General features: G+C 65.4%; 52 protein-coding genes, 1 tRNA gene and 1 pseudogene (1 of these 54 cut by a window edge). 18 read left to right on the top strand and 36 right to left on the bottom strand.

Annotated features, from left to right (window positions below):
- The 3 genes in view from rimI to pssA are tightly spaced (at most 53 nt apart) and all read right to left on the bottom strand, a layout consistent with a single transcriptional unit that may run on beyond the window.
- Positions 1 to 275, bottom strand: the 5' portion of a protein-coding gene (gene rimI / locus AC3A3Q_RS17305) for a ribosomal protein S18-alanine N-acetyltransferase (RefSeq protein WP_487587450.1). 163 nt of this gene lie to the left of the window's left edge; 275 of the gene's 438 nt are visible here — the first part of the coding sequence; the start codon lies at positions 273 to 275; the stop codon falls past the left edge of the window.
- A gap of 53 nt (positions 276 to 328) precedes the next feature.
- Positions 329 to 730 carry an alanine acetyltransferase gene (locus AC3A3Q_RS17300; protein ID WP_487587407.1) on the bottom strand — a complete coding sequence of 134 codons (402 nt, stop codon included), beginning with the start codon at positions 728 to 730 and terminating at the stop codon, positions 329 to 331.
- On the bottom strand, positions 727 to 1503 hold the full coding sequence (pssA, locus tag AC3A3Q_RS17295; RefSeq protein ID WP_487587406.1) for a CDP-diacylglycerol--serine O-phosphatidyltransferase: 777 nt from the start codon (positions 1501 to 1503) through the stop codon (positions 727 to 729). Before pssA ends, AC3A3Q_RS17300 begins: the two co-directional genes overlap by 4 nt.
- A gap of 82 nt (positions 1504 to 1585) precedes the next feature.
- Here pssA and AC3A3Q_RS17290 point away from each other — a divergent pair, with 82 nt between their 5' ends.
- The 3 genes and pseudogenes from AC3A3Q_RS17290 to AC3A3Q_RS17280 form a co-directional block, all read left to right on the top strand.
- The gene (locus AC3A3Q_RS17290) at positions 1586 to 1996 is read left to right on the top strand and encodes a DUF4124 domain-containing protein (protein WP_487587405.1); all 411 of its coding nucleotides are present in this window, start codon (positions 1586 to 1588) and stop codon (positions 1994 to 1996) included.
- Positions 1997 to 2078: 82 nt separating this feature from the next.
- A complete protein-coding gene (locus tag AC3A3Q_RS17285) occupies positions 2079 to 3791 on the top strand; it encodes a proline--tRNA ligase (RefSeq protein ID WP_487587404.1) in 1713 nt (570 codons plus the stop codon).
- Positions 3792 to 4082: 291 nt separating this feature from the next.
- Positions 4083 to 4445 (top strand): annotated as a pseudogene (locus AC3A3Q_RS17280) (H-NS histone family protein); the annotation flags it as partial.
- Positions 4446 to 4561: 116 nt separating this feature from the next.
- Here the strand turns inward: AC3A3Q_RS17280 and AC3A3Q_RS17275 are convergent.
- Positions 4562 to 5812 carry a threonine/serine exporter family protein gene (locus tag AC3A3Q_RS17275; RefSeq protein WP_487587403.1) on the bottom strand — a complete coding sequence of 417 codons (1251 nt, stop codon included), beginning with the start codon at positions 5810 to 5812 and terminating at the stop codon, positions 4562 to 4564.
- Between the two features lie 119 nt (positions 5813 to 5931).
- On the opposite strand from AC3A3Q_RS17275, the gene AC3A3Q_RS17270 reads away from it, so the two are divergent.
- Genes AC3A3Q_RS17270 through AC3A3Q_RS17255 form a run of 4 tightly spaced genes read left to right on the top strand, consistent with a single transcriptional unit; the run spans position 5932 to position 9502 of the window.
- Positions 5932 to 7050, top strand: a complete 1119-nt coding sequence (locus tag AC3A3Q_RS17270) for an ABC transporter permease (protein ID WP_487587402.1) — start codon at positions 5932 to 5934, stop codon at positions 7048 to 7050.
- 2 nt (positions 7051 to 7052) lie between these two features.
- Positions 7053 to 7877 carry an ABC transporter ATP-binding protein gene (locus AC3A3Q_RS17265; protein ID WP_487587401.1) on the top strand — a complete coding sequence of 275 codons (825 nt, stop codon included), beginning with the start codon at positions 7053 to 7055 and terminating at the stop codon, positions 7875 to 7877.
- Between the two features lie 45 nt (positions 7878 to 7922).
- Positions 7923 to 8849, top strand: coding sequence for an MlaD family protein (locus AC3A3Q_RS17260; RefSeq protein ID WP_487587400.1), 927 nt, complete (start codon positions 7923 to 7925; stop codon positions 8847 to 8849).
- Complete coding sequence (locus AC3A3Q_RS17255; protein ID WP_487587399.1) at positions 8846 to 9502, top strand: ABC-type transport auxiliary lipoprotein family protein; 657 nt, start codon at positions 8846 to 8848, stop codon at positions 9500 to 9502. Before AC3A3Q_RS17260 ends, AC3A3Q_RS17255 begins: the two co-directional genes overlap by 4 nt.
- A gap of 66 nt (positions 9503 to 9568) precedes the next feature.
- Here the strand turns inward: AC3A3Q_RS17255 and AC3A3Q_RS17250 are convergent, their stop codons facing one another.
- On the bottom strand, positions 9569 to 10165 hold the full coding sequence (locus tag AC3A3Q_RS17250; RefSeq protein ID WP_487587398.1) for an alpha-ketoglutarate-dependent dioxygenase AlkB family protein: 597 nt from the start codon (positions 10163 to 10165) through the stop codon (positions 9569 to 9571).
- A 103-nt stretch (positions 10166 to 10268) separates the two neighbouring features.
- Between AC3A3Q_RS17250 and AC3A3Q_RS17245 the strand changes: the two genes are divergently transcribed.
- The gene (locus AC3A3Q_RS17245) at positions 10269 to 11897 is read left to right on the top strand and encodes an electron transfer flavoprotein-ubiquinone oxidoreductase (protein ID WP_487587397.1); all 1629 of its coding nucleotides are present in this window, start codon (positions 10269 to 10271) and stop codon (positions 11895 to 11897) included.
- Between the two features lie 4 nt (positions 11898 to 11901).
- A complete protein-coding gene (locus AC3A3Q_RS17240) occupies positions 11902 to 13971 on the top strand; it encodes a glycoside hydrolase family 99-like domain-containing protein (RefSeq protein WP_487587396.1) in 2070 nt (689 codons plus the stop codon).
- Positions 13972 to 14026: 55 nt separating this feature from the next.
- Here AC3A3Q_RS17240 and AC3A3Q_RS17235 read toward each other — a convergent pair whose 3' ends face one another.
- Both AC3A3Q_RS17235 and AC3A3Q_RS17230 read right to left on the bottom strand, forming a co-directional pair.
- Complete coding sequence (locus tag AC3A3Q_RS17235; RefSeq protein WP_487587395.1) at positions 14027 to 14656, bottom strand: CoA transferase subunit B; 630 nt, start codon at positions 14654 to 14656, stop codon at positions 14027 to 14029.
- 27 nt (positions 14657 to 14683) lie between these two features.
- Positions 14684 to 15412, bottom strand: a complete 729-nt coding sequence (locus tag AC3A3Q_RS17230; protein ID WP_487587394.1) for a CoA transferase subunit A — start codon at positions 15410 to 15412, stop codon at positions 14684 to 14686.
- 130 nt (positions 15413 to 15542) lie between these two features.
- On the opposite strand from AC3A3Q_RS17230, the gene AC3A3Q_RS17225 reads away from it, so the two are divergent.
- Positions 15543 to 16463, top strand: a complete 921-nt coding sequence (locus AC3A3Q_RS17225) for an ATP-grasp domain-containing protein (protein ID WP_487587393.1) — start codon at positions 15543 to 15545, stop codon at positions 16461 to 16463.
- 32 nt (positions 16464 to 16495) lie between these two features.
- Here the strand turns inward: AC3A3Q_RS17225 and AC3A3Q_RS17220 are convergent, their stop codons facing one another.
- The gene (locus AC3A3Q_RS17220; RefSeq protein WP_487587392.1) at positions 16496 to 17908 is read right to left on the bottom strand and encodes a mannose-1-phosphate guanylyltransferase/mannose-6-phosphate isomerase; all 1413 of its coding nucleotides are present in this window, start codon (positions 17906 to 17908) and stop codon (positions 16496 to 16498) included.
- Positions 17909 to 18126: 218 nt separating this feature from the next.
- Between AC3A3Q_RS17220 and AC3A3Q_RS17215 the strand changes: the two genes are divergently transcribed.
- From AC3A3Q_RS17215 to AC3A3Q_RS17200, 4 genes are read left to right on the top strand one after another with little or no spacing between them, the layout of a single operon-like run.
- On the top strand, positions 18127 to 18873 hold the full coding sequence (locus tag AC3A3Q_RS17215) for an electron transfer flavoprotein subunit beta/FixA family protein (protein WP_487581394.1): 747 nt from the start codon (positions 18127 to 18129) through the stop codon (positions 18871 to 18873).
- Positions 18873 to 19814: an electron transfer flavoprotein subunit alpha/FixB family protein gene (locus tag AC3A3Q_RS17210; protein ID WP_487587391.1), complete on the top strand. Its 942-nt coding sequence runs from the start codon at positions 18873 to 18875 to the stop codon at positions 19812 to 19814. Before AC3A3Q_RS17215 ends, AC3A3Q_RS17210 begins: the two co-directional genes overlap by 1 nt.
- Before the next feature lie 18 nt (positions 19815 to 19832).
- Positions 19833 to 21197 carry a phosphohexomutase domain-containing protein gene (locus AC3A3Q_RS17205; protein ID WP_487587390.1) on the top strand — a complete coding sequence of 455 codons (1365 nt, stop codon included), beginning with the start codon at positions 19833 to 19835 and terminating at the stop codon, positions 21195 to 21197.
- Between the two features lie 6 nt (positions 21198 to 21203).
- On the top strand, positions 21204 to 21716 hold the full coding sequence (locus AC3A3Q_RS17200) for an NUDIX domain-containing protein (RefSeq protein WP_487587389.1): 513 nt from the start codon (positions 21204 to 21206) through the stop codon (positions 21714 to 21716).
- A 14-nt stretch (positions 21717 to 21730) separates the two neighbouring features.
- Here the strand turns inward: AC3A3Q_RS17200 and AC3A3Q_RS17195 are convergent, their stop codons facing one another.
- The 18 genes from AC3A3Q_RS17195 to AC3A3Q_RS17110 all read right to left on the bottom strand — a co-directional run bounded on the left by AC3A3Q_RS17195 (position 21731) and on the right by AC3A3Q_RS17110 (position 43995).
- Entirely contained in the window at positions 21731 to 22129 is a 399-nt protein-coding gene (locus AC3A3Q_RS17195; protein WP_487587388.1) for a DMT family transporter, read from the bottom strand.
- Complete coding sequence (locus AC3A3Q_RS17190; RefSeq protein WP_487587387.1) at positions 22116 to 23345, bottom strand: polysaccharide biosynthesis protein; 1230 nt, start codon at positions 23343 to 23345, stop codon at positions 22116 to 22118. Before AC3A3Q_RS17190 ends, AC3A3Q_RS17195 begins: the two co-directional genes overlap by 14 nt.
- A gap of 6 nt (positions 23346 to 23351) precedes the next feature.
- Positions 23352 to 24329 carry a glycosyltransferase family 2 protein gene (locus AC3A3Q_RS17185; protein WP_487587386.1) on the bottom strand — a complete coding sequence of 326 codons (978 nt, stop codon included), beginning with the start codon at positions 24327 to 24329 and terminating at the stop codon, positions 23352 to 23354.
- Entirely contained in the window at positions 24326 to 25204 is an 879-nt protein-coding gene (locus AC3A3Q_RS17180) for an NAD-dependent epimerase/dehydratase family protein (protein ID WP_487587385.1), read from the bottom strand. Before AC3A3Q_RS17180 ends, AC3A3Q_RS17185 begins: the two co-directional genes overlap by 4 nt.
- Positions 25201 to 25929: a sugar phosphate nucleotidyltransferase gene (locus AC3A3Q_RS17175; protein WP_487587384.1), complete on the bottom strand. Its 729-nt coding sequence runs from the start codon at positions 25927 to 25929 to the stop codon at positions 25201 to 25203. The genes AC3A3Q_RS17180 and AC3A3Q_RS17175 overlap by 4 nt, the downstream gene beginning before the upstream one ends.
- Positions 25929 to 26882, bottom strand: a complete 954-nt coding sequence (locus AC3A3Q_RS17170; protein WP_487587383.1) for a GDP-L-fucose synthase family protein — start codon at positions 26880 to 26882, stop codon at positions 25929 to 25931. The genes AC3A3Q_RS17175 and AC3A3Q_RS17170 overlap by 1 nt, the downstream gene beginning before the upstream one ends.
- Before the next feature lie 19 nt (positions 26883 to 26901).
- On the bottom strand, positions 26902 to 27984 hold the full coding sequence (gmd, locus tag AC3A3Q_RS17165) for a GDP-mannose 4,6-dehydratase (RefSeq protein ID WP_487587382.1): 1083 nt from the start codon (positions 27982 to 27984) through the stop codon (positions 26902 to 26904).
- Positions 27985 to 28024: 40 nt separating this feature from the next.
- Positions 28025 to 29035, bottom strand: coding sequence for a GDP-mannose 4,6-dehydratase (locus AC3A3Q_RS17160; protein ID WP_487587381.1), 1011 nt, complete (start codon positions 29033 to 29035; stop codon positions 28025 to 28027).
- Positions 29036 to 29188: 153 nt separating this feature from the next.
- Positions 29189 to 31294: a hypothetical protein gene (locus tag AC3A3Q_RS17155; RefSeq protein WP_487587380.1), complete on the bottom strand. Its 2106-nt coding sequence runs from the start codon at positions 31292 to 31294 to the stop codon at positions 29189 to 29191.
- A gap of 580 nt (positions 31295 to 31874) precedes the next feature.
- The gene (locus tag AC3A3Q_RS17150) at positions 31875 to 32738 is read right to left on the bottom strand and encodes a glycosyltransferase family 2 protein (RefSeq protein WP_487587379.1); all 864 of its coding nucleotides are present in this window, start codon (positions 32736 to 32738) and stop codon (positions 31875 to 31877) included.
- Between the two features lie 8 nt (positions 32739 to 32746).
- Entirely contained in the window at positions 32747 to 33544 is a 798-nt protein-coding gene (locus tag AC3A3Q_RS17145) for a methyltransferase domain-containing protein (RefSeq protein WP_487587378.1), read from the bottom strand.
- A gap of 122 nt (positions 33545 to 33666) precedes the next feature.
- Complete coding sequence (locus AC3A3Q_RS17140; protein ID WP_487587377.1) at positions 33667 to 34977, bottom strand: glycosyltransferase family 2 protein; 1311 nt, start codon at positions 34975 to 34977, stop codon at positions 33667 to 33669.
- On the bottom strand, positions 34974 to 37484 hold the full coding sequence (locus AC3A3Q_RS17135; protein ID WP_487587376.1) for a glycosyltransferase: 2511 nt from the start codon (positions 37482 to 37484) through the stop codon (positions 34974 to 34976). Before AC3A3Q_RS17135 ends, AC3A3Q_RS17140 begins: the two co-directional genes overlap by 4 nt.
- Positions 37481 to 39043, bottom strand: coding sequence for a class I SAM-dependent methyltransferase (locus AC3A3Q_RS17130; RefSeq protein ID WP_487587375.1), 1563 nt, complete (start codon positions 39041 to 39043; stop codon positions 37481 to 37483). Before AC3A3Q_RS17130 ends, AC3A3Q_RS17135 begins: the two co-directional genes overlap by 4 nt.
- A 40-nt stretch (positions 39044 to 39083) precedes the next feature.
- Positions 39084 to 40466 carry an ABC transporter ATP-binding protein gene (locus tag AC3A3Q_RS17125; protein WP_487587374.1) on the bottom strand — a complete coding sequence of 461 codons (1383 nt, stop codon included), beginning with the start codon at positions 40464 to 40466 and terminating at the stop codon, positions 39084 to 39086.
- Between the two features lie 44 nt (positions 40467 to 40510).
- The gene (locus AC3A3Q_RS17120; RefSeq protein WP_487587373.1) at positions 40511 to 41341 is read right to left on the bottom strand and encodes an ABC transporter permease; all 831 of its coding nucleotides are present in this window, start codon (positions 41339 to 41341) and stop codon (positions 40511 to 40513) included.
- Positions 41342 to 41411: 70 nt separating this feature from the next.
- Positions 41412 to 42812: a glycosyltransferase gene (locus AC3A3Q_RS17115; RefSeq protein ID WP_487587372.1), complete on the bottom strand. Its 1401-nt coding sequence runs from the start codon at positions 42810 to 42812 to the stop codon at positions 41412 to 41414.
- A gap of 1 nt (position 42813) precedes the next feature.
- The gene (locus tag AC3A3Q_RS17110; protein ID WP_487587371.1) at positions 42814 to 43995 is read right to left on the bottom strand and encodes a cystathionine gamma-synthase; all 1182 of its coding nucleotides are present in this window, start codon (positions 43993 to 43995) and stop codon (positions 42814 to 42816) included.
- A gap of 52 nt (positions 43996 to 44047) precedes the next feature.
- Between AC3A3Q_RS17110 and AC3A3Q_RS17105 the strand changes: the two genes are divergently transcribed.
- A complete protein-coding gene (locus tag AC3A3Q_RS17105) occupies positions 44048 to 45061 on the top strand; it encodes a hypothetical protein (protein ID WP_487587370.1) in 1014 nt (337 codons plus the stop codon).
- A gap of 24 nt (positions 45062 to 45085) precedes the next feature.
- On the opposite strand, the gene AC3A3Q_RS17100 is transcribed toward AC3A3Q_RS17105, so the two are convergent.
- From AC3A3Q_RS17100 to AC3A3Q_RS17080, 5 genes are all read right to left on the bottom strand, one after another.
- Positions 45086 to 46033 carry a 2OG-Fe(II) oxygenase family protein gene (locus AC3A3Q_RS17100; RefSeq protein WP_487587369.1) on the bottom strand — a complete coding sequence of 316 codons (948 nt, stop codon included), beginning with the start codon at positions 46031 to 46033 and terminating at the stop codon, positions 45086 to 45088.
- Positions 46033 to 47409, bottom strand: coding sequence for a pyridoxal-phosphate dependent enzyme (locus AC3A3Q_RS17095; RefSeq protein ID WP_487587368.1), 1377 nt, complete (start codon positions 47407 to 47409; stop codon positions 46033 to 46035). The genes AC3A3Q_RS17100 and AC3A3Q_RS17095 overlap by 1 nt, the downstream gene beginning before the upstream one ends.
- Before the next feature lie 142 nt (positions 47410 to 47551).
- Entirely contained in the window at positions 47552 to 47770 is a 219-nt protein-coding gene (locus AC3A3Q_RS17090; protein ID WP_158733494.1) for an HP1242/YdcH family protein, read from the bottom strand.
- Between the two features lie 420 nt (positions 47771 to 48190).
- Positions 48191 to 49072 carry an OmpA family protein gene (locus AC3A3Q_RS17085; RefSeq protein ID WP_487587367.1) on the bottom strand — a complete coding sequence of 294 codons (882 nt, stop codon included), beginning with the start codon at positions 49070 to 49072 and terminating at the stop codon, positions 48191 to 48193.
- Positions 49069 to 49446, bottom strand: a complete 378-nt coding sequence (locus AC3A3Q_RS17080) for a DUF4398 domain-containing protein (protein ID WP_200606924.1) — start codon at positions 49444 to 49446, stop codon at positions 49069 to 49071. Before AC3A3Q_RS17080 ends, AC3A3Q_RS17085 begins: the two co-directional genes overlap by 4 nt.
- A 113-nt stretch (positions 49447 to 49559) precedes the next feature.
- Between AC3A3Q_RS17080 and AC3A3Q_RS17075 the strand changes: the two genes are divergently transcribed.
- Entirely contained in the window at positions 49560 to 50672 is a 1113-nt protein-coding gene (locus tag AC3A3Q_RS17075) for a PilT/PilU family type 4a pilus ATPase (RefSeq protein WP_158733496.1), read from the top strand.
- 83 nt (positions 50673 to 50755) lie between these two features.
- Here AC3A3Q_RS17075 and maiA read toward each other — a convergent pair whose 3' ends face one another.
- The 5 genes from maiA to rplM all read right to left on the bottom strand — a co-directional run bounded on the left by maiA (position 50756) and on the right by rplM (position 53675).
- Entirely contained in the window at positions 50756 to 51427 is a 672-nt protein-coding gene (maiA, locus tag AC3A3Q_RS17070) for a maleylacetoacetate isomerase (RefSeq protein ID WP_487587366.1), read from the bottom strand.
- A gap of 76 nt (positions 51428 to 51503) precedes the next feature.
- Positions 51504 to 52487 (bottom strand): fumarylacetoacetate hydrolase family protein, encoded by a 984-nt coding sequence (locus AC3A3Q_RS17065; protein ID WP_487587365.1) that lies wholly within the window; start codon positions 52485 to 52487, stop codon positions 51504 to 51506.
- 257 nt (positions 52488 to 52744) lie between these two features.
- Positions 52745 to 52819 (bottom strand) — tRNA-Gln (locus AC3A3Q_RS17060).
- Between the two features lie 24 nt (positions 52820 to 52843).
- Complete coding sequence (gene rpsI / locus AC3A3Q_RS17055) at positions 52844 to 53236, bottom strand: 30S ribosomal protein S9 (RefSeq protein ID WP_200606928.1); 393 nt, start codon at positions 53234 to 53236, stop codon at positions 52844 to 52846.
- A 10-nt stretch (positions 53237 to 53246) separates the two neighbouring features.
- Positions 53247 to 53675 (bottom strand): 50S ribosomal protein L13, encoded by a 429-nt coding sequence (gene rplM / locus AC3A3Q_RS17050; protein WP_158733500.1) that lies wholly within the window; start codon positions 53673 to 53675, stop codon positions 53247 to 53249.
- 167 nt (positions 53676 to 53842) lie between these two features.
- Here rplM and AC3A3Q_RS17045 point away from each other — a divergent pair, with 167 nt between their 5' ends.
- Positions 53843 to 55036, top strand: a complete 1194-nt coding sequence (locus tag AC3A3Q_RS17045) for a (Fe-S)-binding protein (RefSeq protein ID WP_487587364.1) — start codon at positions 53843 to 53845, stop codon at positions 55034 to 55036.
- 9 nt (positions 55037 to 55045) lie between these two features.
- The gene (gene coq7 / locus AC3A3Q_RS17040) at positions 55046 to 55690 is read left to right on the top strand and encodes a 2-polyprenyl-3-methyl-6-methoxy-1,4-benzoquinone monooxygenase (protein WP_200606930.1); all 645 of its coding nucleotides are present in this window, start codon (positions 55046 to 55048) and stop codon (positions 55688 to 55690) included.
- Positions 55691 to 55918 lie beyond the last annotated feature (228 nt).

The following is a 55918-nucleotide window of genomic DNA, read 5'->3' as shown; positions in this document are numbered from 1 at the left end:
TCGGCGCCGCGGCCGCGTGCGACGTGCATCATCGCCCGCAGCAGGTGGCGGCCGTGGCCTCGCCCCTGGCGCGCCGGGTCGATGCAGATGTTGAGCACGTGCGCCTCGCCGGCGGCGATGCTCATCAGGAAGTAGCCAACGACCTCACCGCCCTGCTGCAGCAACCAGGCCGGGTAGTCGGCGCGCAGGCAGTCGCGGAAGATGCCGACTGTCCACGGAAATTCGTAGGCGCGGATCTCGACCGCGTGCACCGCGTCGAGGTCGTCCTCGCGCATGGGTCGCAGCGTGCCGGCGGGCGACGCCTGGCCGGTATCGACGGCCAGCGCGCTCACTCCGGGTTACTCCGTCGGCCACCCCGTCGACGCAGGGCCCGCAGGTGGGGCCACAGCGCGCGCTTGGCCGCGGCATTGCCGCGCAGCGATGCGAGGTCGGTGATCAGTGCTGCCACGTCGGCATCATTGCTGTCGCGTCCGGCCGCGCGCAGCACGGCCAGCAGCAAGCGATCGGCGCGCGCCGGTTCGCGCGGCGCCGGTGCCGCCTGCCGCGCCAGTGGTGCGGACTCGCCCTTCAGCAGCGCAGCCGCTTCACGGCGCGCATCGGCCGGAGCGTCCTGCACACTGGCCACGGCCTGCGATCCGGACTCGATCGACTGCGCGCCGCCCAGCGCCCACACCTGGTGGCCCATGGCCTGCAGCCATTCCCGCTGCTGCGGGCTCCACAGTGCGCTCATGTGCCCGCCTCGGCCGGCGCCGGCCGGCGCAGCTTGCGCCAGGCCGCATAGCCCGGACCCGACAATGCGTACAGGCCGCCGATCACCAGCAGCACCCGCGGCGGATCGATGGCGATGGCAACCAGGACCGCCAGCACTACCACGATCGCCAGGAACGGCACACGGTCGTGGCGCGGACCGCCGCCCTTGAAGCTGAAATAGCGCAGGCGGCTGACCATCAGCAGGCCGGCGACCACGGTCACCGCCAGCGCGGCGTACCTCAATTGCTCGCCGCTGTAGCCCATGTCGTCACAGGTCCAGACGAAGCTGGCAACCAGCCCGGCCGCCGCCGGACTGGCCAGGCCGATGAACCAGCGCTTGTCGACCTGGCCCACCTGGGAATTGAAGCGCGCCAGTCGCAGCGCCGCGCAGGCGGCATACAGGAAGGCCGCGACCCAGCCGATCTTGCCGGGGATGGGCCCGTCGAGCCGGGTCGCCGAGAGCGCCCAGTGGTACATCACCAGCGCCGGGGCCAGGCCGAAGCTGACCAGATCGGCCAGCGAGTCGTACTGCACCCCGAACTCGCTCTGGGTATTGGTTAGGCGCGCCACCCGGCCGTCGAGGCCGTCGAGGATGCCGGCCACGAAGACGGCGATGCAGGCGTCGTCGAACCGGCCCTGGGTGGCGGCGATGATCGCGTAGAAGCCGGCAAACAGGCCGCCGGTGGTGAAAAGGTTCGGCAGCAGGTAGATGCCGCGACCGCGGGGCCGCGGGGTTTGTTGCAATTCGTCCATGTTTGGAAGTGTAGCGCTTGCCTGCGCCCCGGCGCGGTGATGCAATCGGACCTTCTTCCGCTCCCAACCGCCTGGAGCCACCATGTCCCGCCAGTCCTTCCGTCTGCTGCCCGGCCTCGTTGCCGGCCTGTGCCTGGTCGTCGCACTGCCCGCCAGTGCGGCCAAGGTGTACCAGTGGAAGGACGCCCAGGGCGTCACCCACTACGCCGACGCGCCACCGGCGGGCCAGGAGTACAAGAACCGCGGCCAGCATGAGGACACCGGCAAGCCGGCGGCCACCGCGGCCGCAAAACCGGTGGTCAATTCCAACTGCAGCAACGCCCGCAGCAACCTGGCCATTCTCCAGGGCAACCAGCCGGTCGCCGTGGACGAGGACAAGGACGGCAAGCCCGATCGCGGCCTCAACGACAGCGAGCGCGCCAACCGCACCCAGTTGGCCGAGGCGCAGATCAAGACCTATTGCGAAGGTGGTGCCGTCACCAGCGGCGGCTGACGAGCCCCTGCGCTGCTGCCATGCCCGGCACTGGTCCGGCGCATGGCAAAATGGCCGCTTCCCTACGTCCGAAGCCGAGCCGATGCGCCTGTCGCAGTTCCACCTCCACACCAGCAAGGAAACGCCCGCCGAGGCCGAGATCGTCAGCCACAAGCTGATGCTCAAGGCCGGCATGATCCGCAAGCTGGCCGCTGGCCTGTACACGTGGTCGCCGCTGGGCCTGCGCGTGCTGCGCAAGGTCGAGCGCGCCGTGCGCGAGGAAATGAACGCTGCCGGCGCGATCGAAGTCCTCATGCCGTCGGTGCAGCCAAAAGAGCTGTGGGAAGAAACCGGACGCTGGGAGAAGTTCGGTGGCCAGCTGCTGAAGATCCAGGACCGCAAGGAAGCCTGGTACTGCTACGGCCCCACGCACGAGGAGGTCATCACCGACTTCGCGCGCCAGGAGCTGTCGAGCTACAAGCAGCTGCCGGTCAACTTCTACCAGATCCAGACCAAGTTCCGTGACGAGATCCGCCCGCGTTTCGGCATCATGCGCGCGCGCGAATTCCTGATGAAGGACGCCTACTCCTTCCACCTCAGCGACGAGGACCTGGGGGTCGAGTACAAGAACATGTACGACACCTACGGCCGCATCTTCACCCGCCTGGGCCTGAAGTTCCGCGCCGTCTCGGCCGATTCCGGCGCCATCGGCGGCGCGGTCTCGCACGAGTTCCATGTGCTGGCCGATTCCGGCGAGGACGCGCTCGCGTTCCACAGCGGCTCGGACTATGCCGCCAACGTCGAACTCGCCGCGGCCGCCGAACCCGCTGCGCGCGTCGCCGCAGGCGAAGCGATGCGCAAGGTCGACACGCCGACGCAGAAGACCTGCGAGGACGTTGCCGCGCTGATGGGCATCGCGCTGCAGCGCACGGTCAAGTCGGTGGCGATCATCGGCGCCGATGCCGAAGGCAACGCCCAGTTCGTGCTGGCGCTGGTGCGCGGCGACCACGTGGTCAACGAAATCAAGCTGTCGAAGCTGGCCGGTCTGGGCGAGTACCGTCTGGCCACGGAAGCCGAGATCGTCGCCCACCTGGGCAGCGAACCGGGTTTCCTCGGACCGGTCGCGCCGCGCAAGGCCATCCGCGTGATCGCCGATCGCAGCGTCGCCGCCATGGCGGACTTCGTCGTCGGCGCCAACGAGGCCGGCTATCACCTGGCGGGCGTCAACTGGGGCCGCGACCTGGCCGAGCCGGACGTGGTTGCCGATATCCGCAACGTGGTCGAGGGCGACATCGCCCCGGATGGCGAGGGCACCATTGGCCTGGCCCGCGGCATCGAGGTCGGCCATGTGTTCCAGCTCGGTCGCAAGTACGCCGAAGCGATGAAGCTGACCGTGCTCGACGCCAACGGCAAGGCGGCCATCCCGGCGATGGGCTGCTACGGCATCGGCGTATCGCGGATCGTGGCGGCCGCCATCGAGCAGAACAACGACGACAACGGCATCATCTGGCCCGAGGCGATGGCGCCGTGGCAGGCGGTGGTGTGCGTGATCAACCCCAAGGGCGACGCGACCGTCGCGCAGGCCGCCCAGGACCTCTACGCCGAACTCAATGCCGCCGGCATCGAGACCGCGCTCGACGACCGTGGCCTGCGCCCGGGCGCGATGTTCGCCGACATGGAACTGATCGGCATCCCGCACCGGATCGTCGTGTCCGAGCGCGGCCTTGCCTCGGGCACGTTCGAGTACCGCCACCGTCGCGCCAGCGAGGCGGAGAATCTCGACCGCGCCGCACTGCTGGCCAGACTCGGCAAGTAAATCGACTCGTCCGGCGCGGTCAGCACGACCGCGCCGGATAATCCTTGATATTCGCCTGATTTACTTGGCGGGCACCGCGGGATTATCATCCTGCGCTGCCTGAACGGTTCTGGCTGCCTCGACTTTACTGGCACCGCCGTCTCAAACCACGTGTTTTCCGCTACGTCCCCCGCGGCCCTGCCGCTGCCGGCCCCTGCTCCCGGTCACTGCTTGCGGTAATCGGCCCGGCAACCCAACGGATCCATTCAAGCCTGACATTCCGCCCGTAATCCCACCCTTACCGGAGGTTTCATGTCGATCGATATCACCTCGCTGTCGGCGAAAGAACTCGACGCCCTGATCAACCAGGCCAAAAAGCGCAAGACCACGCTGAACAAGCGCAAGCCGATTGCCACGGTCCGCAACAAACTCACCCAGCTGGCCAAGGCCGAGGGTTACAGCATCGCCGAGCTGTTTGGCGGCGGTGCCCCGGCCCGCAGCGCCAAACCGGCGAGCAAGGCCGCCCCGAAGAAGGCACGCAAGGCGATGGGCAAGGTCGCGCCCAAATACCGCAATCCGGCCGACCCCGGTGAAACCTGGACCGGTCGCGGCAAGCAGCCGCGCTGGCTGGCCGCGCATACCGCGGCCGGGCGCAGGCTCGAAGAGTTTCTGATCAAGTAAACCGGAGATTACCCGCCCCGTTGCCGGGTTGAATCCGGCCGGGCAGGAGCGAGCTTGCTCGCGAATGAGCGTGCCTGCTCGCGAGCAAGCTCGCTCCTACCGCCTGTCCTTTACAGATTGCGTCGCGCCGGCAGCAGCAGGTTGCCGAACAGCAGGCCGGCGACCAGGGCCAGCAGGATATTCAGCACGGCCAGCAACGCGGCCTGGCCGGCATCGACGTCCTGCTGCTGGATCAGGGTAAGGAAGCCGCGCAGGCTGGCGCTGCCGGGCACCAGCATGATGATGCCGGGCACGCGCAGGATGGCGCCGGGCCGGTTCCACCAGCGCGCGTAGGCATTGCCGGCGGAAGTCAGCACGAGTGCCGCGAGGAAGATGCCGGCCGGGCTGCCGAAGGCCTGCCCGCCGAATCTGGAAATCAGGTAACCGCTGGCTGCGGCTGCCATCACCTTCGGGTAGTCGCGACGATTGGCGCGGAACAGCACCGCGAAAGCAAAGGACGCCAGCGCCAGCGCCGCCCACTCCACCCACTCCGGCTGCGGCCGTGACGCCCGCACCTGCGCATCGAGTCCGATCATCTCGGCCAGGTACAACGCGATCACGGTGCCGATGGCGAGCTTGAGCACGGTCGTCAACGCACCGGCGAAGCGGGCCGTGCCCGACACCAGGTGCTGGCTGGTCAGCTCGTTGACCGCGTTGGTCAGCGCCATGCCGGGCAGCAGCACGATCAGCGAGGCGATGATGACCGTGTTCTGGTTCAACGGCGCCACGTACGCGGCGACCAGCAGGGTCACGCTCGCGGCGAACATCGCGGCGACCGCTTCGAGTGGTTCCTTGAAACGCGGCTGCGCTTCGGACACCTGCACGAACAAGCCGATCAGCAGGCCGTTGGCGCCGGCCACGCAGATGTCCAGCCATGGCAGGCGCAGCACACCGGCGATCGCGGTCGCCGCCAGGCAGTAGCCAAGCACCTGCATCGCTCGCGAGCGCCAGGTCGGCGGGCGGTCGAGCGCGCTCATCTGCGCGTGCGCCTCGGCCAGGCCGAGGCGACCGGCGACGACGTCTTCGGCGATGCGGTCGGTTTCGGCCAGCCGGTACAGATCATTCTCACCCGGAGGCAGGCGGATCACGCGCGTGGTGTCGCTGTCGCCCGGCGGCCGCTGCGGGTCGCTGAAGGTCAGGATCATGCCGGTCGGATTCGACCAGGGTTCGCACTCCAGCCGCAGCTGCTGCGCGACCGCGCTGATCGCACCCTCGAGCCTTTGCGCGGTGGTGCCATAGGCATGCAGTCGCTCGGCCAGCTCGATCACGAAATTGATCCGGGCGGCGTAGCTGGCAGCGCTGAGGGGAGACGGATTCGACATGGCGCGAAGGATGGCATGCGAGGGCCGGATGCGGGAGCACCCACGTGCGGGGATGGCGGTCCGGTCCGCGCCTTCGCCAACCGCCGGCTCCGACTCAGGTATCCTCGCGACGAGGCTCCATGACCGATACGACCGCGCACCCGCCGCTGATCGCCGCCGATGGCCAAACGCCGTCGCGTGTTCGCCTGAGCGGCAGCTGGACCCTCGACTACGCAACCCAGATCGGCGAAGCGCTGTCTGATGCCCCCGACACCATCGACGCCGTGGATGCCACCGGCGTCGACCGCATGGACTCGGTGGGCGTGCTGCAGCTGCTGCGCTTTGCCCGCCGCCACGGCATCGAGTTCGATGCCTTCACTTTCCACGACGACCATCGCGCGCTGGTAACGGCGATCGAGGACGTCGCCGACGATCGTCCGCGCCGCAAGCGCGAGTACGGCGTCAGCGCGGCGCTGGCGCGCCTGGGCTTCGCGGTGAGCGACAACTACCGCGAGGCGCGCGCGCTGATCGGCTTCTTCGGCGAGACCCAGCTGAAGCTGCTGCGCATGTTCAAGGAGCCTTCGCGCTTCCGCCCCACCGCGACCGTGCACCACATGGAGCAGGTCGGCCTCGACGCAGTGCCGCTGATCGCCCTGCTGTGCTTCCTGGTTGGCGCGGTGGTCGCTTTCCTCGGCGCCAACATCCTGGCCGACTTCGGTGCGCAGATCTACGTGGTCGAACTGGTCAGCATCGCGTTCCTGCGCGAGTTCGGCGTGCTGCTGACGGCGATCGTGCTGGCCGGCCGCACCGCCAGCGCCTTCACCGCGCAGATCGGCGCGATGGTCAGTCGCGAGGAAGTCGACGCGATCCGCACGCTCGGCATGGACCCGGTCGACCTGCTGGTGATCCCGCGCATGCTGGCGTTGTTGGTGATGCTGCCGCTGCTGACGTTCATTGCCATGGTCTTCGGCCTCATCGGCGGCCTGACGGTCGGCGCCTACAGCCTCGACATCCCACCGCAGCAATACCTGGCGCGTATGCACGAGACGATGGAGCTGCGGCATTTCCTGGTCGGCCTGTCCAAGGCCCCGGTGTTCGCGCTGCTGATCAGCCTGATCGGTTGCCTGGAAGGCCTGCAGGTCGAAGGCACCGCGCAATCGGTTGGCGAGCGCACCACCTCCAGCGTCGTGCAGTCGATCTCGATGGTGATCGTGCTCGATGCGTTCTTCGCGATCTGGTTCATGGAAATGGGCATCTGAGCATGGCGCAGACCATCCACTGCCTGCCCGAGCGCGAAGAACCGATCGTGCGCGTGCGCGGGCTGACCAACCGCTTCGGCGAGCAGGTCGTGCACGAGGGCCTGGACCTGGACGTGCTCCCCGGCGAGATCCTCGGCGTGGTCGGCGGCTCCGGCGCCGGCAAGTCGGTACTGATGCGATCCATCCTGGGCCTGCGCCGGCCCGATGCCGGCGAGATCGAAGTGCTCGGCCTGGACGCGCGCAGCGAAGACCCGGACCTGCGCCGGGCGATCGAGCGCAACACCGGCGTGCTGTTCCAGGACGGTGCGCTGTTCTCCTCGCTGACCGTGGGCGAGAACGTGCAGGTGCCGCTGAAGGAGTACCACAGCGACCTGCCCGACTCGCTGCGCTACGAACTGGCGCTGCTCAAGGTCAAGCTCGCCGGCCTGCCCGCCGATGCGCTCAACAAGCTGCCGTCTCAGCTGTCGGGCGGCATGCGCAAGCGCGCCGGCCTGGCGCGTGCACTGGCGCTGGATCCGCCGCTGCTGTTCCTCGACGAACCCACGGCCGGCCTCGACCCGATCGGCGCGGCCGCGTTCGATCGCCTGATCCGCACGCTGCAGCAGGCACTGGGCCTGACCGTTTTCCTGATCACACACGACCTCGACACCCTTTACGCTATCTGTGACCGCATCGCGGTGATCGCCGATCGCAAGGTGATCGCCTGCGCACCGCTGGCCGAGGTCGAACAGTTGGATCATCCGTGGGTGAGGGAGTACTTCCACGGTCCGCGCGCGCGTGCCGCGCAGCAGACCCGGCAACGCGACCTGGAGGTCGGCGCAAGATGACGCACCTGAAGCAATCCACCACGAATACAGCCCTGCGGTCCTGACATGGAAACCAAGGCCAACTACGTCCTCATCGGCGCGTTCACCATCGTGGTGACGTTGCTGCTGCTGTTGTTCGCCTTGTGGGCGGCCAAGTACACCTCGGAGAAGGACTGGCGCAACTACGCCGTGCTCTTCACCGAACCGGTGACCGGCCTGACCGAAGGCAGCTCGGTGCAATACAACGGCATCTCGGTCGGCACGGTCGAAACCTTGCGCCTGGCGCCGGATGACCCGCGCCGCGTGATCGCGTTGCTGCGCCTGCAGGCCAGCGCACCGATCAAGACCGACACGCGCGCCAAGCTGTCGATCCAGGGCATCACCGGCAGTCCCTTCATCCAGCTCACCGGCGGCAACCCGGGCAGCCCGGCGCTGGCCGATGTCGACCGGCGCGAAACGCCGGTGATCCAGACCGAGGCATCGGCGCTGCAGAACATCGCCGACACCGCCAACCGCCTGGTCGCGCGCATGGACCAGGTGCTCAGCGACGAGAACGTCAAGCGCGTGTCCAATACGCTGGCCAACATCGAGTCGGCGACCAGTGCGATCGCCGACCAGCGCGAGGACCTGCGCACGCTGATCACCAGCGCGCGCAAGTCCAGCGAACAGCTGTCGGTGACGCTGACGACCACCAATCGCGCCGTCGAAAGCGTCGATCGCGAACTCGTGGCCAAGCTGCCCACCCTGATCGCCAAGCTCGACAGCACCCTCACGCGCCTGGACTCGGCCGCCAACAACGCAAACGGCGTGCTCGCCGACAACCGCAGCGCGATCAACAGTTTCGCCAACGACGGCCTGGCCCAGCTCGGGCCGACGCTGGCCGAGCTGCGCCTGCTGGTGCGCGACCTGCGCCGCATCTCCGACCGCCTCGACGGCAACCCGACCCGCTACCTGCTTGGCCGCGACGCGCCCAAGGAGTTCGAACCCAAATGACGACGCGAGCGAACCTGGCGCCTGCCCTGGTGCGAGCCCTTTCACTGGGCCTCGTCCTGGCCCTGCTTTCCGGCTGCTCGATCCTGAGCGACAAGCCGCGCAGCACCGCGACCATCTACGCCCCCGAGCCGCGTGTGCAGCCCGATCCGGGCTGGCCGACGGTGACCTGGCAGCTCGCGCTGACCCCACCGGTGGGCGCCCGCGTGATCGACAGCCTGCGCATCGCGGTGCGGCCGACGCCGGGCGAGATCCAGATCTACAGCGGCGCGCAGTGGGCACGACCACCGTCGGAGATGCTGCAGGACACCCTGCTGCGGACCTTCGAGGATTCCGGGCGCATAGCCGCCGTCGCCCGCCAGGGCAGCGGCATCGCGGCAGACTTCAAGCTGGTGCTGGAAATTCGCCGCTTCGAATCGGACTACGCCGGGCAGGCCGTGCCGGCTGCAACGATCGAGGTTGCCGCCAAGCTCCTGCACACCCGCGACCAGAAGATCGTCGCCGCGCGCACGTTCCTGCAGGCGCAACCGGCGGCGAGCACCGCCGTCGCCGACGTCGCCCGCGCGTTCGAGCAGTCGCTGGTGGTCGTCGGCCACGACATCGCCGGCTGGACGCTGGTCAGCGGCCAGAACTACAAGCCCCAAGCGCGCTCGTAACGCCCCGCAGGAGCGAGCTTGCTCGCGACCGGGCCTGCTGGACGCCGGTCGCGAGCAAGCTCGCTCCTACCCGGACGCAGACAGGATCTGCCGGAACGTCAGGTTGATGCGCGCGCCGATTGGCCGTGCCGTCCGCGGCAGCGCGTGCCGGTAATTGCGCTGGGTCGGCCCGGCCATCACCAGCAGGCTGCCATGGGGCAGCTCCAGCGTCAGCCGCTGCTGCGGCTGGGCGCGTGACTTGAGGGCAAAGCGCCGCGGCGCCCCGAGGCTGACCGAGGCGATGACGGGGGCCGGGCCGAGTTCGGGCTCGGCATCGCTGTGCCAGCCCATGGCGTCGTGGCCGTCGCGGTACAGGTTGGCCAGCACGCTGTTGAAGTCCAGGCCCAGCTCCGCGCACAAGCGCGCGCGCACCGGCTTCAGTGCCGCAGGCCATGGCCGGGGCTCGAAACGAACACCGGAGTAGCGGTAGCCGGTGCCGGGATCGCCGATCCAGCAGCTCAACCGCGGCGAATCGACCTCGCGGCCGAACAGGCGGATCCGGTGGACTTCCCAGGCCACCTGCTCGCGCAGCGCCGCCAACAGCGCATCGGCGTCGCCCGGATCGAGCCAGTGCCGGTCCAGGCGAATTTCGGCATCGGCCAGGGGCAACGGGGAAAGGGGCATGCGCCAACGCTATCACCTCCCCCTTCGCCGTCGATTTGCCCGCCCCTGCGCAAAACCGCGACAATCCACGGTTGTAAAGCCAGCCGCACGCGGAGCCGCCAGCATGAGCCAACACGACACCACTGCCGACACGGTCGAGCGCGACGTCATGGAGTACGACGTCGTCACCGTCGGCGCCGGTCCGTCCGGCCTCGCCTTCGCGATCCGCCTCAAGCAGCTCAACCCCGACATTTCGGTGTGCGTGATCGAGAAGGCTTCGACGATTGGCGCCCAGATCATCTCGGGCGCGGTCATCGAACCCGGCCCGCTCGACGCGCTGCTGCCCGGCTGGCGCGACAACCCGCCGCCGATCTGCGTGCCGGCGGTCAAGGACGAGTTCTGGCTGCTCAGCAAGACCGGCCACACCCCGCTGCCGATCCCGCCGGGCATGCACAACCGCGGCAATTTCATCGTCAGCCTTGGCGCGATGTGCGCCTGGTTGGCGCCGCAGGCCGAAGCCCTGGGCGTCGAGATCTACCCCGGCTTCGCCGCTTCCGAGACCCTGCATGACGCCGACGGCACCGTCGTGGGCGTGCGCATCGGCGACATGGGCGTGGCCAAGGATGGTTCGCACAAGCCCGGCTACACCGCCGGCATCGACATCCGCGCCAAGGTCACAGTGCTGGCCGAGGGCGCGCGCGGCCATCTCACCAAGCGCCTGGTCAAGCAGTTCAAGCTCGACGCCGACAGCGACCCGCAGTGTTATTCGATTGGCCTGAAGGAGCTGTGGCAGGTCCCGGAAGACCGCGTGGAGCCTGGCAAGATCGTGCACAGCTTCGGCTGGCCGGCCGACAACCAGACCTACGGTGGCAGCTTCCTCTATCACCTGGACAAGGGCCGCATCGCCCTTGGCTACGTCAGCGGCCTCGACTACCCGGATCCGGAATACAAGCCGTGGGAAGCCTTCCAGCAATGGAAGAACCACCCCTCGGTCAAGCCGCTGCTGGAAGGCGGCAGCATCCTTTCGGCCGGCGCGCGCGCGATCGCCTGCGGTGGCTGGCAGTCGCTGCCGAAGGTCGAGATGCCCGGCGCGCTGCTGATCGGCGACACCGCCGGGCTGCTCAACGTTCCGAAGATCAAGGGCACGCACCAGGCGATCCGCTCGGGCATGCTCGCCGCCGAGCACTTGGCCGCCTCGCAGCTGGCGCCGCAGGGCTTCGACGCGAAGCTGCGCGCTTCCGAAGCGATGGCCGAGCTGAAGAAGGTCCGCAACATCAAGCCCGGCTTCAAGCGCGGCCTGTGGTTCGGCATCCTCAACTCCGCGTGGGAAACCATCACCGCCGGCCTGTCGCCGTGGACCTTGAAGGTCAAGCCCGACTGGTCGTCGCTGGACAAGGTCGGCGAGCACGAATCGCCCAGGCGTGATTACGTCAACCGCGACCTCGCCCCGCGCGACCGCCTGCAGAGCGTGTACTACGCCGCGACCGAGCACGACGAGGACCAACCGGTGCACCTGAAGGTGCGCGACACCTCGATCTGCGTCACCCGTTGCGTCGAGGAGTACGACAACCCGTGCACGCGCTTCTGCCCGGCCAATGTCTACGAGATCGTCAGCGATGAGGCCGGAAAGCGCCTGCAGATCAACGCCGCCAACTGCGTTCACTGCAAGACCTGCGACATCAAGGACCCGTACGAGATCATCGACTGGGTGACGCCGGAAGGCGGCTCGGGACCGAATTACCAGAATCTGTGAAGCGATGACGCCCAGCCTGCAAGACCGGTTCAGGAACGCGCTGTTCGACAGTCTGCGCTTCGCGTTCCGCATCACGCCGATGTCCGAGCGCACGCGCGACCGTCTTCGTCAGAATTTCCTCGACCGCTATCGGGGCCTCGTTCCGCAGGGACCGCGCGGCAGCATCGCCGCCGGCGCGACTGCGCACCGTGCCCTCTCGCGATCCGACCAGCCGGCGCTCGGCTTCGTCCCATTTCGCCAGGAGCCCCTGCCCTCGCCGTTGCCGGCCACGCTGGTCGCGTTCTACCTGCCGCAGTTCCACACCATTCCCGAGAACGATGCGTGGTGGGGAAAGGGCTTTACCGAATGGCGAAACGTGTCGCGTGCGCTTCCGCAGTTCCAGGGACATGCGCAGCCGCGCATCCCCGGTGAGCTGGGCCACTATGACCTGCGCAATCCGCAGATCATGCGCGACCAGGCCAGCCTTGCGCAGGCTTACGGCATCGGCGCATTCTGCTTCTACTACTACTGGTTTGGCGGGAAGACCCTGCTCGAAGCTCCGCTGGAGCAGTGGCTGCGCGATGATTCGATCACGCTTCCGTTCTGCCTGTGCTGGGCCAACGAGAACTGGTCGCGACGCTGGGATGGCCGTGCCGACGACATCCTCATCGGCCAGCGGCACAGCGAAGCGGACGACCTCGCTTTCATTTCCCATATAGCGCCGTACCTGCGCGACCGCCGCTACCTGCGCGTCGATGGCAGGCCGCTGCTGCTGGTATATCGCCCCGGCTTGCTGCCCGACGCCAGGGCGACTGCAAAGCGCTGGCGCGAGTGGTGCCTTGCCAACGGCATCGGCGAGATCTGCATCGCCTACACGCAGAGCTTCGACCGCGCCGCACCGGAGGAATTCGGTTTCGACGCGGCCGTCGAGTTCCCTCCGAACCTTGCCACGCCGGCGAACATCACGGCTGACCAGCAACTGCTGAATGCCGACTACCGCGGCCAGGCGCTGGACTGGCGCGAACTGGCGCAGGACTACTGTCGGCGGCCGATGCCAGCCTATCGCCTGTTCCCTGGCGTGAACTGCGGCTGGGACAACGAGGCCAGGCGTCCCGGGCAAGGGCGCACTTACCTGCACGCCGCGCCCCGTCGCTATCGCGACTGGCTGCGGCAAACGGTCGACACCCGACTTTCCGGTTCGCCACCATCCGATCGACTGGTCTTCATCAACGCCTGGAACGAGTGGGCCGAAGGCGCGATGCTCGAGCCCGATGCAAGGCTGGGACATGCATGGCTGCAGGCCACGCGCGATGCGCTGCAACCGCGCAGGCAAGTCCAGCCCGCGCGGCCATGCGCCCTCATCCACGCGTGGTATCCGGAGGTACTCGACGAGATCCTGGTGGCAATGAAGGCCAGTGGACAGCACTTCAGGACCATCGTCACCACTTCGCCGGACAAGGTCGATGCCGTCGCTGCCCGCCTTTCAGCACGGGGCATGACTGCCGAGATCGTGCCGGTCGAGAATCGCGGCCGCGACATCCTGCCATTCCTGAAGCTGATGGACCGCCTGCTGCACGAAGGCGAGCAACTCGTGCTGAAACTGCACACCAAGCGTTCGGTGCATCGCGACGACGGCGAAACGTGGCGCCGCCAGCTGATCGACCGACTCGTGTCGGCCAACAGAGCCGCGGCGATCATGGAAGCCTTCGCGCGCGAGCCCGACCTGGGCATCGTGGCGCCCGAGGGTCACCTGCTGTCGACCGGACAGTATCTCGGCGGCAACCGCTCCCACCTCGAGTACCTCGGCGCACGCCTGGGCCTGGATGCGCAATCGTCCCGATACGATCGATTCATCTCCGGCACGATGTTCTGGGCGCGGCCCGAGGCGCTACGGACATTGCTCGACGCGCACCTGGACGAATGGGAATTCGAAGCGGAAGCCGGCCAGGTCGACGGCACGTTCGCGCACGCCGTGGAGCGGATCTTCGCCCGTTGCGCCATCAGCGCCGGCTTCCGGGTCAGCAGCGCTGCTTCCGTGTGTGGCGAACCCGAGGCAGACACATCCAAGCCGTACCCGTTCGCCGGTCGCAGTTGAGTCGCCTGCCTGACTGACCAAGGCAGGCGCGCCGAAGCGTGCCTGCCCGGATGCGTTACGAGTGGATCGCGACGCCCGTCTTCTCGCGCAATTCGTCCGCCTCGACACCCGGTGCCAGCTCGACCAGCTTCAGGCCCTGCGGCGTCACGTCCATCACAGCCAGCTCGGTGATGATGCGATTGACCACGCCCACGCCGGTCAACGGCAGCGTGCACTGCGGCAGGATCTTGTGCTCGCCGCTCTTGGCGGTGTGCTCCATCAGCACGACCACGCGCTTGACGCCGGCGACCAGGTCCATCGCACCGCCCATGCCCTTGACCATCTTGCCCGGCACCATCCAGTTGGCGAGGTCGCCCTGGTCGGTCACCTGCATCGCGCCGAGGATCGCCAGGTCGATATGGCCGCCGCGGATCATCGCGAACGAGTCGTGGCTGCCGAAGTAGCTCGCGCCCGGGCGTGCGGTCACGGTCTGCTTGCCGGCGTTGATCAGGTCGGCGTCGACTTCGGCCTCGGTCGGGAACGGGCCGATGCCGAGCAGGCCGTTCTCGCTCTGCAGCCACACGTCCATCCCGTCGGGGATGAAGTTGGCCACCAGCGTCGGCAAGCCGATGCCGAGGTTGACGTATGCACCGTCGGTGAGTTCCTGCGCGGCGCGCTGCGCCATCTGGTCGCGGGTCCAGGCCATGGGTTTGTATCCTCTGAATTCGTGGTGTCAGCCGGCGCGCACGGTGCGCTGCTCGATCCGCTTTTCGGGGTTCGGGTTGTGGACGATGCGGTCCACGTAGATGCCCGGCAGGTGGACCTGGTCGGGGTCGATCTCACCCACTTCGACCAGTTGCTCCACCTCGACGATGCAGACTTTGCCGGCCATCGCGCAGGCCGGATTGAAGTTGCGCGCGGTCTTGCGGAACACCAGGTTGCCGGACTTGTCGGCCTTCCACGCCTTCACCAGCGACACGTCCGCCTTGAGCGCGGTTTCCATCACGTAGTGCTGGCCGTCGAACTCGCGCGTTTCCTTGCCCTCGGCGACGATCGTGCCGTAGCCGGTGCGGGTGAAGAACGCCGGAATGCCCGCGCCGCCCGCACGCAGGCGTTCGGCCAGCGTGCCCTGCGGATTGAACTCGAGCTCGAGTTCGCCGGAGAGGAACTGGCGCTCGAACTCCTTGTTTTCGCCGACGTACGACGAAATCATCTTCCTGATCTGTCGTGTCGTCAGCAGCAGGCCGAGGCCGAAGCCGTCGACGCCGGCGTTGTTCGAGATCGCGGTCAGCCCCTTGACCCCACTGTCGCGCAGTGCCTCGATCAGCGCTTCGGGAATGCCGCACAGGCCGAAACCGCCGACCGCCAGGGTCTGGTCATCGGCAACCACGCCGGCGAGGGCGCTGCGGGCATCGGGAAAAACCTTGGTCTTGCTGCTGGCGCCGGCTTGCGTCGCGGCCATGGGGTGACTCCGGGTCGGGTCTGCGAATCCCGGCAGTTTACCCCGCCGCCCTGCTGCGACCACCGTACCTTCGGGCATGGCACAGGGCCGACTTCCACGGCCCCCCGCTCCTGCCATTAGACTTCGGCCCATGCCCCGCCTCGCCCTCGTCACCGCGATAGCCGCCGCCGCCCTCGACGACGACCTCGTGCCGCTGCTCGACGCGTGCGCACGCGCCGGCATCGCCACGCACGTCCGCGCCTGGGACGACCCTACCGTCACCTGGTCGCGATTCGACGCGGTCCTGCTGCGCTCGCCGTGGGACTACACCGAACGACTGAGCGAGTTCCTGGGCTGGTGCCGGCATGTGTCGACGCGCAGCAACCTGCTCAATCCGTTGCCGGTTGTCGTGTGGAACACCGACAAGCACTACCTGGCCACGCTGGCGGACCACGGCGTGCCGGTGGTCGCCACGCGTTTCGTCGAGCCGGAGATGGAGCCGCTGCCGACGCTGCAGGCATTCCTGGCGGAGCATCCCGATGCCGCGGAGTTCGTGGTCAAACCCGCTGTCGGTGCCGGCTCGCGCGATGCCCAGCGTTATGCGCGCGACCAGGAATTCGCCGCGGCCAACCACATCGCGCGACTGCTCGAGGCCGATCGCAGCGCGATGCTGCAGCCATACCTGGCATCGGTCGACCGCGACGGCGAAACCGCGCTGATGTTTTTCGAAGGACGCTTCAGCCACGCCATCCGCAAGGGGCCGCTGCTGCAGCGCGACGAAGGGCCGACCGAACATCTGTTCGCCGCCGAGGAGATCACCGCGCGCATCCCGGGCAAGGATGAGCTGGCGCTGGCGGACAAGGCCCTGGCCGCGGCAACGCGATGCCTGCACCTGCAGTCGCCGCTGACCTACGCGCGCGTGGACCTCATTCGCGACGACGACGGCCATGCCCGCCTGCTCGAACTGGAGCTGTGCGAACCGTCGTTGTTCTTCCTGCACGCGGCCGGCAGCGCCGACCGCTTCGCCACTTTGATGGCGGACACGCTGCGTCGCAGCGCGTCCGCCTCCTGAGGGCTCAGGGCACCAGGATCACGGCGCCAGGCTCACGAGCGCCCGTACACGTCCTCGAGACGGACGATGTCGTCCTCACCGAGGTAGCTGCCGGACTGCACTTCGATCAGCTCGACCGGCTCGGTGCCGCGGTTGCGCAGGCGATGGACGCTGCCGAGCGGGATGTAGGTGCTCTCGTTCTCGTGCAGGTCGAACACCTTGTCGTCGCAGGTGACTTCGGCGACGCCGGAAACGACGATCCAGTGCTCGGCACGCTTGTGGTGCTTCTGCAGGCTCAGCGCCGCGCCAGGCTTGACCACGATGCGCTTGACCTGGAAACGCTCGCCCATGTCGATCGAGTCGTAGCTGCCCCACGGACGGTAGACCTTGCGGTGGAACAGGTGCTCCTGGCGACCGGCTGCCTTGAGGCGGTCGACGATCGTCTTGACGTCCTGGACACGGTCCTTGCGCGCCACCAGCGTGGCGTCGGGCGTGTCGATGATGACCAGGTCCTCGACGCCGATGGTGGCGATCATGCGGCGATCGGAGGCGCGCACGAGGCTGCCCTTGGTGTCGATGGAGATGACGTCGCCATCGTGGCGGTTGTTGTCCTCGTCGCGCTGGGCGACCGACCACAGCGACGACCAGGAACCGATGTCGCTCCAGCCGCAGCTGACCGGCACGACGGCGGCGCGGTCGGTGCGCTCCATGACGGCGTAGTCGATCGAGTCGTTGGGGCTGGTCGCGAACTCGTCCTTGCCGACACGGATGAAATCGAGGTCGGACTCCGACGCTTCGTAGGATGCCTTGGCGGCAGCGAAGATCGCCGGCGCGTGCTTTGCGAGCTCGTCGAGGTAGCTGCGGGCCTTGAACAGGAACATGCCCGAGTTCCAGGCATAGTTACCCTGCGAGACATACCCCTCCGCAGTGGCGAGGTCCGGCTTCTCGACGAAGCGCTCGACCTTGAAGCCGTCGTTGCTCAGCACTTCACCGCGCAGGATGTAGCCGTAGCCGGTTTCGGCGTAGTCCGGCGTGATGCCGAAGGTGACCAGCCAGCCTGCGTCGGCGAGGCCCGTGGCTGCGGCCACGGCGTTGCGGAATGCCGTTTCGTCTTCGATCAGGTGGTCGGCCGGCATTACCAGCAGCGAAGCATCCGCGTCGTCGGCGATGACGTGCAGGGCCGCCAAGGCAATCGCGGGCGCAGTATTGCGCGCCATCGGCTCAAGCAGGATGCCCCCGTTGGCAACACCGACTTCCTGGAGCTGCTCGCCGACCATGAAGCGGTGATCACCGCTGCACACGGTTACCGGAGCCTGGGCTCCGGGCAGCTTCGAGGCCCGGAGAACTGTCTCCTGGTAAAGCGAGCGGTCACCGATCAGGGCCAGGAACTGCTTGGGCTGGTTCTGGCGCGACAGCGGCCACAGGCGGGATCCGCTACCGCCGCTTAGGACAACTGGATGAAGCATCCTGGCTCCGAACTACTTGAAATACGGCCCACAAGAATAACGGACTGCCTGCCCGGCGCGCCAAACGCCCAATCGCGACTTTTTCGCAGAAGGTCCACCCGTTCATGTCGCAATGGGGCCTGGGCGGCCCCGTGCGCCTGCGTGTGGTCCGGCAGTCCGTTAGAATTGGGGGTTCTCGGCCCTTGTCGGCCGCGCAACCCCACAGGAACCCCCGAACGATGAAGATTCTCGTCGGCTACAAGCGCGTGGTGGACTTCAATGTCCGCATCCAGGTCAAGCCGGACGGCTCCGGCGTGGTCACCGATGGCGTCAAGCTGTCGCCCAACCCGTTTGATGAGATCGCCCTGGAAGAGGCCCTGCGCCTGCGCGACAAGGGCATCGCGACCGAGGTCGTGGTCGCCACGATCGCCCCGGCGGACGCCCAGGCGCACCTGCGCAACGGCCTGGCCATGGGCGCCAACCGCGCCATCCACGTGGTCAGCGATGCTCCGATCCAGCCGCTGACCGCGGCCCGTGCCCTGCTCAAGCTGATCGAGAAGGAGCAGCCGGACCTGGTGATCCTGGGCAAGCAGGCCATCGACGACGACGCCAACCAGACCGGCCAGATGCTGGCCACGCTCTGGGGCCGCCCGCAGGCGACCTTCGCCTCGAAGCTCGAGGTTGCCGACGGCAAGGCCACGGTCACCCGCGAAGTGGATGCCGGCCTGGAAACGCTGGAAGTCGATCTGCCGGCCGTGGTCACCACCGACCTGCGCCTCAACGAGCCGCGCTTCATCAAGCTGCCCGACATCATGAAGGCCAAGAGCAAGCCGATGGAGTCCATCGCCTTCGCCGACCTCGGTGTCGACACCGGTGACACCCTCAAGACCACCCACTACGCCGCACCGGCCAAGCGCAGCAAGGGCGTGATGGTGAAGGACGCGGCCGAACTGGTCGCCGCACTCAAGCAAAAGGGGCTGCTGTAATGAGCAAGGTACTCATCGTCGCCGAACACCTGGACGGCAAGCTCAACGCATCGACCGCCAAGTGCGTGTCCGCCGCGCAGGCGCTCAAGCCCGAGACCATCGACATCGTGGTGCTGGCCGCCGATCCGGCCGCCGTCGCCGCGCAGGCCGCGCAGATCGCCGGCGTCGGCAAGGTCCTGGCCGTCGCCAACGCCGCCAACGCCAATGCCATCGCCCAGGTGCTGGCACCGCAGGTGGCCAAGGCCGCCGCTGGCTACAGCCATGTGTTCGGCCCGAGCACCACTTTCGGCAAGGATCTGATGCCCTGTGTCGCCGCCCTGCTCGGCGTGGCGCAGGTGTCGGACGTGATGGCGGTGGAAAGCAGCCATACCTTCAAGCGCCCGATCTACGCCGGCAACGCGATCATTACCGTCGAGGCGCCCAGCGACCACGCCGTCGTCGCGACCGTGCGCACTGCGTCGTGGCCGGAAGCGGCCAAGGGCGGCAGCGCAGCCGTCGAGGCGCTGACCGTTGATGCATCGCTGCCGAGCCACACCCGTTTCGTCGGCCTGGCTGCCGGCAAGTCCGACCGCCCCGACCTGCAGAGCGCCAAGCGCGTGGTCTCCGGTGGCCGCGGCGTCGGCTCGGCCGAGAACTTCAAGATCGTCTACGACCTGGCCGACAAGCTCGGTGCCGCGGTCGGAGCTTCGCGCGCGGCGGTCGATGCCGGCTACGTGCCCAATGAACTGCAGGTCGGCCAGACCGGCAAGATCATCGCGCCGGAGCTGTACATCGCCGTCGGCATCTCCGGCGCGATCCAGCACCTGACCGGCATCAAGGATGCAGGCACGATCGTGGCCATCAACAAGGACGGCGATGCGCCGATCTTCGAGATTGCCGACATCGGGCTGGTCGGGGATCTGTTTGCCCTGCTGCCCGAACTCGAGCGCGCACTGGCCTGACCCGGGACGTACACACTGATGGAATTGCGCTGCTTCAAGGCATACGACGTACGTGGTCGGGTTCCCGATGAACTCAATGAGGACCTGGCGCGCCGAATCGGCCGTGCCACCGCCGACGTGCTCGGACCCGGGCCCGTTGTGCTTGGCAGGGACGTGCGTCTGAGCAGCCCGGGGCTGCAGGCAGCACTGGCCGAAGGGCTGATGGCGGCTGGCCGCGATGTCATCGACATCGGCCTGGGCGGCACCGAGGAGGTCTACTTCCAGACGTTCCATCTTGGCGCCGCAGGCGGAATCATGGTTACCGCCAGCCACAACCCGATGGATTACAACGGACTGAAACTCGTGCGCGAGGGCTCGCGCCCGATCAGTGGCGATTCGGGCCTGTTCACCATTCGCGATGCCGCCGCACGCGGCGAGTTCACCGATGCCCCGGTGCGGGGAACGCTGCGCACGAACGAAGACAAGTCGGCCTACATCGAGCACCTGCTGCGCTATGTCGACCGCTCGAAGTTGAAGCCGCTGAAAATCGTGGTCAACTCCGGCAATGGCGGTGCCGGCCTGGTCATCGACCAGCTTGCCCCGCACCTGCCCTTCGAGTTCATCCGGATCCAGCACGAGCCCGACGGCAGCTTCCCCAACGGCATCCCCAATCCGCTGCTGCCAGAGAACCGCGAGGCGACCGCAGTCGCTGTCCGCGAGCACGGCGCCGACTTCGGCATTGCCTGGGACGGCGATTTCGATCGCTGCTTCTTCTTCGATGCGCAAGGACGCTTCATCGAGGGCTACTATCTCGTCGGCCTGCTGGCGAAAGCGCTGCTGGTGCACAACCCGGGCAGCAAGATCATCCACGACCCGCGACTGACCTGGAACACCATCGAAATGGTGCGCGAGGCAGGTGGCATCCCCGTGCAGAGCAAGACCGGCCACGCCTTCATCAAGGAGCGCATGCGCGCCGAGGATGCGGTCTATGGCGGCGAGATGAGCGCGCACCATTACTTCCGCGACTTCGCCTATTGCGACTCGGGGATGATTCCGTGGTTGTTGATTGCCGAGCTGGTTTGTCGCTCCGGCGTGTCCCTGGCCGAACTGGTCGAGGATCGAATGGCGGCCTTCCCGTGCAGCGGAGAGGTCAATTTCACCGTGACCAGTGCTGCCGATTCAGTGGCGCGCGTTCTGGCCCACTACGCCGAAGCAGGTCCCGTGCTCGAGCAGGTCGATGGTGTCAGTGCCGATTTCGGCCAGTGGCGTTTCAACCTGCGCTCGTCCAACACCGAACCGCTGCTGCGGTTGAACGTCGAGTCCCGCGGCGATCCGGCGCTGGTCGCTTTGCGATTGGCCGAGATCGCTGACTTGATCCAGTCCGTGCCTGGCACGCACCGGTAGGTGCGCGTGGCATCAGCGGATCGGCACGCGCAAGCGGACGAAGAGCAGGCGTCGAGGCGGGCGCTTGACGAACGGTTCCCGAAGAAGCGGGTGAGTGCGGGCGGACTCATCCGCGACTCCGAGCACCGAATCCTCGTGGTAAAGCCCACTTATCGGGATGGTTGGCTTTTGCCAGGTGGCATCGTCGAGCCGGCAGAAGCTCCGGCGACCGCGCTTGCACGAGAGGTCCACGAGGAACTTGGGCTGCGGGCCGCCATCCGCCGCCTGCTCTGCGTCGATTACCTCCCTCCCGCAGAAGGCTTCGGCGACTGCATCCATTTCCTGTTCGAATGCGAACCCGTATCTTCCGTTGACATCGGGCGGATCAAACTGGAGCGCGCGGAACTATCGGAATACCGCTTCTGTTCGCACGCGCAAGCGCAGTCGTTGCTGGTGCCTTCCATCGCTCGTCGCCTCAGGAGCATTTCCGAATCGACTGCGATCTACCTGCATGACGGCACTCGCGCCGCGGGTGCCTGAGCTCGTTGCGCCGATCAGGCGCGCGCCAGCAGTGCGACACCTGCAACCACCAGGATGCCGCCAATTGCCATGTTCCAGGTCAGGCTCTCACGCAACAGCACGATCGCGCAGATCGTGGAGAACAGCATCGTCAGGCCGACCGCAATCGGATACGCGACCATCAGCGGCTCCCTGACCAGGATCGTCATCCAGAGCAGGAAGCTGCACACGTACATAGTCGCGCCGACCAGCACCAGAGAACCGGGATAGACAACCGATCCGCCCGTCGACATCGCCAACTTGACCAGCGGCGCCGCGTACTTGACCAGCACCATTCCCAGCACGCTCAGCACGGTGTAAAACCCGAACAGAACGGGCGTCGACACCAGTTTGTTGAACCGGGTCAACAGATCTACTACTTCAGAGGCGGTCATCGAGGCTCTTGCCCGTTTCGCGGTGGGAGAATCCCGGAATGGCCGATTGTATGGCGTCGACGATCCGAGCCTTGTCGAGGTCGCCGTCCACCCGACTGACGGCATCTTCGAGCAGGTCCACAACACCATCGGCGAGGGCTCGGCTCGGCACGTGGTGGACGGCACCCAGCGTGGTCAGTCCGCTGTCGACGACGGCTTCGCCGGCGCCGACGAACTCCTCGTACGGCTTCTCGCCACTGGTATCTAGCGCGGTGAGTAGGAGTGGCCAGCGCTTGTCTGCAACCAGCGTCGGCAGCGCGGCGCGGGCTTCGCCCTCGTCATCGAAAAGCTCTGCGCGAAGGCCGAGGTGTGCCAGCACCCGGTGGGCGATGTCGTCCAGTGGCTGGAGCTGGCTCACCGGATCGAGCAACGGGAACAGCACATGGCCGTCGACGCCGAGCAGCGCGGCCAGCGTGCAGAGCTCGCCGGACTCCGCCTGCGAAACGAAATAGCGGCGCGTATGGGCAGGCACGGCGAGCGGCTGTCGCTTGGACAAGCGATAGAGAAAACCCTGCAGCAGGCTTCCATTGGAGAACGCGACGTTGGCGAACCGCGCTGACGTCGACACACCGCCGGACAACGCGGCCGTGTCGAACACAATGTCCTCCATGAGCCGCTTGCTCGCTCCCATCAGGCTGGTCGGGTTGGCAGCCTTGTCGGTGGAGACCGCGAAGTAGCGCGCTCCGTGCCCGTACGCAGCCAGCCAGCGCTTGAACCTGACATGGCGAACAACGTTGGTGTCGATCATCTGAAGGAGCGAGTACACGTCCTTCTCGGAACGCACGTGTTTCAAGGCAGCAAAGTTCAGCACGAAGTCGTAGGGCTCGGCTTCGGCGAGGAACCGCCCCATGATCGGCGCGCCATAATCGAGCGGCAGCAGCCGGAAATCGGTGACAGCCAACCCCTGCGGTCTCCCGCGCAGATCGCGGACGAGCTCGGCCAGGTAGTTCTCGCTCTGGTCGACGACGTGGAGCGCGGCAGGTCCCAGCTGCGACACAAGCGCCGTGGTCGCAGAGCCGATCGTTCCGCCTCCACCCACGACGAGCACGCGCTTGCCCGCCACCACATTGCGGAGATCGGCGTTGCGTCCTTCAATGTCATCCGCGAACTGGGAACGTGCGCGCCCCAGCACAAGTCGATCCAATTCGACCTGGTCAACGCTTGCAGCTTCAAACATCGGAAATCAGTCCTGTATGAGGGTCGAAGACGCGACTGCCGGCGAAACGCCGCTGGAACTGTCGACGCCGACCAGATAGCGCGGGCGCCCCTTCACTTCATCGAAGATCTGGGCCAGGTACTCGCCAAAGATCCCCATGAAGAACAGCTGCAGCCCCCCAAGGAAGGAAACAAACGTCATAAGTGACGCCCAGCCCCGGACATCGCCGTGACCGAGCAGGTAGGTCACCACGAGAAAGGCGCCGGCGAGCACGCTCAGGAAGGCAACGGCCAGGCCGGTGATGGTGCACAAGCGCAAGGGGGTCTTCGAGAACGAGCTGATCCCCTGCAAAGCGAAATTGAACAGGATTGACGCGCGGTACTTGGAGGCGCCACGAATCCGCTGCAGCGGCTCGAACTCGATGAACGTGATCCGATAGCCGACCCAGGCAACCACGCCGCGGAGGAACATGTTGCGTTCCTGCAGCTGGTCGCGGATCACATGGACCACGGCACGATCCAGCAAACGATAGTCCGCCGCACCAGGCTTGAGGTCGATTGAACCGATCCAGGAGATCAGCCGGTAGAACATGGCCGACGTCGAACGCTTGAGAAACTTGGTCTCAGCGCCGTCGCGGCGGATGGTCTGGATGATCTGAGACCCGGCCTCCCATTCCCCGACCATTTTTGGAATGAGCTCGGGCGGATGCTGTCCGTCGCTGTCGAGCATCACCAGCGCATCAGCCTCGCAGGCATCGATGCCAGCGATCAGTGCGGCCTGGTGCCCGAATCGCCGCGTCATGATCAGCACCCTGACATCGGATTCGCGCGCTGCCAGGTCGAGGAGGATCGTTTCGGTGCCGTCGGAGGCCGGATCCACGACATACAGGAACGAGATCCGGTAGCGATCCCGCAACGATTCGACGGCCGACTTGAGCCGACCATGGAACTCAAGGATGACATCCTCTTCGCGGAATACCGGGCAGAGGATCTGAATTGCCTTCATGGCGTCACCTCGTCGATCATGCGGCGAATGCCGGACTCCAGGTCGACCATTGGGACCCAGCCGCACTGGCCGGTGATTCTTGAATTGTCGGCCACCACGTCTGGAATCTCGTTCGGACGCGCCTGGCCCAGGTCAACAACGTGCTTGTGCGTCGACGCGGCGCTCATGACAGCGTCGACGACATCGCGCACCGAGTGCGAAACCCCCGAGCCGACATTGAACAACTGGTAGCCCTTCTCGGGGCGTGACATCACCAACGCGTCAATCGCGTCGTCGACGAACAGGTAGTCGCGTCGCGGTGCAAGGTCCATCAGCTCAATCGACTCGACGGAGGTATCCAGCACCTGCGAGAGGATCCGGCCAATGAGGAAGCGGTCGCTCTGTCCGGGACCGTAGACATTGAACAGACGGATCGCGGTGACCGGAATGTCGTAGATCCGGGCAAACCATTCGCACGCCTGCTCCGCCATCAGCTTGGAGAACGCGTACGGATTGTTTGCATCCGTGACGTGGGCCTCGTCGATGGGCAAGTGCCGCGGGACGCCATAGACGTAGGCGCCGACGTAGGTCATTGACGCACCGGCCCTGCGACACTGGTCGAGCACTCGCACGGTACCGTGGGCGTTGACGAGATGGAACTGCACCGGATCTTCCCAGGCGGCGGGTACGCCGGTCTCCCCAGCCAAGTGGAAGACGTGGTCGCCTGCCTGCAGCGGCAGCTCATCGGCAAGGAGGTTGAAACCCTGCTGTCGCCCGAGCGCCACAACCTCCACGCCTGCGGCGCGTAGTCTGCGGCCCAGGTGACCGCCAAGGAAGCCGCCTGCACCCGTCAGGACGACCCGGCGTCCGCGCAGTGAAGTACACGGGTCTGTCATACCAGGCCCAGTCGCTGGGAGAGCTCCGGCCACTCGTCGACGGCACGCTGATAGTCGTCGGGACGGCCAATGTCGAGCCAGTACCCCTCGTGAGGCACCAGGTTCACGGCGTCTCCGCTGTCGAGGTAGTTGAGCACCAGGTGGTCGAAGCCGTACGCCTGGTTCTCCGGGATGATGTCCAGCACCCGACGCGACACCGCGTAGATTCCCATGCTGACCATGAACGGATAGCACGGCTTCTCTTCGAAGCCGCTGAGTGTCTTGCCGTCGTTCGAGTGCAGCACGCCGTAGTCAATGCGCTGTTCGCGCTTGGCCGCGGAAATCGTGAACAGGCGATCCTCGGCAGCATGGGCATCCAGGAGCGCGCCGTAATCGACGTCGCTGAGGATGTCGCCGTTCATGACCAGGAAGTGCTCGGGGAGATCCTGGACCAGCTTCAGGGGACCCATCGTGCTCAGGCGCATGTGCTCGAGGGAATAGTCAATCTTGATTCCCCACTTCTCGCCATTGCCGAAGAAGGCCCGGAACAAGTCTGCCTGGTGATTGACCGCAAGCGTGATGTGGCCGAAGCCGGCCGAACGCAACTGGCGGATGATCACTTCGAGAATCGGATACTCGCCAACCGGCATCAGCGGCTTCGGCAATGCGACGGTGTAGGGGCGCAACCTGGTGCCCAGGCCGCCGGCCAGGACAACTGCCCGCTTCGTCCCAGCGGTCGCGGCCATCATGCGCCTGCTACCCGGGTCTGGACGTAATCGGCGTAGGTCTTTGCGACGCCATCGCGCAGCGACGTCTTTGCCTGCCAACCCAGTTCGCGCAGCTTATCCACCGACAACAGCTTCCTCGGCGTTCCGTCGGGCTTGCTGGAATCGAACACGATGCGACCGCCGAACCCGGCGACCTCCATGATCGTCTCTGCCAGCTCGCGGATGGTTACGTCCGTGCCCAAGCCAACGTTGAACAATCCGTCGCGCACGCCGCTTTCCATCAGGAACACGCAGGCATCCGCCATGTCATCGACGTACATGAACTCGCGCTTCGGATTGCCGCTACCCCACACGACCAGTTCGGCATCGCCGCGCTCCTTGGCCTCGTGGGTCTTGCGCAACAGTGCCGGCAACACGTGACTGTTGTTGAGGTCATAGCTGTCGTTCGGACCGTAAAGATTGGTCGGCATCGCGGACACGTAGGCGGTCCCGTACTGGCGATTGAAGCTCTCGCAAAGCTTGATGCCGGCAATCTTGGCGATGGCGTACGGTTCGTTGGTCTGCTCCAGCGGACCGGTCAGGAGGTACTCCTCCTTGATCGGCTGCGGGCAGTCGCGCGGATAGATGCAGCTCGATCCCAGGAACAGCATGCGCTCCACGCCCGCCTGCTGCGCCGAGTGCACGACGTTCGACTGGATCATCAGGTTCTGATAGATGAAGTCGCCACGGTACGTGTTGTTGGCCTGGATTCCACCCACTTTGGCCGCGGCCAGGAAGATGTAATCCGGCTTTTCGTCATGCATGAACTCCGACACCGCGGCCTGGTCGAGCAGGTCGAGTTCGGAATGCGCGCGGGTCACCAGATTGGCATAGCCCGCGCCCTGCAGCCGCCGCACGATGGCAGACCCCACCATGCCGCGATGCCCGGATACATAGATCTTGGATTCTTTGGTGAGGACGTCGGTGCTCATTCGCTGCCTTGGGTATGCGTTATTCGTGGCGATTCGGGGCAAAGTAGCCGTGACGCTTGACCAGCTCATCGCGTTCGGCGGACTTCAGGTCCTCGCGGACCATTTCCGAGACCAGCTCCTGGAAGGTGATCTTCGGCGACCAGCCGAGCTTCTGCTTGGCCTTGCTGGCGTCGCCGAGCAGCGTCTCGACCTCGGCCGGACGGAAGTAGCGCTCGTCCACCGCGACGATGCACTTGCCGCTCTCGTCGTAGCCCTTCTCGTCGACGCCCGTGCCTTCCCAGCGGACCTTGATCTCCAGCTCGGTGGCTGCGGCATTGACGAAGTCGCGAACGCTGAACTGCACGCCGGTGGCGATGACGAAGTCCTCGGCCGTGTCCTGCTGCAGCATCAGCCACTGCATCTCGACGTAATCCTTTGCATGGCCCCAGTCGCGAAGCGAATCGAGGTTGCCCAGGTACAGGCAATCCTGCAGGCCCAGCTTGATGCGGGCGAGCGCGCGCGTGATCTTGCGGGTCACGAAGGTTTCGCCGCGAATCGGCGACTCGTGGTTGAACAGGATGCCGTTGCAGGCATACATGCCGTACGACTCCCGATAGTTCACGGTGATCCAGTACGCGTAGAGCTTGGCCACCGCGTAGGGGCTGCGCGGGTAGAAGGGGGTGGTTTCCTTCTGCGGGACTTCCTGGACAAGACCGTACAACTCGGACGTCGAGGCCTGGTAGAAACGGGTCTTCTTTTCCAGGCCGAGGGTGCGGATCGCCTCGAGGACACGCAGCGCGCCGAGTGCATCGGAGTTGGCCGTGTATTCAGGCTCCTCGAACGAGACGGCGACGTGGCTCTGCGCGGCGAGGTTGTAGATCTCGTCCGGCTGCACTTCCTGAATGATGCGGATCAGACTGCTGGAATCGGTCATGTCACCGTAGTGCAGGACGAAGTTCCGGTTGTTTACGTGCGGATCCTGATACAGGTGGTCAATGCGGTCCGTATTGAACAGCGATGTACGGCGCTTGATGCCATGGACGATATAACCCTTGCCCAGAAGGAACTCGGCCAGGTAGGCGCCGTCCTGTCCCGTAACGCCAGTAATAAGTGCAGTCTTCATGTCGATCCTTGCTTAATGTTTAAAAGGTAACGCTTGCTTTTTAGGGGGAAATTCGTAGCCGGGCGACCTGGGCCTTGACCATCCGGGTAATCATGTCATCAAAGGAAACGCTGGGCTGCCAACCAAGGTCACGGTTGGCTTTGGCCGCGTTCGCGAGGGTTCGCCCGGAATCCAGTGGCCTGACCAGGTCCGGGTCGCTGACCACATGGCTGCGCCAGTCAAGTCCGACCGACCCGTAAGCGACCTCGCAAAGATCGCGCAGGCTGTGCAGCTTGCCGGTGCCGATCACGAATTCCCCGGCTTGCTCCTGCTGCAGCATCAGCCACATGGCGCGGACGAAATCCCCGGCATATCCCCAGTCGCGCGAGATCTCCAGGTTGCCGAGCGCCAGCCGGCCGCCCTCAACGATCGGGCGCCCCATTTCATTGGTCGCCGGCGAGCTGGTTATTCCCAGGGATGCGCAAGCAGCCCCGTAAGCCACCTTCTGCGTCAGGAAGTGTAGCGGACGGCGCTCGCTCTCATGGTTGAACAGCACGCCGTTGGAAATGAACAGGCCGTAGCTCTCGCGGTAGATCCGCGCCATCTGGTGCGCGTAAACCTTGGCCGCGGCATAGGGATTGACCGGGTTGAACGGCGTGTTCTCGTCCTGAGGAGTCCCTCCGGCAGGGCCGTACATTTCCGAAGACGAAGCGTGGTAGACCCGGCACGCCGGCCGATGGTGGCGGACGGTTTCGAACAGGCGGATGGCGCCAAGTCCGTTGACCTGCAATGTCTCCGTCGCGCGCGACCACGACTCGCCGGGGCGCGACTGCGAAGCTAGGTTGTAGATCTCGTCCGGCTCGGCCTCGTGGATCGCCGACGAGATGTCGACGCCTTCGGACATGTCGCCAAAGATGACCTTGATGCGTCCGCTCAGATGGCTCGCGTTATTGGGCCGATGCCAACTTTCATGGCGGACCAGGCCGACGACTTCGTAGCCTTTCTCGAGCAACAGTTCGGCCAGGAAAGAGCCGTCTTGCCCGGTGATACCGGTGATCAGTGCCCGCTTCATATGCTCCTCACGGAGCTGCTGGGTTGCAAATGGAGAGCAAGCATCGGCCGGTGCCCCATTGGGTTGCTGGCAACGGCGAAGTCCGGCATGCAGTCGGATAAAAGCATGTCCATGCCTTGGGGAGCTCCTCTGGAAGTATTCATTTTCGCGCGCCTACTCCCGCACCGAAATGTGGCGTACCAGTGCCAGTAGCGTGCGCTGGTCGCCGTCGGGGAGGCTGGCGACGGTCGGCATATCGAGGACGCGCAGCCGGAATGTATTGGCCCCAGGCTGGAGTTCGGCTTGGAAATCCCAACGACCGCCGGCGAACTTCCCGCGCACTACCTGAGTACCTTTGTCACTGGCCACCGCCAACTCTGCCACCCGCATTGGTCCCGGCAAGCTCGGGCCTGCGATCACTTCGACCGTGACCGTAACCTTTTGTTTCGACTTGGCGGTTAATGTGCCGCCAATTCCCTCTGCATCACCGTGACCTAGCCATGCAATCATCCCGGGCCCGGCGTAGTCCCGCTCCAGGCCCCACGGCGGTCCATCAACTCCCTGCCCCACGCCAACATTGAAGGCAATCGCCGGATCCACGCTGAGCAAGCCGTCGGACGTCGATGAAGGCATGCTCATCGACACCAGCGCCCTGTGAACGACGTGGGATGACTCGGACGTGAGCATTCCGTTCTCGGACAGGTGGCTGTAGGTTTCATCGAAGCGCACCTCCTTCCACTCGGAGTTCGCAAGCCATCCTTTAATGGGTCCCATGTTGAGACCTGGCGTGAAGGTATCGATCAGCACGATCGCGCCGAATGTGGACGGGGCCAACGTGGACGGATGTTCTGGCGCAGTGCCGTGACTGCGCGCTGCTGGCTGATTGGCGTTGCGGCCGCCAAGTGATTCGAGCGGCCACGTGTAGACATTGGAACCGAGCCCCGAAAGTTTCAGGTAGATCGGCACCGAGTACAGCGCTTCATACCCATAGCCGGTGCCAGGATCGGCCGCAACAACTACGCCTTTGTCCCGCGACGTGTTCTGCGCGAGAAAGGTAACCATGCGGTGGCTGGCGACAGTCTCGGCGGTGAACCAGTTAGCCGTCTTGTTCGAATCGCGCGTGCCAGCCAACAACACGGGCGCGACCAGTGCGAGCATGCACACTTGTGGAACAGGGAAAAGTTTGCGAGGGAGTGACGCAAAGCCCAGTGCGATGGCGGCAGCCAAGCCAATCACAGCAGGGAACAGATAGCGCTCGTCGATCCCCTTGCTGTAGAGCACCAGCTGCGGAATGACCCAGCCAAGCGCGACTAGCGTTGCGCACAGAATCAGCGCGCGCTCCGTCGGAGCGCGCACCGCGCGCGCGGCAACGATGACGATCGAGGCGAGCAACGGAATACCCAAGCCGACCTTCACTACCAGGTCGAACCATCGCAACGGACTGAAACTCGAGACCGAGATCGCGCTGACGCTCGCACTGTAGCCCTGGGGCTTCGATAACATGATACCGAGCACGATCGACATGCCGACGCCAAAAAGCAGCGCACCGGCCATCAACAACACCTTCCGAGAAACAACGCATTCTCGCCACGTGGCTCCGGTGACCTGGCGTTCGCGCGCCAGCGTGAGCAGCAACATTGCAGGAATGACGAGTACGAAGCTCTCCTTGGCAAGCGACGCAAGGAGGAGCGCGACAAACCCGACGCCGTCCCACAGCCGCCGATTCGGCCGGCCCGCGGCCACGCACAGCGCCCACACGGAGATTGAGAGCAGCAGGACGCCGATCGTCTCTTGAGGAACGAGGTTAATCCATATCCAGCTTTGATTGGCACTGAACGCGAGAAGCGCAACGAACAATGCCCCCGTCAGGCGACTGGCCCCCAGCAGGCGCGCCGCCCGAAAGAACAGGAAGCAACTTAGCGCTCCCGAGAACAGCGCGAATGCGTGCCACAGGTGGGGATTTCTGCCGAACCACGATGTGCCGATAGCGACGTAGACCCAATACATGGGCCGGAAGCGCTGGAACATGTCGATGTCGATGCGAACCCGGTCGAACCATGCAGCTATCGACCAGGGCTGCAGTCCGAGCAAATGGTGGTCTTCTACTACATAGAACTCCGCGGCAAGCGCAGCCCCCAGAACCACCAGCATGCCAATGGCGATCAAGCTGAAGGCCAACACATTTTCCGCAAGCCGCGATCGAACGCCGCTGCTGTCTTCACCACTTGCCCGGTGCGTCGCGTCGACAATCGCCTTAATTGACACTTTCCCCATTTCCATGTCTCGTCGTTCTCGGCAGCGGCGCCCACGTTGCGTCGGGCCCTACGGATGCCGGGATTTGTCCGACGCTACTCCATGACTCTAAGAATAACGAAGGCGCTGCCGAGCTTTCGGACATCCGTCCTGATGCCGTCGGCCAGAGTTGCCGCGTGCTCGGGCTGCAGCCCATCAATGTTCGACGACGTAGTCACCTCGGCCACTGCAACTGCACGCGACCTCGCAGCCGCCTGAGCCGGCGCCTGATTGCAGGCAACGACCAGGACCAGACAGCTCGCACCGAAGGACGCCAGAAACCCGCGAGGGACTCGCTTCATGAACACTTCCTGGGGATGGACCCGAAATGACCGGCTATGATATTAGTTCCCGCCCCCCGGGGGAACCCGCGCGGGAGTACTTGCCGCCGGTGGCCGCGAGCCGCATTCGACGGGGCTGCGGGGCCTGCCTGTCCGGCGTACAAAAAGGCCGCTGCCCGCGTCGGGGCCCATTTGGGCGGCTGTGAGCACCGTGGGCCCAACGGTACCGGAAAAATAGTCCCGTACGCCTGCTCGTCCACCTTCTTCAGATGGGCCTTAAGGCGGGGTCAAGGCCTCGCCGAGAACCACCTGGGAAAAAGTCTCACAAGGAGGGAGCCGCTGATGCCTCGATTCCAGCGCAACGACGCAAGCAGTGTGCGAGCGGCAGTCTCACGGGCAAATCGTACGGGATGACGGCGTTGGTCTACCCGGCTGCGAACTACAACATGCGCGTACTTGTACAGCCAGCCTTCCGGAACTCTCCCGAACTTCTGCCTCAGCATGCTGTTGATCTCGCGATGCACCGCGATAGAAGCACCGAGTGTCTTGTTGTCAGAATATAGTCTCGAACCCGCAAGCTTCTCGGGCAAATACGCGAAACGGACGCCGGCCTCGGCCAGGCGGAGCCAGTACTCGTAGTCCATGCAGTAGTGCAGCGATTCATCCAGCAGGCCGTGGGTCAACACAACGCTGCGGCGCATGAAGAGCGCGGGCTGGCAGATGAAGCAGGTCTGCGCCAGCCGCTCCCGGTTCCAGTCTTCGGTCGGGTAGGACTCAAAGGGAACATCGTCGGTATCGATGTGATCGGCCATGCCGTAGACCACGTCGACATCCGGATTGGCGGCGAAGTAGGCATGCACACGGGCGAGGGCGCCCGGATAGTAGACATCATCGGAGTTCAGCCAACCGACGATCTCGCCATCAACGACCTTTAGACCCTTGTTCACGGCATGGGCCTGGCCATGGTCCGGTTCAGAAACCCATCGGACCCCATGACCAAACGCTTCCAGCACGGACACCGTCGCGTCCGTGCTACCACCGTCGAAAACGACATGCTCGAGTTCGACGCCCTGCTGGCGCGACACGCTCGCAAGCGTTCTGCCGATGAACTGCCCCTGGTTGTACGAGGGCGTGACAACACTGATCTTCATACGGCGGGTCAGCTTGCAGCCCGGCTAAGGAGGACGGACAGACCCTTCGTATTCAGGTCCTCCGACGTCAACCCAGTGACCAGCTGCGCCTCGGACAACAGCGCGAGATCGCCTGCATCGTGCTTCATCGGCGAGATCCATTCGACGTGCATCGGGCAGGCATGAAAGTGCTCGCGCATCTTCGAGATACTGACGCGGTTGATCGCATCGCTGTCATACGTCCACTCGATCGCGTCCTGCAGGCTGATGGGCGCGTCGGTCGGCCACTTGTCCCCCAGGTAGGAAACCATCTGCTCGCGATCCCAGACCAGGTGCGCCCACGGCGGCACGAGGCTGGAAATGGCGCCGAAGTGATGCAGATGGTGGCCGTAGGCGCACGTCCACAGGGGCTCGAAGCTGAGCAACACCTTTCCGCCGGGCTTGAGCACGCGATGGATCTCGCTCAATGCCTTGGGCACGTCCGCTATGTGCTCGAACGTCGACATCGACACGACAGCGTCAAACGTCTCGTCCGCGAAATCCAGCTCCTGCGCGTTCATGTAACGCAACTGCCCGTGGCTGTCGCCGACCTTCCTGTCTTCCGCGGCGTCGATGTCCAGGCCGATGCCGACGTAACGCGACACGCCGCGCTCGAAGCACTTTTCCATGGCATAGCCATGCGGCGAGGCACCAATGTCCAGAAGGCAGGTCCCCTTTAGTCTGACGATCTTGTCGAACTCGCCGACGATCAGGTGGTTGTAGGCACGAATGTCGTTGAGCATCGCCGCGTTGGGCTGCGATGCATTGAACTGATCGATGCCAGCCACGTAGTCACGAAGCTCCTCGCATGCTTCGGCCCCGTCGACTCCCCCTGCGGAGTCCCGTGAGGTCCACCTGCGAACATACTGCTTGAAACTATGCCAGCCCCGCCCTGATGACATGCCCCACCTCATTGTTTTTCAAACGTGACTTCGGAAAGTTTGATCGAGAGCTCGCGATTGTCGTCGAGCCCCATGATCTCGCGCGGGACGAAATAAGACCCGCTCTTGATTTCGACGTTGACACGCCTTCCCCGCAGCGCGCTGACGTCGGCAGCCAGCTTGAACTGGCCAGGATCGTCAAGCAAGCGGCGGTCCACGACCGCCCCTTCCACCACGAGCTGGACCTCGAACCTGTCATGCCGCACCTGCGGCACATGCTCCAAGCTGTACCGAAGGGTATTCGCGTTGCTCGGAACCTCCAGCTGCGCGATGAAACTCGGTCCGATCCAGCCATCAGTGTGCTGGCCGTGGAAGCTGGTATCCCGAGTGACCACCTTGCGAAGCAGGCCCGGCACCCGCTGGGACAGCCAGCCGTAAAGCAACCTGTCCCGCGCCATCTTCGGCGAGTACAGCATGGTCATCATCAGTTCCCACATCGCCGACAGCAGCTTGCGCTGCCTGAACGCCTGTTCGGCCCTGCGCGCATGGTGGCGGGCGTGGTCACTGAAGTGCTTCCGGTACGCCCAATGCGAAAGCTCGCAACGCCAGCGCAGCGGCGAGAACCAGCTGCCCCAGTGCTTCCGGCTGACTCCGATCGACAGCTCCAGCACCTCCGCTTCGGTCCGCTGCGCCGACTTGGATTCGTCGTGCATGCGATAGGTGCTCCACAACTCGTCGACCTTGTGGATCCAGTAACGACTGCTGAAGCGACAGAACAGGTCGTAATCGAGTGCGTGGTGTTCGTTGACGTCGAGGAGCCCGCAACGCTCGCTGACTTCCTTGTGCCAGAACACCGACGGCTGCGGAATGGTGTTGTATCCGCGCTTCCAGATTGCAAGGTGTTCGAAATGCGAGACGTACTCTGCGGGGTGCTCGACCCCGACGTAACGCGAGTTGACGCCGGTGAACAGGCTGCGCCCCATGACGACGTAACGGTCGCGCGAGGGATCGATCTCACGGGCGACGCTGTGAAGGACCCGGGGGTAGAGCGTGTCGTCGGAATTGAGGAAGCCCAGGATGGTTCCCGTTGCGCGGCGGAATCCGCGGTTCAGGGCATCTGCCTGGCCGTCGTCCTTCTCGGCGAACAGTTGGAACATGCCCGGGTGCGCCTGCACGAATTCCTGTGCGATCGTCACCGAGTCGTCGCGCGAACCGCCGTCCTGGATGATGACCTGCAACGCAGGGTATTCCTGGTCAACCAGGCTTTGCAGGGTCTCTCGCAGGTACTGTCCCTGGTTGAACGAAGGGACCACGATCGAGATGGTCGGCAGGTTGCTCATGGATTCACACCGTATAGCTCGTTATAGACGCGCTGATAGACAGAAAGGGTTTGCACAGCGCTGCGCCGTGACGCGAACAGCCCCCTGCGACGAAGGGCTGCCTCGCTCAATGCGGCGCGTAGTTCGGGCCTGGTGGTTATCTCGACGAGGGCGTCGCTGATGGCATCGACGTCCTTCGGATCAAAGGTCAATGCAGCATCGCCCGCAATTTCTGGCAAGGACGTCGCGTTGGAACACAGCACCGGCTTGCCGGCGATGATCGCCTCGGCCACCGGCATGCCGTACCCCTCGAACAGCGACGGGAACACCAGTGCCTGGCAACCCTGGAACAGGGCCCGGATCTCCAGCGGCGAGCGGTAGCCCAGGTGGACGATCCGCGACTCCAGGCCGCGCTCGCGGATCATGGCCGCCGCCGGATGGTCACTCGGGAACGCTCCGCCGGTGAGCACCAGCTTCACGTCGCGGGGCAGTCGATCCAGGGCGCGGCTGAAGGCATCGACCAGGCGCGCATGGTTCTTGTGCGGCCAGCAATGCGCCGGGAAGAACAGGAAGGGAGCGTCGATGCCCAGACCTGCCAGCAGTTGCGTGCGCTTTGCAGGCTCGATCGCCTGCCACACGTTGCGACTGGGGATGATCCAGACGGTCGTCATCTTCTCCAGCGGCACTCCGTACTGGCGGTGCACGTCCTGGCGAGTGAACTCGGAGATGCAGATGATGTGGCTGGCGCGCTCTGCCGAGGTTCGATAGAGCCGTTCGCGTTCCTCGTACTGTTCTGGCGTGAAGAATTCCGGGTAGTGAAGGTGCTGCAGGTCGTTGATCGTCAGGACGCCAGGGAAACCGAGCAGGTCCGGGTGTGTGTAACCGGCCACCGAGTGCACCATGTCGAAATCCAGGCGGCGATAGTTGGCCAGGTTCCGCATGGCGGTGTTGAGGATCGGCGACCTGCCGACGCTCTCCCCCAGCCCGTTGACCAGCAACGAGCGCAGCGCTTCTGTTTCGCGCTCTGCGTGATCGGAGTAATGGGTCCGGATCTTGAACTCCGGGGAGAAGCTCCACTCGCAGCACGCGCTGCGCGGGGCGAGGACGCGGTACTCGTTGCGACGGTCGATCTGTCCGATCGCCGACACGAGTTCGTAGGTGGCCTGCTCGATGCCGCCGGCATGGCCAAGCTCCATCCAGCGCAGATCGAAGAGCAGCTTGAACGGTTTGCGCTCCTTGATCCTCACGGCCTTGTCCACCAGCCTCTGGAAACCAGGTGCGGCAGCCGGAATGGAGTTGTTCGCGAGCAGGTATTCCTTGGCATTTGCGACTACGTTGTCGCAGGAGCCCGGATCGGTAAGCGCGAGTGCAAGCTGGCTGGCGAATTGCGCAGGATCGTCCTCGAGGTGGCACTGCACGCCGTCGACCGCGCCGGTTCCCTCGGCTGCCATCGTCGTGCACACGACCGGGACCTGCATGGACCACGCTTCGAAGATCTTCTGGCGCACGCCACCGCCGTAACGCATCGGAACGATGTAGGCGCTCGCATTCCAGAAGTAGGGACGGATGTCCGGCACGTTGGCGTGGAGCTCGCACTGGCGTGCCTCGGCCATTGCGGCCTTGAGCGCTTCGGCGGGAACCATGCCGACGGCCTGGAATATCGCGTCCGGAGCCTGCTCGAGAACCTTGGGCCAGATTTCCTTCAGGAAGTACAGCACCGCGTCCACATTCGGCGGATGAGCCAGGTGCCCGGTGAACAGCACGATCCGACGGTTGTCGCGCTTCCAGCCCGGAGCCGCGGGGGTGTAGTACTCGGTGTCCACCGAGATGGCGGCGACGCCGGTTTCGGCTCGCATTCTGAAAAGCCGGGTTGCCCGCTGTTCGTCAAGCGCCGAGACGAAGCCGACCACGTCAGCCCGCTCCACGACACTCTGTTCCTGCTGATGCACCGCCGCGACCTCGGCCGGGCTCACCGGCTGGCGTCCTGGCGTGTTGATGGCGCGATTGAAGTAATCGGCACGGACATCGTGGAAGTACACAACCTTGCCGCCCATTGGCGGCAGGTAGTCCAACCATGGCTCGATATTGGTCTGAATCAGCACGACCGCTTGCCAGTGCCCACCATTTATCGCGTGCAACAGCTGCGGGGCGCAATTGGACAAGATGCAGAGCTTCTCCAGCGTATCCGCCGGCTGCCCGTCCAGCTTCAGCAGACGGCGATATAGCCAGTGCCGTACCCGACCGGGAACACGATGCACCCAGCCGCGCAGCTGGGCCCGCGGCTCTTCCGGCAGCATGGTCACAACCGGCTCCGGCGGGCGCGGCCAGAAATACGATCCGCTCAGGAACGACTCGAGGTTCGCCACGCCCTGTTCCGGGAAGCTGTCGTAGCACGGCGCAACCACGCCCACTCGGTAGTGCTGCGCCAGATGGCGCAGGTTGAAGTAGTCCACCCCCATTTTCCCGGGGAAGTACGGAAGGTCCGTCGTCAGGACCAACGCGCCCGGCTTTTCATTCGAATGACTCATATCGCTTTAAAGAAACTCCCCAGTTTCCACCACCAGCGTTGCCGCAACGCTTCCAGTTCGGCGTCCTTCCTCCGGGCTTCGGACGAATATTGCTGCAGGTCCTCGTGGATCCGCGATATGTCCGAAGACGCAGACGCGAGCCTCTGCTCGAAATCCGCCGCTCGTACCCGTTCCGATTCCAAAGCCGGGTACAGGTCGTTCAACTCCTGCAGGCGGCGGTGCACCTCTCCTTCCAGTTCGGCGATGCGCTGACCTTGCGCCTGAATCACGGCGAGACGCTCCGCGCGGTCGCGCTCGATAAATGCAATGCGCTCCTGCGTGTCGGAAGACTCTTCCGAAATCGGGCTTGAGGCCGCAGCGGGAGCCGGGGCCACCTCTTCCCCCGCGCCCGCTTGAATACGGGCATAGATCTCGTTCAATTCCTGCAACCGCAGATGGATCTGACCCTCAAGCTCGGAGATTCGCGCACCCTGGTCCTGGATGACCACGGCACGGGCAGCCCGATCGCGCTCCGCCGCTTCGAAGTGACCTTGCAGATCCGCCAGTTGCGCCTTCGCAAGGTTGCGCTCGTTCGAGACTGCATCGGCTTTGATATAGAGGTCGTGCAGCTGCCGATGAAGCGGAGCGATCTCCTGCTCGAGGATTGGCGCGCGGTCGTACCGGTCCTTCATGTCGAGCAGCGCCAGGCCGATCCGTCCCTGCGGCGTCGCCAACAGAGAGGCGTCGATCTGGGCCTGGCCATGCACTTGCAATGGCGCCCTGCTCACGACAAAGCACATGTCGTAGTGGGCGAAGACTGCTGGCTCAAAGGCAATGTGGTCCGCACCGAGCCTATGGAAGAACTCGACAGTCGCGCGCTTGCTGTAGAGGTAAAGGTGTTCGTCCTCTTTCAACTGCTCGAGGAACGGCGACTTCGTTGCGACGAGGCTGTCGAACTGCATGCCCTCCTCGAAATTGGGCATCTGCACCAGCAGAATGCCGTCGGGCTTAAGGAGACTCAGGCAATGGGACAACGTGGCTGCCGGATCGGACAGATGTTCCATGACATCCATCATCACGATCGCGTCGATGCTGCCCGGGTCGACTTCAAGCGATTCCACCGGCCCCAGCTCGACATCGATCCCGAAGGTCATCTTGCCGAGCTCAACGACCCAGGGGCTCATCTCAACGCCGGACGCCTGGAAACCGCACTGCTGCATGAGCGCAACGAAGCTGCCGTGCGCGCAGCCAAGCTCCATCACGCGCGCGGCCGGCAAGCGATACTTCAGAAGCGTGCGCAACCAATAGAGGTTGCGCTCCGGAAGATCGGCGCGGGTCCTTTCGATGATGTCCGGCTGATCAAGCTCTTCCGACTGATGGCCCAGCCAGTAGTTCTTTCCATAGAAGTCCGACTCGTCGTCGACCACGACGAGTCTCTCGCTTGAAAGGCCCTTCTGCGAAACAAGGGTTCCGCAGGTCAAGCACTCGAGATAGTCCGGACCGAACTCACGGAACGAGCTTGCCCCACACCAGCAATCCGCGCGAATCCCTTCCAGCGTTGTTGTTTCAGAGGATTTCATTGACGGACCTGAAGAAGAGCATGGGGGAAGGAAAGGAAACTTACTGGCCAATCTGTACCCGGATGGCACCGGGCAGATCGGCAACTCCGTGATGGGTGAGAAAGGTGACGCCATTTCTCACTCCCATGCGAATCGAGAAACTTCCCGCATTCGCTATGTGGCAGAGCCGCGACACATACCCCAACTCGGCTTCATAGGGCGAGCGTTCGCGGTTGTCCCAATGCGCGCGGCTGGTGGCGGCCAGGCCAATTTCGAAGGTGTACTCGCCCGCAGCCAGGTCCAATCTTACCTCCTGGTAGCAGGACACGCGCCGCGTCTGGCCGTTCGTCGTCGGGGCATCGTCGGCGAACTGGAGGTTGTTCTTGCCATGGACGATCACACCGCGGTCGTTGCTGATCGTCATTCCACAGACCGGCACGCCGATGTCGCCGGCCACGTCGAACTCGAAGTAGAAGATCGCGCGATCACCCTGCTGGAAGCTGCTGCGCGGCGCGCCCTTGGAATCAAGTAGAGCGACGCCCGTGCAGCGGGCACTACCGTCGCTGACCTGGGCCCGTCCCGAAATGTCCAGGAAGGCGTCCTCCGGCGGGCGATCCATGGCAGCACCGTCCAGGGCCAACTCGGCGCCGCCATCGCGCTCGTCATCCACGAGCTGCGGACGCGGCGGCTGGTGCAACAGGTAGTAATGCTTGGCCGCCTCGGCGGCCGGGCCGATGAACCTCGGCGTTCCGTTGTCGAGCAGGATCGCCCTCTCGCAGAACTGCTCGATGTCCGGCATCGAGTGCGACACCAGCAAGATCGCCGCGCCCGCATCACGCAGCTGCTCCAGGCGTGCATAGCACTTCTGCCGGAAGAACACGTCGCCGACGGTCAGCGCTTCGTCGATGACGACGATCGAAGCGTCGATGTGCGCCTGCACGGCGAAAGCAAGGCGCATGAACATGCCGCTGGAGTACGTCTTCACCGGCTGGTCGATGAAGTCGCCGATCTCCGAAAACTCGACGATGCGGTCGTAGCGGTCAGCGATTTCCTGGTCGGTCAGGCCCAGCACCGCGGCGTTCATGAAGACATTCTCGCGACCGGTGAACTCGGGGTTGAACCCCGACCCCAGCTCGAGCAGGGCCGCGACGCGGCCGTTGGTCTCGACCTCGCCTGCAGTGGGAGCCAGCGTGCCGCAGATCAGTTGCAGAAGCGTCGACTTGCCCGAGCCATTGCGCCCGATGATGCCCATCGTCTCGCCAGGACGTACGGTCAGCGACACATTCCGCAGCGCCCAGAATTCGCGGAAGTACTTGCGCTGTTCGGCGCCAAGGCTACGCTGCAGCCGCGGATAGATGGCCTGCTTGAGGCGGTCACCCGGCTGCTCGTAGACCTGGTAGCACTTCGATACGTCCCGTACCGCGATGGCGAATTCTTCAGACATCGTGCTCTCCGCTCATCCGTGCCTGGTCGCATCCATATGAATATTCAGACCACATCTGCGAACCCCTTGCGACTGCGCTGGAACCAGAAGAAGCCAAGCCATGCGACGAGCAGGGCCACGGCCGTGAACAGCCCGAGCATCTGGAAATCCGGAATCTTTCCGAGCAGCAGCGTGTTGCGACCTTCCTCGATGATGTAGGTGAGCGGGTTCAGGCGCATCCACGACTGATACGCTTCCGGCAATGCACTGATCGGATAGAAAATGCCCGACATGAAAAGCAGGATCATGGTGAATACCGCCGTGACCTGCCCCACGTCGCGAATGTAGACGCCCAGCGAAGCGACGAACCAGCTGAGCCCCATGGTCGCCAGGATCAGCGGGACCAGCACCAGCGGGAACAGCACGGCGGTCCAGGGGAGCTGCTGGTTGATCGTCAACTGCACGAGGAGCAGCACGAGCAGGCTGATTGCCGCATGGAAGAGCGCCGATCCGAAGGATATCCACGGCAGGATCTCCAGCGGGAAAATCACCTTCTTCACGTAGTTTGCATTGGACAGGATCAATGTCGGCGCGCGGTTGAGGCACTCGGCGAACAGGCCGTGCACGATCATGCCGGTGAACAGCAGCATCGCGAACTGAGTCCTGCTTTCCTGAACACCTTCACCCCACCGCGCCTTGAACACGACCGAGAACACGAATGTGTAGACGGCCAGCATCAACAGCGGATTGAAGAATGACCACGCCAAGCCGAGCACCGAGCCGCTATAGCGTCCGATGACGTCGCGCTTGGCCATCCTCACGACCAATTCGCGGTTGCGCCACAGGCTGCCGAAGAGCTCGCCGATACCGGCGGGATGGTTCGAGTTTGATTTCATGGGTTCCTGTCTTTATCCAAATCGGACGCTGCGTTGGCAGCCATCCGGTCGAGCGCACCACAAGTGCCTGTCAATCCCCGGATCGCTCCACGACTCTGGCGTCGGCGACCGCGCCACTGCGCGCGAGCCGGATCGCGTCGAGCCGTGCAGACAGGCGCGAGGCCACCGCATGCGGGGAGAGCGTCTGCCTGATCCGTGCGCCGGCCCTGGCACTGATGGCGGCCGCATAGCCCGGCTCGTCGACCAGGCGCCGCATGTACGCTGCAGCCTGGACGATATCCGGTTCTGCCCAGCGCTGCCCTTCCCAGAAGGGGTACTGGCCCTCGGCGAGCGGAAGCAGCTGGTAGTCGACCAGGCAACTGTCCTCCCGGCTCATGAAATCGACATTGCCCGACCAGCCGGTGGCTATCACTGGCTTGCCCAGGCGCATGCACTCCGCCATACCCAATCCGAAGCCTTCGGCGCGATGCAGAGAGACGTAGGCATCGACGCAGCGCTGCAGGGCGTGCAGGTGTCTGCGATCGATGATCTCGTCGCGTACGACTATGCGCGGATCGGCCGCCGCCGCCGACAGCAGCCGCAGGAACATCTCGGGATAGCGATGGCCATTGCTCGACTTGACCAGGAGCTGGACGTCGCGCCGTTCCGGCGGGAACGCCGCCTGGAATGCCTGCACCGCAGCAAACGGATTCTTGCGCTCGATGCTTGAATTGAAATCGAACGTACTCAGGAAGACAAAGGCATCTGGCTGGAGGCCGAAGTCGGCACGCTCCAGTCCGCTATCGTCGACTTCGCCGACGGGAATGGGCACGTTGAGGACAGGCTTTGACGTGATCTTCCGGAAGGCATCCTCGACGAACGTGGACGCCACCATGACTTCGTCGACCTGATCCAACGCAGGCAGCCAGGCATCCGGGATGCGTTCGAGCTCCCAGAACCAGCAGGCCATGACGTACCCACTTTCGAACTTGCTGCGCCCGACTTTGTCGATCGCTTCGGCGAGGTAATCAGGATTGACGAACAGAAGGTGGATATCGTGAGGAGCATCGGAGGTGAATCGCCCCTCCATGGCCCGGTCACCGAATCCGTGCGGGATGTCGAGTTCGATATCGTGCAGCGCGACGGGATAGCCTTCATCCAGCAAGGCCTGCGTGTACAACCGCGCGCCCTCGGCCAATCCGAACTGGCCACGGAAGTATGCGTAGATGTTGACGCCGGCGTTCGTGGATTCGGCGCGGCCGGCCTGGAATGATTCACCACTCCTGACCGGCGGCACCTTGTCCCAGGCCGGCGTCCGCTTGAATGTAGTGTTCGAGCCTGACGCGTCCGTCAGCGACTGCCGTAGCTCGCTGCGCAGCGACTGCGGGACGACACGGTACGCTGCACGCAACCATGCGTGCCCGCGGACCCAGGTGAGCACCCTCAGTGCAAGCAAGTCCTTGCTGATGCCAAGTTGCTGCGCGAACTTCATCTCAGTTGGAGAGCGCTGTTTCCAGCTCGGCGGTCAGATCCGCGAGGTCTTCCACGCCCACGCTCAGACGCACGAGGTTGTCGGTGATCCCCAACTGCGCCCGCCGCTCCGCCGGAACCGACGCATGCGTCATGATCGCCGGATGATTGATCAGGCTTTCCACGCCACCCAGTGACTCGGCGATGGCAAACAGCTCGCAGCGCTCCATCATCCGGCGCGCGGCCGCTTCGCCGCCCTTGACGTAGATGCTCACCATCCCGCCAAACCCATCCATCTGCCGCTTCGCCAGCTCATGCTGCGGATGCGACTTCAGGCCAGGATAGAGCACCTTCTCCACTGCCGGATGGCCCTCAAGCCACTCCGCCAGCGCCTGCGCATTCTCGCAATGCGCTTTCATGCGCAGATGCAGCGTCTTCAAGCCACGCAGCGCCAGGAAGCTGTCGAACGGACCCTGCACGCCGCCGATGGCGTTCTGCAGGAAACCCATCTGCTCGGCGATCTCGGCGTCATCGCCGACCACGGCCATGCCGCCGACGATGTCGGAGTGGCCGTTGAGGTACTTGGTCGCCGAGTGCATGACGATGTGCGCGCCCAGCTCGAGCGGGCGCTGCAGGATCGGCGAGCTGAAGGTGTTGTCGACCACGACGATCAAACCGCGCTTGCGCGCGATCGCCGCGATCGCGGCAATATCGACCAGCTTCAGCAGCGGGTTCGTCGGCGTTTCGATCCAGACCATCTTGGTCTCGGGGCGGATCGCCGCCTCGAAGGCTGCCGCGTCGCTCAGGTCGACCCAGCTGAAATCCAGTCCGGCCGAGCGACGACGGACGCGCTCGAACAGGCGATAGGTGCCGCCATAGACGTCGTCCATGGCGATGACATGGCTGCCCGAGTCGAGCAGCTCCAGGATGGTCGAGGTCGCCGCCAGGCCGGAAGCGAACGCGAAGCCGCGGCTGCCGCCTTCCAGACCGGCCACGCAACGCTCGTAGGCGAAGCGGGTCGGGTTGTGGCTGCGCGAGTACTCAAAGCCCTGATGCACGCCCGGGCTGGCCTGCGCATAGGTGGAGGTGGCATAGATAGGCGTCATCACCGCACCCGTGGTCGGGTCCGGCGATTGCCCGGCGTGGATCGCAAGCGTCCCCAGACCGGGCTTGTGGGCCCCGCCTCCGGCGTGTCTATCAGTCATCAAGTCCTTCCAGTTCCGCTAGCATGGGCGGCCGCCGATTCTAACATCGCCCATGACTGCTCCCAGCCGCCTGCCAGGCGACTTCAGTCGCAATGCAGCGTATCCGCTGTTCGCCTTCGATCCCGTTCAGGGACAGGCCTGGGTGCTGCACTTCCAGCCCGGGGACTACCAGCGGGCCAGCTTCCTCGACCGCCGGGCGATGCAGCACCGCGAGGTCTCCGGCTGGGTGCTGTCACGGGCCGAGGTCGACGCCGCGGCGGCCAACCGGCCGGACGGGTTGCCGCTGCACTGGCTGTTCCACATCGGCCATTGCGGTTCCTCGCTGGTGAGCCGGCTGCTGGACCTGATCCCGGGCGTGCTCGGCCTGCGCGAGCCCCTGCCCCTGCTGACTCTGGCCCATGGCCGGGGAGACCCGGCCACCGACTCGTGGCGGTCCCCGGTGGTATCCCTGCTCGCCCGCGGCTTCGCCGACACCGCCGCGGTCGTGGTCAAGCCGACCAGCGTGGTTACGACCCTGGCACCGACGCTGCTGGCCGAAAGCGGCGGCCGGGCCTGCCTGCTGTGGGTGGATCTGCAGACCTGGCTGGCGACCATGCTCCGGGACGAGCAGCTCAAGGCCGGCGTGTTCGACACCGAGCCGCTGCGGTTGCAGTCGCTCGACCTCGGCAGCGCGACCACCGATGGCGAGCGCCTGGCCCGGGCCTGGCTGGCCGAGCAACTGCGCTGGCAGCGCCTGGCCAGCGACCCGGCCATCGCTCCACGTCTGCTCGACCTCGACTTCGCCCGGGTCATCGCCGACCCGGCCGGCGCAACCGCGCAGCTGGCTGCGCACTACGGCCTGGCGGTGCCCGCGGACTGGGCCCGGCGGATCGCCGCGTCCAGCCTGCTCAGTCGCTACGCCAAGGACGATGCGGTGCACTTCGATGCCGACGCGCGCCGGCGCGAGCTGGCCGCTGCGGCGAGCCGGCACGCCGACGCCATCGCCGAAGGCCTGCAATGGGCAGAGCGTGCGATCGCGCAGACGGGTCAGGCGCATCTGCTTGAGCGCCTGCGACCTCGAGGTTGAGGTGCGCCCCCACGGGGCGCGACATCACGCCAGGAACGTGGTCATCGCATAACGCGTGCCGCGCTCGACCGGCAGCACCTCGTGCAGCATCGAGCACGAAAACACCAGCGCGGCGCCGGTGGCCGGCGAGAACCGGCTGAGGCCGAACTCCGGATAGCGGAATTCGCCGCCGTCGTAGTCGCCCTGGTTGAGGTTCACCGACAGCGCGAAACGTCGATGCGCGACATCGGGGGTCTCGTTGTCGCGGTGGGCGCGGAAGTAGCCCGCCCCCTGTGGATAGGCCAGCAGCTTGAACGGGTCGCGCCGGCGCACTTCGAAATTGAACACCCGCGCAATCTCGGGCAGCGCGCGTCGCATCAGCCGCTCGTGCATGCGCGCCTCGAGCGCCGGATCGCGCGGGATGACCTCGCGGCGCTGCTTGATCGACGGATCGACCTGCAGGCGTTGCTGGCCGTCCTCGAGCACGAGCACCGCCGAGACATCGCCACCGCCGCAATCGATCTCCAGATGCCGGATCAGCGCCGCACACAGCTCCGGCTCGAATACATCGGGTACCTGCAGGATCGGTGCGATCAACCCGGTCTGCGACGACGACAGCGCAAGCGCCGCGACCGGCGACATCGGCGCCACGGTCAGTGGCAATGCGTGGCAGGCCTGCAATCGCAGGTTCGCATCGGCTTCCCACAACAGCCCGGAGCCAAGTGCCGCGCACCAGCGCGGATCGGCGGCGAAGGCCTGCCACGGCGCCGGCGGCGGGAGTGCGGCATCGGCACCGACGCAGAGCGCGATCACGCCCGCAGGCGGCGCCGGCAGCGCGCGGGCGGCCGCTGCATCGACCGGCGTCGCCAGCCACAGCGGCGCACCGGCGAATTCGGCATGCAGCGTCTGGCTGCTGCCGTCGTGCGCGCGCAGGCGCACATCGGGCAACCGGTCGCCGGGCAGCCAGCGCTCGCTCGCCGCCGCGGCGTTCATCACTGCACGCGCCGGCGCAGGAAGTTGAGCAGGTCGATCCGCGTGATCAGGCCGAGGAACTTGTCGTTGTCGACCACGATCGCGACGTGGCCGCGGTCGAACACCGGCAGCAGCGTTTCGATCGGCGAGCTGACGTCGATCTTGTCGAGCTTGCTCACCATCGCTGTGGACACCGGATCGCGGAAGCGCGCCTCGTCGCCGTACACGTGCAACAGCACGTCGCTTTCATCGACGATGCCGACGATGTTGTCGCCGTCCATCACCGGCAGCTGCGATACGTCGTAGAGCTTCATGCGCTGGTAGGCCGTGACCAGCAGGTCGTTGGGCCCGACCACGACCGTGTCGCGCTGCGAGTACGGGCGCAGGATCAGGTCGCGCAGGTCGCCGCTCGACTTGCGCTCCAGGAAGCCGTTGTCGAGCATCCAGTAGTCGTTGTACATCTTCGACAGGTACTTGTTGCCGGTGTCGCAGACGAACACCAGCACCTTCTTCGGCGTGGTCTGCTCGCGGCAGTACTTCAGCGCCGCGGCCAGCAGCGTGCCGGTCGACGAACCACCGAGGATGCCTTCTTTCTCCAGCAGCTCGCGCGCGGTCAGGAAGCTTTCCTTGTCGGTGATCGCGTAGGCCTGCTTGACCCGGGTGAAGTCGGAGATCGGCGGCAGGAAATCCTCGCCAATGCCCTCGACCATCCAGCTGGCCGACTTCTCCGAGATCGTGCCGCGGTTGATGTATTCCTCGAGGATCGACCCGACCGGATCGGCCAGCACCAGCTCGGTGTGCGGCGACTTCGCGGCGAAGCAGCGTGACAGGCCGGTCATCGTGCCCGAGCTGCCGCAGCCGAACACGACCGCGTCGACGCCGCCGACATCGGCCATCTGCTCGAGGATCTCCGGCCCGGTGCCGAACTCGTGCGCGGCCGGATTGTCCGGGTTGCCGAACTGGTTGATGAAGTACGCGCCCGGGGTTTCGCGGGCCAGGCGCTCGGCCAGGTCCTGGTAGTAGTCCGGATGGCCCTTGGCGACATCCGAGCGGGTCAGCACGACCTGCGCGCCCATCGCCTTGAGGTTGAAGATCTTTTCCCGGCTCATCTTGTCCGGGACCACCAGGATCAGCTTGTAGCCCTTCTGCTGCGCCACCAGGGCCAGGCCGATGCCGGTATTGCCGGCCGTGCCTTCCACCAGGGTGTCGCCGGGCTTGATGCGGCCGGCCTTCTCAGCCGCCTCGATCATCGACAGGCCGATGCGGTCCTTGATCGAGCCGCCGGGGTTCTGTGATTCAAGCTTGAGGAAGAGCTCGCAGACGCCGGTGTCCAGGCGCTGAGCCTTGATGATCGGCGTGGCGCCGACCAGTTCGAGTACGGATTGATGGATTGTCATGCGGGGAGTTTAAGACGCCCCGCTTTCCTTCGCACCGGGGCGGCTGCCGTTGCCAGCAGCCGCCCCGGTTCCGGGAGACGCGGATGGAGAGACCGACGAGGAAGTCGCCATCCGCGGCGAGGAAGTGGTGAGGTGAGGAGACTCAGTGATGTTGAGTGTCGTACAGGCGGACCAGGCGGTCCTTCGCAGCCAACTTTTCGCGCTTCATCTGCGCAAGTGTCATGTCATCGATAGGCAGTACGCCGAGTTCGGCGTCCATCACCTTCTTGTCGAGATCCTTGTGGCGCTGATAGAGCTGCTTGAATTCCGGGTTGCTCTTCATCAGTGCGTCGATCTCTGGCTGCGGTCGTTCTTCGAACATGTAAAGCCTCCTTCAGCGGTTTCGTGATCCCGTGGCCGGGCGGCCGCGGACCATGCGGAAGGCCCCGCAAACGAAAACGCCCCGGTCGTGAGACCAGGGCGTAGCGGGGTCGTGGGGTACAACGAAATCGGTCGGGACCAGATCACTCGGGAATGGGCCGGCTTCGCACAGGCCGACCACCATGGAGCGTGGGGCGGCTGGATCCTGCGCAAGGGCTGTTGGCGTCATCGACCTGGCTCATCGCCAAGCGGAAAACAGGCCGCTTGGATAACCGACCCTACTCCTCCCATTTGCGGTCGGCAAGGCCTCCACGTGCCTGAATCTGGCGACTTCGCGCACTCCGTCGCAGTCAGCTTGGCGAGGGTCTCCGGGCGCCTGTGAATGGGCGCCCGGTAGTTGAATTTCCGTTAGCTTGCCGGGTTACTTGGACTGGACCACGACATCGACACGGTCGCCCTTGCCGCTGCGGCCGGAGGCCTGGATCCTGCCGGCCGGGAGGCCGCCAGCGACCAGTGCATCGCGCACCGCTTCGGCACGGCGCTGGGCCAGTTTGGCATCACTGCCCGTGGCCTCGATCTTCACCGCCGGCGACGAGGAGGCCTGTGCGTAGGCGGCCACGGTCTTGACCGTGGTGTCGCCGCCGCCGCTCAGGGCCGCCTTGCCCGAGGCAAAGCTGTCCTTCGGCAAGGCAAACACTTCGCCGCGGCTGTCGCGCCTGGCACTGGGCAGCTTGCCACCCGTGGTGAGCTCGGCCTCTTCGCGGGCCAGCTTGGCCTGGCGGTCTCGGGCGGCATTGAGGCGGGCGGTCTGGGCGCCGGCCACGCCCTTCAGCGCAGTCTCGACGTCCTGCAGCGATGCCGCGTCGGCCTCGCTCTGCACACGCAGGCGCTCGGCTTCCTCGGCCTGCATCTGCGCCTGCAGGCGCAGGCGTTCGGTCTCGGCGCGGGCGCGGGCGGCGTCCTGGCGGCTGGCTTCCACCAGCAGTTCGCTGCGCTCGCGGTCAAGGCGATCGATCTCGCGCTGCATCGCATCGCTGCGGGCAATGGCTTCGGCCACCTGGACCCGGCGCTCGGCCACGTACAGGGCCGACGCGCGGTCGCGCTTGGCGGCCTGGTTCAAGGTGTCGACCGCCTGCCGTGCCGCCAGCCGCTCGTAGGCGGCGAACGGATTGAGCTGGGGGTCGGCATCGAGCGCGGTCAGGCGTTGCGACAGACGGGCGGCGTCGGGATTGTCGGCGGCGGCGGCCGGCGCCGCGGCGAGGGCGACCAGCAGGGCCAGGCCCAGTACGGACAGACGGTTCAAGGCTGCTCTCCCTGCAGGCGCTGGCGCAATTGGCTGACTTCTCCGCGGCGCTGGTTGACCTCGGCAGTGGCCAGGGCTTCCCGGCTCTTGGCCCAGGCCAGGTCGGCGTCGGCGGCCGCGGCCAGGGCGAACCTGCGCGCCGCGTCCTCGTCGCCGGAGCTCATTGCCGCCTGGGCCTGGCTCAGGCCATTGCGGGCGACCCCCAGGTCCTGCGGCGCGTACTGGTCGGCGTCGGCGCCCTCGGCCCGGGTCACCGCCTGGCGGGCGGCGGCCAGCTCGCTGGTCGGTGGCGGCAGCGAAGCGCAGGCGGAGAGTGCGGAAGCGAGAACTGCTGCCAGCAGATGGAAACGGATTTGTGCGAAGCTTGGGCGCATTGGGGAGGCCGTGCCTTGTGGTTTGATGCCCGGCCATTGTCGGAAGCCGCTGGCGAGGTTGCAACGGTACACGCCGTTGCGGTCTGGCTGTAGGTCACAAAAGGGGTTGCAGTATGGACATCGGCTATTTCCTGAAGCTGATGACGGAAAAGAATGCGTCGGACATGTTCCTGACGACTGGCGCGCCGGTGTACATCAAGGTCGAAGGCCGGCTGTACCCCTTGGGCAATACGGGCCTGCCCCCGGGCATGGTCAAGAAGATCGCCTACTCGCTGATGGACGAGGGGCAGGTGCCGCTGTTCGAGCGCGATCTCGAACTGAACATGGCCCTGGCCCTGCCCGAAGCCGGCCGTTTCCGCATCAACGTGTTCAAGCAGCGCGGCGAAGTCGGCATGGTGATCCGTGCCATCCGCAGCGTTATTCCGTCGATCGAGGAACTGCAGCTGCCGCAGGTGCTCAAGGACATCATCATGGCCCCGCGTGGCCTGGTGCTGATCGTGGGCTCCACCGGCTCGGGCAAGTCGACCACGCTGGCGTCGATGATCGACTACCGCAACAGCAATATCTCCGGTCACATCCTCACCATCGAGGATCCGATCGAGTACCTGCACAAGCACAAGAAGTCGATCGTGAACCAGCGCGAAGTCGGCCTGGACACGCACGCCTTCCACAACGCGCTCAAGAACGCGATGCGTGAAGCGCCGGACGTGATCCTGATCGGCGAAATCCTCGACGCGACCACGATGGAAGCGGCGATCGCCTTCGCCGAAACCGGTCACCTGTGCCTGGCCACGCTGCACTCCAACAACGCCGACCAGACGCTCGAGCGCATCCTCAACTTCTTCCCCGAGGCCGCGCACAAGAACGTGCTGATGAACCTCGCGCTGAACCTGCGCGCGGTGGTCAGCCAGCGACTGGTCGTGGGCAGCGACGGTCGTCGCCTGCCGGCGGCGGAAGTGCTGATCAACACGCCGCACGTGCGCGACCTGATGCGCCGTGGCCAGGTGCACGAGATCAAGCCGGCGATGGAAGCGTCGCTGGAAGAAGGCATGGAGTCGTTCGACCAGTGCCTGTTCCGCCTGCACAAGGAAGGCAGGATCGACATGGAAGAAGCGCTCAAGGCCGCCGACTCGCGCGAAGGTCTGTCGCTGAAGTTCCGTCTCTCGGAAGGCTCCACCGGCGAGCACGATCCCTACGCCGAGGTCTACGACGCGGTTACGCAGTAACCGCGCCACCCGTAGGAGCGAGCTTGCTCGCGATCGCGCGTCGGTAGCGCCCAATCGCGAGCAAGCTCGCTCCTACCTGGTTGTCAGGCCGCCACTTCCTCCGGCGCATCGGGCTGCCGCTCCGGCCGTGCCGCATCGAATGCCGGCAGCGCCAGGCAGGCCTGCTCGATCCGCACGATCGTCGGGTATTTCGCCAGGTCGACGCCGAATCGGCGCGCGTTGTACACCTGCGGCACCAGGCAACAGTCGGCCAGGGTCGGCAGGTCGCCTTCGCAGAAGCGACCGGTCGAAGGATGGTCGGCCAGCATCGCTTCCAGGGCAGTGAAGCCCTCTTCGATCCAGTGCAGCACCCAGTTGTCGCGCTCGGGCTGCGGCACGTGCCAGCTGCGGTCGAAGAAACGCAGCACGCGCAGGTTGTTGAGCGGATGGATGTCGCAGGCGACCAGTTGCGACAGTGCGCGCACGCGCTGGCGATCACGCGCCGCGGACGGCAGCAGCGGCGGCTGCGGCCAGGTCTCGTCGAGGTACTCCAGGATCGCCACCGACTGCCGCATCAGGCGATCGCCGTGCTGCAGCACCGGCACCAGCCCCTGCGGATTGGCCTCGCGGAACGCCGGTGTGTGCTGTTCGCCGCCTTCGCGCAGCAGGTGCACGGGCACGGTGTCGTAGGCAAGGCCCTTGAGGTTCAGGCCAATGCGGACGCGATAGGCCGCGCTGGAGCGCCAGTACGAATACAGCCGCAATTGCTCTGCCACGTCCCCTCTCCTCGCCTCGTGCGGCGCTGGTCGACTTCGACGCAGCGGGATGCCCCGCTGCGTTTTCTGCAAATAATCAGCCGGCGCGCTCGATGCGCTGCTCGATCGCGCCGAACACGCTTTCGCCATCGCGCGACAGCATCTCGATGCGGACCACATCGCCGAAGCTCATGAACGGCGTCAGCGGCTTGCCATGCTCCAGCGTCTCGACGGTGCGCTTCTCGGCGAAGCATGAGGCACCCAGCGAGGTGTCCTCGTTGGCGACCGTGCCGGAACCGACGATGGTGCCGGCCGAAAGCGGACGGGTCTTGGCCGCATGCGCCACCAGCTGGGCAAAACTGAACTGCATGTCCACGCCCGCTTCCGGTGCGCCGAACCATTCGCCATTGATGTGCGTGGTCAATGCCAGGTGCACCTTGCTGTCCTGCCAGGCATCGCCCAGCTCGTCGGGGGTGACGAACACCGGGCTCAGTGCCGAGCGCGGCTTGGACTGCAGGAAGCCGAAGCCCTTGGCCAGCTCGTTCGGGATCAGGTTGCGCAACGACACGTCATTGACCAGGCCGACCAGCTGGATGTGCGCGGCCGCCTGCGCCGGCGTCGCCGCCATCGGCACGTCGTCGGTGACGATCACCACTTCGGCTTCCAGGTCGATGCCATAGTCCTCGCTCGGCACACGCACCGGATCGCGCGGGCCATAGAAGCCGGCGCTGACTGCCTGGTACATCAGCGGATCGCTGTAGAAACTCTCCGGCACTTCGGCGCCACGGGCGCGGCGGACACGCTCGACGTGCGGCAGATAGGCCGAACCATCGACGAACTCGTAGGCGCGCGGCAGCGGGGCGGCCAGCGCGGCCAGGTCGACGTCGAACGCGCCGTCGGCGCTGCCGGCATTGAGGGCGTCGTACAGGGCGTTCAGGCGCGGAGCGGTGTTGGACCAGTCCTCGAGTGCGCGCTGCATCGTTTCGGCGATGCCGGTGGCGCGCACGGCGCGCGACAGATCACGCGAAACCACGACCAGCGTGCCGTCACGACCACCTTCCTTCAGGGAACCAAGCTTCATCGAAACTCCAGATTCGAGCGCGAGCGCATTAGTTTCAATTGTAACCGCCACGCGATACACGACGCGATGGGGCTTTGCATTGTAGGAGCGAGCTTGCTCGCGACAGCGGTCATGCGACGGTCGCGCACTTCGCGAGCAAGCTCGCTCCTACCCCGCGTGAATACGTCCCCATTACCAGCCCCAGTACGTAACGCGGCCACCAGACCAGACACGCAGGCAACAAAAAACCCGCCTTGCGGCGGGTTCTTTGTTTGATATGGCAGCCCCGGATGGATTCGAACCACCGAATGCCTGAGTCAGAGTCAGGTGCCTTACCGCTTGGCGACGGGGCTATGCAATCAATTTTAGCGCAGAAATTAGCGCTTGGAGAACTGGGTAGCGCGACGTGCCTTGTGCAGGCCGACCTTCTTACGCTCGACTTCACGGGCGTCGCGGGTCATGAAGCCAGCCTTGCGCAGCTCGGACTTCAGGGTTTCGTCGTATTCGACCAGCGCGCGGGCGATGCCCAGGCGGATCGCACCGGCCTGGCCGGTGATGCCGCCGCCGGCGACGGTGACCACGACGTCGAACTTGTCGGTCGACTGGGTCAGCTCGAGCGGCTGGCGCACGATCATGCGCGCGGTCTCGCGACCGAAGAACTCATCCAGCGGACGCTGGTTGACGACGATGTTGCCAGCGCCCTTGCGCAGGAACACGCGGGCGGTGGAGGACTTGCGGCGGCCGGTGCCGTAGTTCTGCTGGATTGCCATGTGATGTCTCTTAGATATCCAGCTGCTGCGGCTGCTGGGCGGCGTGCGGATGCTCGGAGCCCTTGTAGACCTTGAGCTTGCGGTACATGGCACGGCCGAGCGGATTCTTCGGCAGCATGCCCTTGACGGCGGTCTCGATGACGCGCTCGGGGTGGCGCTCAAGCGCCTGGGCGAGGGTCTCGGTCTTCAGGTTGCCGATGTAGCCGGTGAAGCGGTGGTACTGCTTGTCGGCGAGCTTGTTGCCGGTGACGGCAATCTTTTCGGCGTTGATCACAATGAGGTAGTCACCCGTATCGACGTGCGGGGTGAAAACCGGCTTGTGCTTGCCGCGCAGGCGGCGTGCGAGCTCGGAGGCCAGGCGACCCAGGGTCTTGCCCTCGGCGTTGACCACGTACCAGTCACGCTGGACGGTCTCGTTTTTGGCGGTGAAAGTCTTCATGACGTGTCTGGTGTGTGCGTTGTCGGGCTGATTCCGCAGGCAATCCGGCTGGGCCGAACCGCGGAATTTCGCCACGCGCTGTGAAAGAAGCGGAATCATAACGGGCCAGGCGGGGCCGCGCAACCCACCGGACTGAACACAACAAGCCTGGTGCTAGCATTTCCTCGATGCCAGCCACCGCCTCGCCCCCTGCCCCGCGCCAGCCTGACCCCCTGGTGGCATTGGCTGACCGCTGCGTGCAATGCGGCCTGTGCCTGCCGGCCTGCCCTACCTACGGAGCGGCCCGCATCGAGAGCGAGTCGCCGCGCGGCCGCATCGCCCTGGCCAAGGCCTGGGCCGTGGGAACCATCGAACCGACCGCGGCCGGCGATGCCCACCTGGACCACTGCCTGGGCTGCCGCAGCTGCGAATCGGTCTGCCCGGCGGGGGTGCAGTATGGCCAATTGCTCACGCTGGCGCGCACCAGGCAGCGGCAGCGACGCCTGCCTGGCTGGCAACAGCGCGGCATCGAGAGCCTGGTCCGGCGGCCCCGGCTGCTGGCCGGCCTGCTGGGCCTGTACCGGCAGGTCCGCCGTTGGCTGCCGGCTCACTGGCGACGCTTGCCGGCCCCGCCGGCCTGGGTCGCCGGCGAAAACGGCGCGCGAACGGATTCCCGCATCGCGCTGTTTACCGGTTGCGTCGCCCGACCCTATGAGGCCGGACTGCGCAGGGGTCTGGTCGACTGTTTCGCCGCCATGGGCATCGAGATCGCCGAGCCGACCGCGCAGAACTGTTGCGGCAGCGTGCACGCGCATGCCGGCAACGAGGCAGCCGCTGCGGCATTGGCGCGCCAGAACCGCGACGCCTTCGCCGGCGCGGAGACGGTGCTGACACTCGCCAGCGGTTGCCACGAATCGGTGGCGAAATCGCTCGATGGCGCGGCGCATGTGGTCGACGCCATCGAATTCCTCGAGGCACAGGTGCGCGCCCGCGGCACGGCGCTGCGCTGGCGCCACTGCCACGAACGCGTCGCGTTGCACCTGCCCTGCACGCAGCGCAATGTCGTGCGCTCTGTCGCTTCGCTGCGGCGACTGCTGTCGGCCGTTCCCGGCCTGCAGGTCATCGAACTCGATCGCGGCCTGGGTTGCTGCGGCGCCGCCGGCGTGCAGATGCTGGCCGAACCGCAGCGCGCCGACGGGTTCCGCGCGCCGCTGCTGGAGCAACTCCACGAATCCGGCGCCACCCGGCTGCTCAGCGCCAATATCGGTTGCCGCCTGCATCTGGGCTCCGGCACCGCGGTGCTGGTGCAGCATCCGCTCGAATTCCTTGCGGGACTGGTCGAGGCGCCGCCTTCATCGGCCGCTTCGGTCGCGACCGGGTAAACTTCGGCCATGGACACGACACGCGAACTCACGCAACTCGACCGTTTCCTCACCGACACGCAACGTGCGCTGGACACCGTGTTCGGCGCCCCTGCCGCGATGCGCGCCAATCCATCGTCCGATGTCGCGCAGATCGAACTCGACGACGACGAGCGCCAGCACTCGGCGGGCCTGATGCGGATCAACCATGTCGGCGAAGTCTGCGCGCAGGCGCTGTACTGCGGCCAGGCCGCGGTCGCGCGCGATCCGGCGACGCGCGAGCACCTGCTCGAGGCGGCACAGGAAGAAACCGACCACCTGGCCTGGTGCGCCGACCGGCTGCGCGAACTCGACAGCCGTCCGAGCCTGCTCAACCCGATCTGGTACGCCGGCAGCTTCGCCATCGGCGCACTCGCCGGCCTGCGCGGGGACGGCTGGAACCTGGGCTTCGTGGTCGAGACCGAACGCCAGGTCGAGGCGCATATCGACGAACACCTCGACTCCCTGCCGGCCGCCGACGCGCGCAGCCGCGCGATCCTGGAAGTGATGAAGGCCGACGAGGCCCGCCATGCCGACAATGCCGAAGCCGCCGGTGCGCGCATCCTGCCGATGCCGGTGCCGACCCTGATGGCTGCGGCGTCGAAGCTGATGAAGGCGGTTGCGTACCGGTTGTGACCGGAGTGACGACGCTGGATCCCCGCCTTCGCGGGGATGACGGCAAAACGGCAGCGTCCATGGATTCCCGCCTTCGCGGGAATGACGGGCCACAGACGAAGACCGGGCAATGAAATGCTGGAGCGTCGCCCGCCGGGTCGGGGATTGCGCAGCAGTGGGCCATGGATGGCCCACGCCCCGCATCAGACAGGATGTCTGACTAAGGGGCGGAGCAATCCCCGGCCCGGC

Source organism: Lysobacter sp. Soil_C_59, from assembly GCF_057656415.1.
This window is presented reverse-complemented; position numbering and strand designations above follow the sequence as displayed.

Bases quoted from the DNA above. Each gene is read 5' to 3' on its own strand.
- AC3A3Q_RS17300 (WP_487587407.1), bottom strand. From the start codon at position 730: ATGAGCGCACTGTGGAGCCCGCAGCAGCGGGAATGGCTGCAGGCCATG.
- pssA (WP_487587406.1), bottom strand. From the start codon at position 1,503: ATGGACGAATTGCAACAAACCCCGCGGCCCCGCGGTCGCGGCATCTAC.
- AC3A3Q_RS17290 (WP_487587405.1), top strand. From the start codon at position 1,586: ATGTCCCGCCAGTCCTTCCGTCTGCTGCCCGGCCTCGTTGCCGGCCTG.
- AC3A3Q_RS17285 (WP_487587404.1), top strand. From the start codon at position 2,079: ATGCGCCTGTCGCAGTTCCACCTCCACACCAGCAAGGAAACGCCCGCC.
- AC3A3Q_RS17275 (WP_487587403.1), bottom strand. From the start codon at position 5,812: ATGTCGAATCCGTCTCCCCTCAGCGCTGCCAGCTACGCCGCCCGGATC.
- AC3A3Q_RS17270 (WP_487587402.1), top strand. From the start codon at position 5,932: ATGACCGATACGACCGCGCACCCGCCGCTGATCGCCGCCGATGGCCAA.
- AC3A3Q_RS17265 (WP_487587401.1), top strand. From the start codon at position 7,053: ATGGCGCAGACCATCCACTGCCTGCCCGAGCGCGAAGAACCGATCGTG.
- AC3A3Q_RS17260 (WP_487587400.1), top strand. From the start codon at position 7,923: ATGGAAACCAAGGCCAACTACGTCCTCATCGGCGCGTTCACCATCGTG.
- AC3A3Q_RS17255 (WP_487587399.1), top strand. From the start codon at position 8,846: ATGACGACGCGAGCGAACCTGGCGCCTGCCCTGGTGCGAGCCCTTTCA.
- AC3A3Q_RS17250 (WP_487587398.1), bottom strand. From the start codon at position 10,165: ATGCCCCTTTCCCCGTTGCCCCTGGCCGATGCCGAAATTCGCCTGGAC.
- AC3A3Q_RS17245 (WP_487587397.1), top strand. From the start codon at position 10,269: ATGAGCCAACACGACACCACTGCCGACACGGTCGAGCGCGACGTCATG.
- AC3A3Q_RS17240 (WP_487587396.1), top strand. From the start codon at position 11,902: ATGACGCCCAGCCTGCAAGACCGGTTCAGGAACGCGCTGTTCGACAGT.
- AC3A3Q_RS17235 (WP_487587395.1), bottom strand. From the start codon at position 14,656: ATGGCCTGGACCCGCGACCAGATGGCGCAGCGCGCCGCGCAGGAACTC.
- AC3A3Q_RS17230 (WP_487587394.1), bottom strand. From the start codon at position 15,412: ATGGCCGCGACGCAAGCCGGCGCCAGCAGCAAGACCAAGGTTTTTCCC.
- AC3A3Q_RS17225 (WP_487587393.1), top strand. From the start codon at position 15,543: ATGCCCCGCCTCGCCCTCGTCACCGCGATAGCCGCCGCCGCCCTCGAC.
- AC3A3Q_RS17220 (WP_487587392.1), bottom strand. From the start codon at position 17,908: ATGCTTCATCCAGTTGTCCTAAGCGGCGGTAGCGGATCCCGCCTGTGG.
- AC3A3Q_RS17215 (WP_487581394.1), top strand. From the start codon at position 18,127: ATGAAGATTCTCGTCGGCTACAAGCGCGTGGTGGACTTCAATGTCCGC.
- AC3A3Q_RS17210 (WP_487587391.1), top strand. From the start codon at position 18,873: ATGAGCAAGGTACTCATCGTCGCCGAACACCTGGACGGCAAGCTCAAC.
- AC3A3Q_RS17205 (WP_487587390.1), top strand. From the start codon at position 19,833: ATGGAATTGCGCTGCTTCAAGGCATACGACGTACGTGGTCGGGTTCCC.
- AC3A3Q_RS17195 (WP_487587388.1), bottom strand. From the start codon at position 22,129: ATGACCGCCTCTGAAGTAGTAGATCTGTTGACCCGGTTCAACAAACTG.
- AC3A3Q_RS17190 (WP_487587387.1), bottom strand. From the start codon at position 23,345: ATGTTTGAAGCTGCAAGCGTTGACCAGGTCGAATTGGATCGACTTGTG.
- AC3A3Q_RS17185 (WP_487587386.1), bottom strand. From the start codon at position 24,329: ATGAAGGCAATTCAGATCCTCTGCCCGGTATTCCGCGAAGAGGATGTC.
- AC3A3Q_RS17180 (WP_487587385.1), bottom strand. From the start codon at position 25,204: ATGACAGACCCGTGTACTTCACTGCGCGGACGCCGGGTCGTCCTGACG.
- AC3A3Q_RS17175 (WP_487587384.1), bottom strand. From the start codon at position 25,929: ATGGCCGCGACCGCTGGGACGAAGCGGGCAGTTGTCCTGGCCGGCGGC.
- AC3A3Q_RS17170 (WP_487587383.1), bottom strand. From the start codon at position 26,882: ATGAGCACCGACGTCCTCACCAAAGAATCCAAGATCTATGTATCCGGG.
- gmd (WP_487587382.1), bottom strand. From the start codon at position 27,984: ATGAAGACTGCACTTATTACTGGCGTTACGGGACAGGACGGCGCCTAC.
- AC3A3Q_RS17160 (WP_487587381.1), bottom strand. From the start codon at position 29,035: ATGAAGCGGGCACTGATCACCGGTATCACCGGGCAAGACGGCTCTTTC.
- AC3A3Q_RS17155 (WP_487587380.1), bottom strand. From the start codon at position 31,294: ATGGAAATGGGGAAAGTGTCAATTAAGGCGATTGTCGACGCGACGCAC.
- AC3A3Q_RS17150 (WP_487587379.1), bottom strand. From the start codon at position 32,738: ATGAAGATCAGTGTTGTCACGCCCTCGTACAACCAGGGGCAGTTCATC.
- AC3A3Q_RS17140 (WP_487587377.1), bottom strand. From the start codon at position 34,977: ATGAGCAACCTGCCGACCATCTCGATCGTGGTCCCTTCGTTCAACCAG.
- AC3A3Q_RS17135 (WP_487587376.1), bottom strand. From the start codon at position 37,484: ATGAGTCATTCGAATGAAAAGCCGGGCGCGTTGGTCCTGACGACGGAC.
- AC3A3Q_RS17130 (WP_487587375.1), bottom strand. From the start codon at position 39,043: ATGAAATCCTCTGAAACAACAACGCTGGAAGGGATTCGCGCGGATTGC.
- AC3A3Q_RS17125 (WP_487587374.1), bottom strand. From the start codon at position 40,466: ATGTCTGAAGAATTCGCCATCGCGGTACGGGACGTATCGAAGTGCTAC.
- AC3A3Q_RS17120 (WP_487587373.1), bottom strand. From the start codon at position 41,341: ATGAAATCAAACTCGAACCATCCCGCCGGTATCGGCGAGCTCTTCGGC.
- AC3A3Q_RS17115 (WP_487587372.1), bottom strand. From the start codon at position 42,812: ATGAAGTTCGCGCAGCAACTTGGCATCAGCAAGGACTTGCTTGCACTG.
- AC3A3Q_RS17110 (WP_487587371.1), bottom strand. From the start codon at position 43,995: ATGACTGATAGACACGCCGGAGGCGGGGCCCACAAGCCCGGTCTGGGG.
- AC3A3Q_RS17105 (WP_487587370.1), top strand. From the start codon at position 44,048: ATGACTGCTCCCAGCCGCCTGCCAGGCGACTTCAGTCGCAATGCAGCG.
- AC3A3Q_RS17100 (WP_487587369.1), bottom strand. From the start codon at position 46,033: ATGAACGCCGCGGCGGCGAGCGAGCGCTGGCTGCCCGGCGACCGGTTG.
- AC3A3Q_RS17095 (WP_487587368.1), bottom strand. From the start codon at position 47,409: ATGACAATCCATCAATCCGTACTCGAACTGGTCGGCGCCACGCCGATC.
- AC3A3Q_RS17090 (WP_158733494.1), bottom strand. From the start codon at position 47,770: ATGTTCGAAGAACGACCGCAGCCAGAGATCGACGCACTGATGAAGAGC.
- AC3A3Q_RS17080 (WP_200606924.1), bottom strand. From the start codon at position 49,446: ATGCGCCCAAGCTTCGCACAAATCCGTTTCCATCTGCTGGCAGCAGTT.
- AC3A3Q_RS17075 (WP_158733496.1), top strand. From the start codon at position 49,560: ATGGACATCGGCTATTTCCTGAAGCTGATGACGGAAAAGAATGCGTCG.
- AC3A3Q_RS17065 (WP_487587365.1), bottom strand. From the start codon at position 52,487: ATGAAGCTTGGTTCCCTGAAGGAAGGTGGTCGTGACGGCACGCTGGTC.
- rpsI (WP_200606928.1), bottom strand. From the start codon at position 53,236: ATGGCAATCCAGCAGAACTACGGCACCGGCCGCCGCAAGTCCTCCACC.
- rplM (WP_158733500.1), bottom strand. From the start codon at position 53,675: ATGAAGACTTTCACCGCCAAAAACGAGACCGTCCAGCGTGACTGGTAC.
- AC3A3Q_RS17045 (WP_487587364.1), top strand. From the start codon at position 53,843: ATGCCAGCCACCGCCTCGCCCCCTGCCCCGCGCCAGCCTGACCCCCTG.
- coq7 (WP_200606930.1), top strand. From the start codon at position 55,046: ATGGACACGACACGCGAACTCACGCAACTCGACCGTTTCCTCACCGAC.